The sequence below is a fragment of the Streptomyces daliensis genome (genome assembly GCF_054782395.1).
Genome location: NZ_BAAGSO010000012.1, coordinates 57,672 through 104,326, shown reverse-complemented (window position 1 = coordinate 104,326; position 46,655 = coordinate 57,672). Strand labels below are relative to the sequence as shown.

The window sequence follows — 46,655 nt, the reverse complement described above, 5'->3', positions numbered from 1 at the left end:
GTTGTGGGCAATCGTCCCGCTGGCGGGACGGGTGGGCACAACCCGTGCCACCGGCCCGCAACACGCGAACGAACCCCCAAAGGGGCACCCACACCAGGCGCACCCTCTGAGGAGAGGGGCACCCTGTGTGGCCTTCACCCCGCACCCCGTGAAGGGGCGCGGACCGGTGAAGGGGGAACCCTGTGTTTCCTTCCGCACCCCGCGGAGGGCTACCGGTTCCAGCCGGTGACCTTTACGTCCTGGGTTTCGATGTGCATCCCCAGCGGTACTCGCCACTGGTCCACGCACACGGTCCAGGTCTTCTCCTTCTTCTCCCCCGCACCGATCGGCACGGGCAGCTTCCGCTCGCTCTCGATCGTCGCCCAGTCCACGCCCAGCCCGCCGATGATGTGCGTACCGAAGGTGACGGTGCCGGTCCGCACGGGCTCACCGCCCGTGTTGCGGAAAGCGACGGTCACCTTCTCGCACCACCTGTCGTCCGTCTTCTTCCGCTCGGGCTCCCCCACCTTGAGCGCCGCGGGCCCGCCGGGCCGTGCCGTCCCGCTGTCCGAGCCGCCGCCCTCGGCACCGTCCTCGGCGTCGTCGCCGCTCGGGCTCGGGCTCGGGTCCGGATCCGGGGCCGGGTCCGCGCTGCCGCCGTCCCCGGGCCCGGGGCTCTGAGAGCCGCCCCCCGCGCCGGAAGACGGCGCAGCAGAGGACGGGCCGCCCTTGGCCGAGGGTGACCGGGACGAACCCGCGCCCTCACCCGCGCCCTCACCCGCATCCGCACTCTCACCCGCGTCGCCCTCGTCCAGCGGCACCAGCTCGACGCCGCCCTCCGGAGGAACCCGCTCGGCGGACGACCCCGGCGCGGAGGGTTCCGCCGCGCCCACGGCCACGTACCCCTCGTCGCCGCCCCCGCCACCGCATCCCGCGAGCAGCGGGGTCAGCGTGCCGAGACAGAGAAGAGCCGCCGAGGCGGTCAGTGCACCGCCGCCCCGGCGGCCCGTCGCGTATGGCCGTAACGTCGTCGCGGTCGCGGTCCGTCGCGATTGCCCTTGCCGTCGCATCGGGACAGTGTTGCTGACGCTACGTCAGATGTGAACCCTGTGAGCCTCTTCCGTATCCCCCGAGAAGGCAAAGCACCATCCTCTGCGGTGAGTGGTCAGTCCTCCGCGATCAGTCCCTCGCGCAACTGGGACAGCGTGCGCGTCAGCAGCCGGGAGACGTGCATCTGCGAGATGCCGACCTCCTCGCCGATCTGCGACTGGGTCATGTTCGCGAAGAAGCGCAGCATGATGATCTGGCGTTCCCTGGGCGGGAGTTTGGCCAGCAGCGGCTTCAGCGACTCCCTGTACTCGACGCCCTCCAGCGCGGAGTCCTCGTAGCCCAGCCGGTCCGCGAGGGAGCCCTCGCCGCCGTCGTCCTCCATGGAGGGGGAGTCGAGCGAGGAGGCGGTGTAGGCGTTGCCGACGGCCAGGCCGTCGACCACGTCCTCCTCCGACACCCCGAGGCAGGTGGCGAGTTCGGGCACCGTCGGGGAGCGGTCGAGCGTCTGGGACAGCTCGTCGCTCGCCTTCGTCAGGGCGAGCCGCAGCTCCTGGAGCCGCCGGGGCACGCGCACGGACCATGACGTGTCGCGGAAGAACCGCTTGATCTCCCCGACGACCGTCGGCATCGCGAACGTGGGGAATTCCACGCCCCGTTCGCAGTCGAAGCGGTCGATCGCCTTGATCAGGCCGATCGTGCCGACCTGGACGATGTCCTCCATCGGCTCGTTCCGGCTCCGGAAGCGAGCCGCCGCGTACCGCACGAGCGGGAGGTTCAGCTCGATGAGCGTGTCGCGGACGTACGTACGCTCCACGCTGTCCTTGTCGAGACCGGCGAGCCGCAGGAAGAGGGAGCGGGAGAGGGTGCGGGTGTCGAGGGCATCGCAGTCTGCGGGCGCGGGATCCACGGTGACCGCGGGAGCTTCCAGCGCATCTTGCGGAGCATCGGCTTTCGTGTTCTCGGTGAGCACCTTCGAGCTGCCCAGTTCTACGGACATGCCACCCCCTAGAGGTCGCGGACGGGTCGCGGCGGCACCCTCGCGTGAGGGGAGCACCTCCCCCTGAATACCGGGAGCGCCGCCACGGCAAACGCAGCTCTTGCAGAATGTCACAAGTCAGCAACGCGACGTAGCTTCATGTCGATAAAACTGCACAGTTGAGAGCGCTGACCCCCGTGCGGGTGACCCTCGTTCCGGTTACGCGTCGATCCGGTTTGCGGCGCGCAGCCGCGCGAAGCTGCGCGAGAGCAGCCGCGAGACGTGCATCTGTGAGACGCCCAACTCGGCGCTGATCTGCGATTGCGTCAGGTTTCTGTAGTAGCGCAGCAGCAGGATGCGCTGCTCGCGCTCCGGCAGCTGGACGAGCAGATGACGCACCAGATCCCGGTGCTCGACTCCGTCCAGTTCCGGATCCTCGTAGCCGAGCCGGTCCAGCAGGCCCGGCATCCCGTCCTCGCGCTCCTGCGCCGCCTCCAACGACGTGGCGCGATAGGCCCGTCCGGCCTCGATGCAGGCCAGGACGTCCTCCTCGGCCAGCTTCAGCCGGTCCGCGATCTCGGCGGTGGTCGGCGAGCGGCCCATGAGCGTCGTCAGGTCCTCGGTGGCGCTGCTGACCTGCACCCACATCTCGTGCAGCCGCCGGGGCACGTGGACGGTCCTGACGTTGTCGCGGAAGTACCTGCGGATCTCGCCGACGATCGTCGGCATCGCGAAGGTGGGGAACTGGACGCCCCTGTCCGCGTCGAAGCGGTCGATGGCGTTGATGAGCCCGATCGTGCCGACCTGGACGACGTCCTCCATCGGCTCGTTGCGGCTCCGGAAGCGCGCGGCGACGTAGCGCACGAGGGGCAGGTTGGCCTCGATGAGCGCGTCGCGCACCCGGTTGTGCTCGGGGGTCCCGGCCTCCAGCCCGGAGAGCTGCTCGAAGAGCACCGCGGTCAGTGCCCTGGCCTCCGCGCTCCGGTTCCGGGGAGTCCCCCCGGAAGGAGTCTGGGGGAGGGTCTGGGTCCCACCCACTCAGCCACCACCCCTTTACGGTGTTTACGGTGCAGATCGGTCTCGGTTCGTCGGGCCGCCGGTTCGTCGGCCGGTCGGCCTGTCGGGCCAGTAATCCACCCAAAGCGGTCATAGCATCACAAGACATGTGCACTAGGTGCAAGCACCGTATAACTCCGTGTTGGTGACGAGTTGGGGTATACGGCGCCTATAGCCCGTAACCGAACATCAATCCGGAGTCAGGGTGGAGTAAGGGAGGGGGGAGGGGCGGGGAGGGTTGGGCGCGTACGGCGCGAAGCCCTCCGTCCCGGGGCGGGACGGAGGGCTGGAGGTGTGTGAGCTGCCGGGAGGGGGGGAGGGAGGCGCTAGCTGATGAGCTGCGTCATGAACTCGCCGACGCCCTGGGCCGCGCCCGAGATGCCCTCGAAACCTATCTGGACGAGGTCGGCGGCTCTGGCCGGTGAGGTGATGATCGTGTAGAGCACGAAGACGATCACCAGATAGAGCGCGGCCTTCTTCGCCTGCACCATCGCCCCTGCCTCCCACGCCTGCCGTAGTCCCCTGTTGAGGTCGTGTGAGTGTATCGAGTGCTGTCCAGAGCATGATCCCGGCGTTCGGGACCAAAGCCCCCGCAATCAGGGTCCTTTGCCCGGTCCGCCGGGCGAGGTCCGCGCGACAGCATGGTCCGTGAAGCCCTCCGGTTCCGGCAGGAGCCCGGCGGGCTGACGACGGGGCCCGCTGCGGGGTCCGGACCGCGACCCGTCCCCGACCGCGGACCGGACCGTGGGCCCGTCCCCGACGGGGGAAGCGGCGCCCCCCCCCGTCCCCGACGCCGCTTCCCCCGGCCGCTCCGGGCCGCTCTCTGGGCCGTTCGGGGCCGTTCGGGGCCGCTCCGGGCCTCCCCGGCAGGGCGTCGCGGGGCGTAATCCGGTGGCATGGCCTCCGGCCTGGGACGGAGCATGGGGCCATGCGTACGCGGCGAACCTTCGACGATCTGGTGGCAGAGGCCGAGTCCGTCCCGGTGGACGGCTGGGACTTCTCCTGGCTGGCGGGCCGGGCCACCGAGGAGCGCCCCTCCTGGGGCTACCAGCGGGCGATGGGCGCCCGCATGGCCTGCGCCTCCGCCGCGCTGGACATCCAGACGGGCGGCGGGGAAGTCCTCGCGGGGGTGCCCGGGCTTCCAGCCCTGACCGTCGCGACGGAGTCCTGGCCGCCGAACGTCGCCAAGGCGACCCGGCTGCTGCACCCCCTCGGCGCGGTCGTCGTCGCGGACGCGGACGAGCCGCCGCTGCCGTTCGCCGACGACGCCTTCGACCTCGTCGTCAGCCGCCATCCCGTGACCACCTGGTGGGACGAGATCGCGCGGGTGCTGCGTCCGGGCGGCACGTACTTCTCCCAGCAGGTCGGGCCCGCGAGCGTCTTCGAGCTGGTCGAGTTCTTCCTCGGCCCCCAGCCCGAGGCGACCCGCCGCGCGCGGCACCCCGACGACGCGCGCCGTGCGGCGGAGGCGGCCGGGCTGGAGGTCGTCGAGCTGCGCTCCGAGAGCCTGCGCACGGAGTTCCACGACATCGGCGCGGTGGTCTACTTCCTGCGCAAGGTGATCTGGATGGTCCCCGGCTTCACCGTCGCCGCGTACCGCGACCGCCTCCGCGATCTCCACGACCTCATCGAGCGCGAAGGGCCCTTCCAGGCCCGCACGACCCGCTTCCTGATCGAGGCCCGCAAGCGGGGGTCGTCGGCGGCGTGAGGGGCGTCCGAGTGACGGGCTGACGGGGTGACGGGCTGACGGGCTGACGGGCTGACGGGGTGACGGGCCCACCGGCCGACGGGGCGACGGGCCGACGGGACGGTGGTCGCGGGGCGCTACGGCCAGAGCCCGCGTGCGTACAGGTCCTCGCGGAGCCAGTCCGGCGCGTAGAACCGCTTCGCGTACTGCTGGGCGCACGGCGAGGGACAGGCGTACTGGCCGCGACCGGGCCCAGAGCCCGTCTCGATGACCTGGACGAGCATCATGTCGGCGCCGCTGTGCTCACAGACGACGCACCGCACGGCGCCGGGCCACATGGTCACCCTCTTCCTCACCCTTCCCTTTCCCCTCGCGTTTCCGGGCGGCTCAGCGTGCCGCAGGGGTGCGGGGTGGCGCGGGGAGGCGCACGGGGGAGCGGGCGGGGGAGGCCCGTTCGGCGCAGGCGCGGAGGCGTACGCGTGCGGAGGGGCCATATCGGCCGATCGGCCGATGCCGATCGGCCAAGGAGCCGATGCGGGCTCCGGCCCGGCGCGGAGATCGTCGACCCATGACGTCCACGACCCCGACCACGACCCCGACCCTGGTCCTCACCGCGCCCGAGCACGCCGCCGCCGCGCCCGGCCGTCCCGCCGCCCCCACTCGTCGGGTCACCGCGCTCGACGCCCTGCGCGGCTTCGCCCTCTGCGGCATCCTCCTGGTGAACATCAACCAGGTCCTGCACATGAAAATGGCCTCGGACACAGCCTCCGATCCGCTCGACTGGTACCCGATCCCCGCGTTCCTGGACCTGTTCGTCCAGCACCGCTTCTTCCCGATCTTCTGCTTCCTCTTCGGCCTCAGCTTCGCCGTCTTCCTGGACGGGGCCGCGCGACGCTCCGTGCACCCCCGGCGGCTCCTCGTCCGTCGGCTGACCGCCCTCGGCCTGCTCGGCCTCGCGCACCAGATGTTCCACCCTGGTGAGGCGCTGGCGCCGTACGCGGTCGTCGGCCTCGTCATCCTGCTGCCCGCCACCTGGCTGCCGACGTGGCTCGTCCTGATCGGCGGCCTGCTGGGCACCGTCGCCTCGGTCACGCTCGCGGGCGGCGGCATCTCCAGCATTCCCGGGCTGTTCCTGCTGGGCCTGGCCGTCGCACGGCTCGGCATCCACCGCACGCTGGAGCGCCGCACCCGCCAGTTGGCCGTCCTGCTCGCCCTCGCCCTCCCCGTCGCGGCGCTCGGCGTCTGGGCGCAGCACACGTATCCGATGGACGGCCCGTACGCGACCCGCATCGCCGCTGCTGCCGGACTCGCCGGCGCCCTCGTCTACGCCACCGCTCTGCTGCTCCTGCTGCGCACCCGTCTCGGCTGCCCGCTGTCGGCGGTGCTGGAGCCCCTCGGCCGGATGGCCATGACCAACTACCTCACCGCGACGCTCGCCCTCGTCGCCGCCGACCACTTCCTCGGCCTCGCCGACTCGGCGCAGTGGGTCACGGCGATGGTGCTCGCCGCCGGAATCCTGGCGGTGCAGGCCGTCCTGAGCGCCTGGTGGCTGCGCCGCTTCCGCTACGGGCCGCTGGAGTGGTGCCTGCGCTGCGTCACCTGGTGGAACGTGGTCCCGAACCGCCGCGAGGCGGCAGCGGTCGCGGCGTGAGCATCGCGCCGCCTCCGGCGCGGGGCGCGGGCCGCTGACCTGGCGCTCTCCATGTCCTCGTGGCCGGCGGCACCTGGATGACCGCCGACTCCGGCCGCTGAACCGTCATGGACATGGACCCGTTGTGGGACTTATCCCGCGTTGTGAAGCGGGAGCACTTCCGAAAGACCGAGAGATGAGGTCGGAATGCCACCCAGTAGCCGAAGCAGCAGGCACTCAAGCTCCTGGAACATGGAGGACCTTCAGATGGAGGTGAGCCGGGTCGGCCCAGTCGCCTATGCGGGCCCTGCCCGCAGCTACGCGCCGTCGTCGCATGACAGCAGGTCGCACCGGAGCAGCAGGCACTCGGAGTCGAGTCGCCCGAATGTCGAGTACGTAAGGGCGGACCCTTCCCCTTCCCCGAACATCGTCACCGTCGCGCCCCGATCCGAAAGCCCGGTCCCCAGCTACTACAGCAGTCACACCATGGACCCCCACGCGAATCAGGACTCGCGGCTGCTCCTGCCCTACGCAATCTCTGAGCCGCGCTCTGAGCGGCGCTCTGAGCCGCGCTCTGAGTCGCGCACGCACCGGAGCAGCCACAGCGGCACATATGCTGATTCGCAATGGAGCGGTTCGACGATCACACCCAGCAGGTACATGCCGCCGCCCAGCACGCACGGCTCCCGTGACGACCGTTCGCGGCAGAACGGGCCCAGCAGCGAGTCGTATCGCGACCAGTCTGTCTACAGCGGGGACTCCCTCCCCTCGCATCAGTACGACGCGCAACAGAGCCGAACTGCGAACTGGGCCCAAAAGGTGTCGCCCAATAGTGGTGAGGGCCCGGCCCCCGTACGCAAAGACCACACACGCAACCCGATCAAGCTTGCTGCGGAGGCCGCAACGCTGGAGGCGATAAACAGGATTGAGGACGGCCGGGTAACACGCGACCACCGCGGCGGGCTGGTGGAGAGCAACAAGCCGTCCCAGTCGGGCAGGAAGAAGACCATGCCCCACGGCGACGCGGCGCTGGTGGTTGACCGCAACGGTGCGTACATCAGGAAGACGAAGTCCTCGTCCAGCGCCTCCAAGCCCGCCGGGCCCTCCACGCAATCCGAATCCGCCTCCAGGCGCTCTCGCCGCTAAGGAGGCGAGCCCCCCCCGGGCCTCGCTCGCCCCGGTTGCCGTCTCGACTGATCGAGCCCAGCGCAGGACCGGTTGGCGAGGCCACATGCCGGTAGGCGCGAGCCCGGGGCCCGGTCCCTGGAGCGGTCAGGCGTGAGCGGGCGGCGAGAGGCGCCCTCGCCGCCCCGTCGGCCCTGACCGCGTCCCGCTCCGGCAGCAGTGGCGGAATGCGACTGCTTGTGGTCGGCGGCATCCGGCTGATCAGTCAGAACGCCCCGCCGTTGAACCGCTGTTGACACGTGTGCGTGGTGTTCCTCAACCCGCGTCGTGAAGCGGGAGCACTTCCGAAAGAGAGGTCGGAATGCCACCAGAAGGAAGCCGGTACTACTCGCGCGAAGAAATCTTGAGGGTGCGCCACGGCAACACCAGGGTCACCATCACGAACTCCTTCGAGAGCCGGAGCCGGAGCCGTCGCAGCGACGCACCCAGCTACGGCCCCCCGCCGTTGGTCCGTGACGACCGCGAGCGCAGGAGCGACCGCGACCGCGACCGCTCCAGCAGGAGCGAGTCGACGGTCACGCCCCGCGTCATCAGGCCCACATCGATCTCCGAGGCGCCCTCGGAATCGCACCGGAGCAGCCGGGACAGCCGGGACAGCCGCAGGGACGGGCCCCGCCTGCTCGGGCCGCCCTCCTCGCATGGGAGCGATTCGACGATCACTCCGGGCCACCTGCTGCCCGCCCCGCCGTCCCGTTACGAGGGCTCGCGCCGAAGCAGCCGCATGGAGCCGATCCCCGAATACCGCCCCGCGCCGCCCAGCCGGATCGAAGTCCGCGAACCCCGCGACCGAGGCGCCCCCGGCGGTTCGTCGGAACTGGGGAACTCATCCATCGCGCGCTGGGCTGAGAGTGTGAGGCCCGGGTCCCCGGCAGCGCCGTCCGAAGCGTCTTTCGGGCCGGCTCCCAGCGTCTCCAGGCGCTCCAGCGCCTCCAGGCCTCCCGAGCACTCCAGGCACTCCAGGCACTCCGTGGAGCCCTCCAGGTCCTCCAGGCACGGCCGAAAGTAGGGGACAGACGCTGACGCGGGGGCCTGACCTCGGCGACGGCTGGACGTGATCAGCCAGCGTGAGGCGCCCTCGCTGACCGACCGACCGACCGTCGTCGCTCGCCCGAGCCGCGAGCCGAGCCCCCGCACGCATGACGCAGGGCCGGACCCTCACCAGGGGCCCGGCCCTGCGTTCGTCCTGCTCAGCGGCTTGTACGGGGGCGTTCAAGAACGCTCGCGCTCCCGCCGCACGGAACCTTGACGCTGGCGCCGTTTCACGGACTCGGGGCATGAGGCACGGTGCCTCCACAGGATGGCGCCACCCCCGGAGCTTGAGTCCTTGTCCACCTGTGTCAACGGAAACCTTGGCGTGCCCGGCTGCTGGCAGGCGACACAAAGCCGAGTCATCGACACGCTCCCGTCCCCTCTGCAGAAGCAGCGCGGAGATGGACCCACACGCAGGTTCCACCACCGACCAATCGCGTTCCCCAACGGTTGGCGAGCACATGAACGACGTGCAGACCACGCCCGGATTCCTCGTCAGGGCCCGCATCGCGCCTCCGGACACAGCGATGAGGTCCGGTGTCGGTGACGCTCACCATCACCTGGCCGTCGCCGCGTGCCGTCACGACGCTGATCCGGCCGCCCTCCGTGTGCACGATCGCGTTGGTGGCCAGCTCGGAGACGACGAGTTCTGCGTTGTCGACGAGTTCGGATTCCACGTTCCACTCCACGAGTTGTTCGCGCACGAACTCCCTGGCCAGGGACACACATCGCGCCGTCCCGGACAGTCGGAGACCCGCACGTGTGCCGTCGTCACTTCGACGCTGGGCGAGCCTGGCACGGAGCCCCTGTGGGGGAACGTATTCGAGCCTGAGGTGAAGGGACTGCAACATGGTTTTTCCTTCCAGTGGGGGCGTGTTCAGTCGGCCTTGATCGACCTCAGTACGGCGGTCAGCTCGGCCAAGGTGGGTAACGGTGTCTCTGCGATGGGGGCAGCGAGCCACTTCGCGTGCGCGCCCGTGTTGGCTGGGGGGAGTACGAGTGGCAGTCCTGGGGGGTGTACGCGCAGGCGGGCGTCGACCGGCTCCTCGGCATCGCCGCACGCCATCGTGTACAAGCGGGACGGACCGAGACCTTCCTGCGCGGCAAGCCGTACGAGGGGCGCGTGAATGTCGAACCACACGCATGCCGCCAGGAATCGGCTCCACCCCAAGCCCTCCACGTAGTACGCGGTCATTCCGCGTCCGGTAGCCCCGATGACGCCGTAGCTGGAACGTCGGTCCCACAGCGCGTCCAAGTGCTCCGGTTCGGTGGTGGCCTCGCTGGGCCACCGGGTGTTACGTGGGTGCCGGTCCGGGGTCGAGCACCATTCGTGTCCCCCGGCGCAAGCAGGTGCCACGGGCCATCCACGGGCCGCGTAGATACCGGCCCACATGCGTGCGCCTCTCACTTGAACGTCCAGTTCTCCAGGGCTGAGAGAAGCGCGAACGCGTGGCCTGCCGGGATCAGGCTGGACGGGGGCGGGCCGGTGAGTCCTGCGGTGTGAGGTTGCCATTACTGGGCTCCGGTACGTCTCGGCGTCGAGCCACCCGCGCAAGATCACACACGGTGATGCGTCTGGCCCTGTGAGTAACAGCATGGCAGGGTGTCATCGAATGCGGAACCCCGTTTTGATGATTCCTCATTTTGGCCGGAGGTTCGACCAGAGGACTCCATGACGACTCGCACCCCGTACGCTCAGCATGTCGGCGCTATCAGCGAGTTGAAGGGTTTGACCATGGCGGCAATAGGGCCTGCCGGACCGGCCGGGCGCATGCTGATCGCCCGTGGTCTCATTTCGCTACGCGCCCGCGCCAACCTGACACAGACGCAACTCGCGAAAGAGGCGGGTTGCGGCAAAGCGATGGTTGGCCGCTATGAAGACTGGAAGGACCGCTCGCGGGTCAAGTGGGCGACGGTCAAGGGCATGGCGGAAGCTTGCAAGGCTTCCCCGGAGGAACGGGACGCCCTTGTGGCCCTCGCCAAGATCCAGGGCGAAGGGTGGTGGGTGGACCGTGGGGTCCCGGAGCTGCTGGACCCGCTGCTGTCGTTCGAGTCGGCAGGCGACCACGAGCACGTCTTCGCGTCCGGCCTGGTGCCGGGGCTCTTGCAGACCCGCGCGTACGCGCAAGCCCTTCACGAGGCGCAGATGGTCAGGGCGTCGCGGGAAGAGGTCGACCGTCACGTCGAGATCCGGATGATGCGGCAGCAAGCGCTCAACCGGGACGACTTCGCCCTGTGGGTGGTGCTGGACGAGGCCGTGTTCAAACGCGTCATCGGAAATCGAGCCGTGATGGCCGAGCAACTGGCACACCTGGAAGAGGCCCAGCGGCAGAAACAGATCGACATCCAGGTACTCCCGTTCGCCAGCGGGGCGCACGCCGCCGGTGCCGGGGCTCCGTTCGTCACCATCGGCCGTGAGGACGCCGCGAACCCGCTGGCCTCCATGTCTGTGGTGTACCTGGAGACGCATGACCGCGGGATCTACTTGGACAATCCCCAGGACATCGCCAAGTACAAAATGATCTTTGACTATCTGCGGTCCCAGGCGGTGGACCGCGACGTATCGACTGAGATGTTGGCCGCAGCACGACAGGACTACGCATCATGACCGACCACATGCTCGCCGGCCCGGCCTCCGTAGGCTGGTTCAAGAGTTCATACAGCGCGGCACAGAACGAGTGCGTCGAAGCGGCCTTCCTGGGGCGCTTCGTGGGCCTCCGCGACTCCAAGACCGAGAACGGAGCAGTGCTGATGGTCCGAGCCGAGACCTTCGCTCACTTCGTCGCCACAGTGAAAGCCGACAACGTCTGACGTCGAGGCGCTGCGGGGCGGCCCTGATCCGAGCCGATCCGTCCTCGTCGCCTCAGGTGGGGCGGCCACATCACAGTGGGCCGGTCACGTGGTGACGGGGAGGTCTCGCGCCCTGTGGCGTGCCCGTGCGCGCAGCTCGGTGAGGTGGGGGTGGAAGGCGTTGTGCCGGTTCTGGTCGAGGTTCAGGGGGAGGTCCAGGCGGGCGATCAGATCCGCTTCCACGGTCCACGGCTCAGCGTGCTCCAGCCAGCACACCCGCGCGTGCTCGGCCATCCACCGGGTCAGCTCCGCCTCGCCGTCCCTCGCGAACGTCAGACGCTTCCCACTGCCGACGCGGCGCAGCTCCAGCCTCAGCAGGCAGCCCAGGGTGAGCCGCAGCGTGGAGCCGTAGGCGTTGCCCCGGAAGTGGAACCTGACGCGCTTGCGCAGGTTCTGCGTGCTGGTCCTGTTCGACATGCGTCGTGGCGCGATCCCCACGTACAGCAGTCGGCCCGCCGGGAGTCCCGGGTGCGGGGACTCGCCGAAGTGCCAGCCGTACACACCCGCCGTGTTCGGAACCGGTCCCGGACGCGACAGGACGTCGTCGGCCGACCAGAGCCGTTCCGGGCTGGACAGAGCCGCAACGTACACACGAGCCTCCTTGAGCCGACCGGCCGGACTGACGGACTGATGGACGACGAACAGTGCTCCGGAAACTACCCCGCGGCACTGACACCCGCGTCACGCTCCCCGGCCCCGCGCGGGCGCAGGTGGTCGTGGAGCGCCGCGAAGGCGGTGAAGGTGAGGGGGAGCGTCAGGGCCGCAGCGACCAGGATGCCGACGATGACGGGCGCGAGGATGCCCGCGTAGTACCCGGCGAAGAAGTTGCCCGTGGCCGCTTCGAGGAGCGAGCGCACGAGGGGGCGCAGCGGCAGGGCGAGCTGCGTCACGAGCCGGAGCACCCCGGCCGTGAGCGCGGCCAGCGGCAGCGCGAGGGCGAGCACGCGGATCCATCCGGTGCGTGTCCACATCAGCTTCCAGGAACGGCGCAGGGCCGCGACGGGGCCGAGGCCGTCGGACGCCGCGGCGGCCGGGGCGAGGGCGAGCGCGAGGCGCAGCAGCACGGCGATGAAGATGGCCACCCATGGGGAGTCCTGGATGAGGTTGTAGGGCAGCGAGCCGCGTTCCAGGATCTGGTCCTCGGTGTCGATGTGGTAGCCGGTGAGGCTTTCCGACACGTAGATGACGAGCACAGGCAGGGACCAGACGATCAGGCCGCGCAGCGTGTACACGGCGATCATCGGCCACGGCCGCCGCGCGGAGACGGAGACCTCGGCACGGGGCGGGTCCCCCTCTGGGGGCTCCGGAGGCGTCCGCGTCCCCGCCGCGACGGCCCGGGAGCACGCGCCCTGGAGGGCCGCGCTGCCGATGCCGAGGAGGAGCAGGAAGAGGGGCAGTGTGCAGAGGGCGACGAGTCCGAGGTCGGAGCTGTCGTGCAGGTAGGGGTCCTCGACGTAGCGGTACCAGTTGAGCTGGTTCCGCATATGGGTGAAGAGGGGCCAGGAGAGCGCGAATATCGCGGCCGTCAGCAGCAGCCCGACCAGTCCGCACAGCCCGACGACGCGCACCGTCGTCCCCGCCAGCGCCCCCCGGTGTCGCCGCAGGACGGCGAACGTGGTGACGGTGACGCCGCGTCGCGGGCGCGCGCCCGTCGATGGCGCCGAAGGGTCGGGCTGTGCGGTGCGCGTCATGGGGGGTGAGCCTTCTGTATGTTCCGGTTCCGTTCCAGGTGGAGACGCGGAGCGGCCCGGCACGGTTCTCCGCACGCGGCCCGGACCTGCGACATCACGGCCCGACGCGGCTCCCGGCAGTCACGGAGGCCGTCGCGCGACGTGGTGTAGACATGCTGCTGCGCTTGTCGGTGAGCCAATTGCCTTCGAGGAACGGGGAATTCGTCTTCATCATGTTTTTCATCATTGCCGTGGTCATATCGGCAGTCGTCGGCGCCGTGACGTACCCACTCGTCCGGCGTGACCTCAGCCCGAGAGCGACGCTGGTGGCCACCGGGTGCATTGCCGTGGCCGCGGGCATCGGCTGGGTGCTGACGCTTTTCCATGTGCTGGTCGGCTGCGCGGCCGGGCTGATCGTCTACCTGGTCGCGCGCCGATTCCTGACGGGCACCCAGGCGGTGGCGGCCGGCGGCGCCGCGTACGCCGTCGGCACGGCGCTGTCGGTGGGCGCCCTGATGATCGCCCTCAGCGGCATGTAGGCGGGCCCCCCACGATGAAGGGCCGGACCCTCGCCGGGTCCGGCCCTTCATACGTCCTGCTCAAGAGCGGTAGCGGTGGGATTTGAACCCACGGAGGAGTTGCCCCCTCACTCGCTTTCGAGGCGAGCTCCTTCGGCCGCTCGGACACGCTACCGAGAGGAACTCTAGCCCACAGGGCCCCGTGGGTCGAAATCGGTTCCGGGATCGTGTGGGGGATCGCGGCGGATCAGGGGGTGGGGCGGCGGAAGAAGTCGGTGAGGAGGGTGGCGGACTCCTTGGCGAGGACGCCGTGGATGACCTCCGGGCGGTGGTTGAGGCGACGGTCGCGGACCACGTCCCAGAGGGAGCCGACGGCGCCCGCCTTGGCGTCGACGGCGCCGTAGACCACGCGGTCCAGGCGCGCGAGCACGGTGGCGCCGGCGCACATCGTGCAGGGTTCCAGGGTCACCAGCAGGGTGCACCCCGTGAGGCGCCACTCGCCCCTCGCGCGGGCCGCCTCGCGGATCGCGACGACCTCGGCGTGTGCCGTCGGGTCGCCCGTCGCCTCGCGCTCGTTGCGGCCACGGCCCAGGACGCCGCCGTCCGGGCCGAGCACGACCGCGCCGACCGGGACGTCCCCCGTCCCGGTCGCCCGTTCGGCCTCCTCCAGCGCGAGGCGCATCGCCGCGCGCCACGGATCGCGTACGGGGTCGGGCCCGGCGGCGGGCCCCGGAACGGCGTCGGGGGTCATGGGGACAGTGTCCCTCTCAGCCCTCGCGCGCGGGCTCACGCCCCCGCCGCGCACAGTGCCGCGCGCCGAGCGCCGCCACCCGTCGCGCGGCGGACCGGACCCGCCCGCGGCCCGGTCCACCGCCGCACGCGCACGCACGTCACGCACGCGACGGCCCCACGCTCAGCGCACGGCCTCCAGCACATCCGTGCAGCCCAACGCGTCCGCGATCTCCGTGAGCGCGTCCTCCGAGGTCAGCGTGAGCAGGGCCTTCTCCTCCAGGCCGAGGTCGGAGAGCACTGCCGGGTCGCCCAGCGGGCCGGGTGGCGCGGTGCTCTCCGCGTCTGTGGTCGCGGGGTCCTCCTCCTTGGTCTCATCGGGTTCCCCGTCCTCCGTGCCGTCGAGGTCCACGAGCTGGTCGAGAGCTGCGGGATCCTCGGGCTCGCGGCCCAGCAGCTCGTCGGAGAGCAGTATCTCGCCGTACGAACTGCGCATGGCCGCCGCGGCGTCCGAGACGTAGACGCGCGGATCGTCTTCGCCGTCCACGCGGACGACTCCGAACCACTCACCCTCCTGCTCGATGCAGACCAGCACAGTCTCGTCGTCCGTCGCGGCCTCACGGGCCAGGTCGGCCAGATCGGCCAGGGTCTCCACGTCATCGAGCTCTGCGTCGCTCGCTTCCCACCCGTCTTCGGTGCGCGCGAGCAGTGCGGCGAAATACACCGTGACTCTCCCACTGGTTTCAGATGTGCCCGAGTGCTGCTGACGAGGACTGCGGCCCCGCCCCATCGGAATCGTGGCAGAAACCGAGGCTGTGCGAAGGGTCTTCGACAGTGCGTCGTCCGGGTGTTTGCGCAGATCTCACCGTCCAGACCGCTGATCGCGACACAGAGTGACCGATCGCTGGCGCTGCGCTGCCCCGCATGACTCACCAGCGGAAAGTCCGCATACGCATGTGCTGCCGCATGCGGGCCGCGCGGGCGCGGCGCGGCTGGACGCGGTCGCGCAGTTCCCGGGCCTCGTTCAGCTCTCGGAGAAAACGGGCCCGGCGGCGCAGCCGGTCCGCGTCGGTCGCGTTGGACCTGCCACGGCCGCCGGCGTCCGCCGCGCTCCCGGCCTTCCCCGGGTGCCCCGGCTTCCCCGGCGTCCCCGGCTGCTCGGGCTTCCCGGACTGCTGGGGTCTCTCAGGTCTCTCGGATCTTTCGGGCTTCTGCGGATAGGGCATCTGCACACCTCCGGCGTACTCGCCTACCTTCCCTCTCGTCGGCGGGGGTACGCCAGTGCTGTCACGGGGACCGCCTCGGATACTGTCGAAGCATGCGGACCCACGTCGTCGACCACCCGCTGGTGGCGCACAAACTGACCACCCTGCGCGACGAGCGCACCGACTCGCCGACCTTCCGGCGCCTGGCCGACGAGTTGGTGACCCTCCTCGCGTACGAAGCGACCCGCGACGTGCGCACCGAACAGGTCGCCATCCGGACGCCCGTGACGGAGACGACGGGCGTGCGCCTGTCCCACCCGCGTCCGCTCGTGGTGCCGATCATCCGCGCCGGGCTCGGCATGCTGGAGGGCATGGTCAGGCTGCTGCCGACGGCCGAGGTCGGCTTCCTCGGCATGGTGCGCGACGAGGAGACGTTGCAGGCGTCCACCTACGCCACCCGGATGCCGGACGACCTGTCCGGGCGGCAGGTGTATGTGCTGGACCCGATGCTCGCGACCGGCGGCACGCTCGTCGCGGCCATCAGGGAGCTGATCAGCCGAGGGGCCGACGATGTGACGGCGCTGTGCCTGCTGGCCGCGCCCGAGGGCGTCGAGGTCATGGAGCGCGAGCTGGCCGGTACGCCGGTGACCGTCGTGACGGCCTCCGTGGACGAGCGGCTCAACGAGCAGGGCTTCATCGTGCCGGGCCTCGGCGACGCGGGCGACCGCATGTACGGCACGGCAGGCTGACGGGTCGGGTCGGGTCGGGTCGGTTCGGCTGGGTTCGCTGTTCGCGGTTCGCCGACGGTTCGGTTCTGGGCTGAGCGGCCGGTTTCGGCCGTCGCCCTTGTACGGGGCCGTACGGGTCGGGCCCTCGGGCCCGCCCGCTCAGCGGCTCAGCACTGCGACGGCTTCGCCGACGGCTTGGGGTGGGCCAGGGCGGCGAGCGCCTTGTCGGCGTCCTTCTCCTTGGCGAGCTTCTTGAAGTCGTCGCCGAGGACGAGGTCGACGTCGTCGCCGTCGCGTTCGTCGTAGCGGGTGTCGGCGCCCTTGAGCTGAGTGCCGAGGACCTTGAAGTTCGACGCGGTCGTCTTGCCGGGTGCGCCCAGGAGGACGCCTGCCGACTTGACCTTCTTGTCCAGCTCGGCCGGGGCGTTGCCCACCTTGCCGATCTTGAAGCCGCGCTTCTTCAGCTCCTCCGAGGTGGACTTGGCGAGGCCGCTCTGCTTGGTGGCGTTGAGGACGTTGACGGTGATGGAGCCGGGCTTCGGCAGCTTGCCGTCCTTCCCGTTCCCCTTGCTGTCCTCGCCGTCCTTGCCGCTCTTGCCGTCCTTCTCGCTCTCGCTCTTTCCGTTCTTCCCCACGGCCTCGCCCTTCGCCGACTCGGTGTCCCCGCAGTCCTCGCCCGAGGCGCTGGAGGCGCGTGCCGTACCGCTGCCGCCGCCGGAGAAGACGTCGATGAGCTGGAACGTTCCCCATCCGGCCAGACTGAGCGCCGCGACCGTGGCGATGCTCGCGAGCACGATCCTGCGGCGGCCCCGCGGGCGGCGCATCTGCGGGTAGCGGTCGCCCGTCACACGGTACTTTCCGCCCATGCCGGGGGGAGTCAGCATGCTCATATGCGCAGCGTAATGCGCGATGACAGCACTGCCTACTAGATGATCAATGGCCAGTGCGGGGCACAACCCAAAAGGGCCAATATGCGAGCTGATGTCGCGTCAGACGCGAGGTGGGGAGGGGTGCGGGGGCGTCGCGGCCGTGCACCCGTACGGCTGTACGGGCGCTCCCCCGGCGTGGCGGCGGGGGAGCCCCCGGCCCGGACCAAGCCGGGCCGGATCGGGCCCGGCGCGTCAGTCCAGTTCGAGAACGCGGGCGTGCAGTACCTGCCGCTGCTGGAGCGCGGCGCGTACGGCCCGGTGGAGCCCGTCCTCCAGATAGAGGTCGCCCTGCCACTTCACGACGTGGGCGAAGAGGTCGCCGTAGAACGTGGAGTCCTCGGCGAGGAGGGTCTCCAGATCGAGCTGGCCCTTGGTGGTGACGAGCTGGTCAAGGCGCACCGGGCGTGGGGCGACATCCGCCCACTGGCGGGTGCTTTCCCGGCCGTGGTCGGGGTACGGCCGCCCGTTTCCGATTCGCTTGAAGATCACACGGAAAGCCTACCGGGCCGCGGGTGCCGGGCGCAGCCTCCTACCCCTCTTCTCAGTGGCCCGGGTCACGTCCGCTGGTGACGTGACCCGGGCCACGACCTGCCGCGCGGGCGGTCTGCTCGGGGTTCACGGGGCCTACGGGAGGTCGGCGAGAGGTCGGCGAGAGGTCTACGGGAGGGCGCCGGTGTCCCAGGAATAGTGACCGACGGCGTTGGCGATCACCTTGAGGTTGACGTCGAACGCCTTCTGGTCGATGTTGCCGATGCCGTCGCACGCCTGGTGGTAGCAGCCGTCGTACGCGGCGCCCGCCGTGCCGCCCCACAGTTCCCGCTGGGCCTCGGTCTTGATGCCCTCGGCCCCGGTGAAGGTGCCGCCCGCGGGGATGCCGGCCTCGATGAAGGGGCCGTAGTCGGAGCGGCCCGTGAAGTCGGTGCCGCGGGGCTGCTCGCCGCGCGAGGCGATGAAGGCGTTGATGTCCGCCTCCAGCGCCGCCGAGCCCTCGGGGCCCGGGCCCTCGCCGACGCCGTCGGAGTCGTCGCCGTCGTACACGAACAGGCCGTAGTTGGGCGACGCGATCATGTCGAAGTTCAGATAGAGGGCGATCTTGTCGCGCTCGGCCTGGGAGAGGTGCTCGACGTAGTGCTCGGAGCCCTGGAGGCCCAGCTCCTCGGCCGACCACAACGCGAACCGCACCTTGTTCCGCTTGTCGTTCCGCTTGTCCCCCGCGTGCGTGCCGTGCCGCTGCCCGCGTACGAAGGAGGGGTCGGCCTTGGCGAGCTGGAGCGCCGACTCCAGGATGCCCGCGCTGCCCGAGCCGTTGTCGTTGATGCCAGGGCCCTCGGCCACGGAGTCGAGGTGGGCGCCGAGCATGGCGACGTTGTCCGCGTCGCCGCCGCGCGTCTCGGCGATGACGTTCGGGGTGGTGCGCTGCTCCTGGAACTCCCGCACCTCCAGGTTCACCCGCACCGTCCCCCTGGCGACCTCGGCGGAGAGCGCCTCGCCGTCGGCCTTGCTGATCCCGCCGGTGGGGATGCGTCCGGCGGTGGCGTCGCCCAGGGTGCCGTTCAGCTGGCCGCCGATGTTGTTGTAGACCACGGCGCCGACCGCTCCGGCCCCGGCCGCCGCCGCCTGCTTCTCCGCGAAGGTGCAGCCGCCGCGCCGGATGAGGGCGATCTTTCCGTCGAAGGCGCCGGACGCGTAGTCGGCGGCCTGGCAGCCGGTGCTGTCGTCCGCGTCGACGGGGACCTCGGCGACGGCCGCCTCCGTGCCGCCGACCGGCGTGCTCGGGGTGTACGTCATCAGCTTCAGCGGCACGTCGCGACCGCCCTCGCCGAGGACTGTCAGGCGTTCGGCGAGGGTCTCGCGGTAGACGAAGTCGAAGTCCTCGTAGCTGACCTTGTAGCCCGCCGCCTTGAGCAGCGCGCCCGCGTACTTCGCCGACAGCTCGTGGCCACGGGTGCCCGCTGCCCGGTTGCCGTCGTGGGCTTCGGCGATGGCCTGGAACGCCTTCAGATGGCGGGTGGCGGCCTTGGCCCCGGTGCGCTGGACCAGTTTGCTGGCCAGCCTGTCGGCCTCTTTGGCGGGGTCTTTCCCGAGGGCTGCTGCGGCTGCCGCTGCCGCGGTTCCGGCGCGGTCGGCGGCGCGTGCCTCGGCGGCCGAGGGGGAGGTGGAGGCGGCCAGGAGCAGGGGGGCCGCCAGGGCGGTCGCGGCCAGCGCCGCGACGGTCGCGCGACTCCTGTACGGAGCCGGGGCGGGTCTTCGGGAGGGCGCCTGGGCTGTGCGCATGATCGGGTCCTTCCTTCCGGTGCGTGCGGCGCGCGTACGGGTGCGTACGGGCGCGCCGACGGGGAAAGCGCTGCTGTTCGGCGTGGGGGGACCCGTGTCCGGGTTACGGACGCGATGCAGGGAACGTAGCCGCCCCGAGGCGCCGGGGGAACAGGCTGGGGCTCGGTCGTGTGCGCGCTGAGCGCGGGGGCGTGAGGAGGTAGAAAGGTGTTTATGCGACGTAACGGTAAATTTCTTCCCCTGCTGGGCGCCACCGGACTGCTGCTGGGCGCCGCGCTGACGGGCTGTTCGGATTCCGGTGGCGGCTCGGGTCCGGGCTCGGACTCGGAGTCGGCGTCCCCGAAGAAGTCGGCATCGGAATCGGCGTCCGCCTCGCCCTCCGGTTCCGCCTCCGCCTCCGGTTCCGCTCCGGCCTCCGTACGGAACGGGCTCAAGGCACTGGACACCGGCGAGAAGGACGTCCAGGGCGGCACGGCCTTCGACCTGGAACGCGACGACGACGGCTCGCACCAGTGGGACCTGAAGGTCGCGACGGAGGACGGCAAGCAGTTCGACCTGCGGATCTCCGAGGACGGCGGCAAGGTCACCCAGAAGCGCGAGGACACCACGCCCGACGACGACGTGTCCAAGCTCAAGGGCGCCGAGGTCACGGCGCAGAAGGCCGTGCACATCGCGTCAGGCCGTCACAAGGGCGAGGACCTGGCGTCGCTGGAGATCGACCAGGACGCGCAGGGCACGCTCATCTGGCAGGTGAACACGGTCAAGGGCGATGGCGGCGGGGACGGGGCCAGTGCCGACGCCGACGACGCGGCGGAGAACGAGACCCTTATCGACGCCAGGACCGGAAAGGTGACCGGACAGAAGGCCGACGACTGACCGGTGGGGGGAGAGCGATGCGCGTGACAGGTCCGGATCAGGATCCGGAGTCGGGTCCGGAGCCGGAGTCCGGGGCGAGGAGGGCGCGGAAAGCCTCGTTGACCGTGCACGTGGGGCACGAGGAACTGGTGATCCGTCAGCGGTACGAGACGGTCAGCATCGTCAACGACATCCTCATCGCCGCCTGGTTCATCGTCGGCAGCGTCATGTTCTTCTCCCCCGACTGGACCAGGACGGGGACCTGGTGCTTCCTCTTCGGGAGCGTGGAGCTGCTCGTCCGGCCGGTGATCCGGCTGTCCCGGCAGCTCCACCTCCGGCGGTTCGGCTCCCTGCGCGAGGGAGCCACCCCCGAGTCCTCGCAGGACTACTGAACGGCTGCCGAACGGCTATCGCGGGCGGCCACCGTGCGACGGTTGCCGCGCGGCGGCTACCGCGCCGCGCTCTTGTCCTCGCGGCGGTGCCGGGCAGCCGCTGCCGGGTCCTCCTTGAAGGCCCACCGCATCTTCGGCTCCATCGCGAACCGGAAGGCCCGCTGCACGGGCGTCGTGCACAGCGCCGTGATGACCGCTCCCGCGATGACCGTCACACCGATGGCGCCCCACGGGGTGTGGATCCAGTCCGTCTCGTACCATTCCCAGAAGCGGGAGCCCTTGGCGAGGAAGCCGTGCAGCAGGTAGCCGTAGAGCGTTCCTGCGCCCAGCGCGGTGAACCACATGTGGCGGCGCGGCACCCAGGCCAGGAAGCAGGCCGTCAGGACCATCGAGCAGCCGAACAGCGCGAAGGTCATCACGACCCCGACCCACCACTGGACGCCCAGCTCCTGTGCGCTGTCGCGGTGGTAGAACCAGACCGAGTTCATGCGCTCGACGGCCCAGTACGAGAAGAGCAGGCCGAGCCCGATCACCGGGAGCGACAGCAGCCGGGCCCTGCGCGTGCGCACCAGGTCGAAGTGCTCGGGGCGCAGGTTGAGGCCGATGACGAAGAACGGCAGGAACTGGAGCACGCGCTGGAGGTCGAGGTCGTCGCCGATGTCGGGGGAGACGGAGGCGAGGACGGCGATGGCCAGCGCGAGCGCGACGGGCCAGCGGACCATCTTCCACAGCGGGGTCGTCAGCCGCCAGATGAACAGGGCGGCGAGGAACCAGGTGAGGTACCAGGGGTCGAGCAGGCTGATCGGGTAGCCGGGGTCGTCGTCGGCCCAGCGCTTGAAGAAGCTGTAGGCGACCTCGAAGAGCACGTACGGCACGCCGATGCCGGTGACCAGGCGCTTGAGCTGGTCCGGTCTGCCCGTGAAGCTACGCGAGAAGTAGCCGGAGATGACCATGAAGGCCGGCATGTGGAAGGTGTAGACGAAGATGTAGAGCGCTGCCGCCGTACGCGATTCGTCCCGCAGCGGTTCCCAGGCGTGGCCGAACGCGACGAGCACGATCGCCAGGTACTTGGCGTTGTCGAAGAACGGATCCCGCGACTTCGGTTTCGGTTTCGCGGTGGCGCCGGTGGTACCAGCGGTACCGGCCGAGTGGCCGGTTCCGGCCACGGTGGCGTCTTGTCTGCCTGCTGCGTCCTTCGACTCCGGGGGGACGGCCGGAGGGAGCGGGGACCGTTGGGGACTGCGTTGGCGCAGGCTGTGTGTCACAGAGCCTCCCGACGGGGGTAACGGCTGCGACGTACGGCATGCCCTGAGCGCGGAGCTGCGTAGAACATCGACAGCACTGTAGTAGGGGCGACCTGAAGCGTAAATTCACCCGGCCCGTCGCGGTACTCCGTGGTGGCTGAAACAGAGTACGCGGTCCGTTCTGCGGCAAGTCGGTGGGCTGGTCACGGAGTTCGCTGGCGGCGCGCGAAGCGACCGGAACCCGTCCCTCAGGCGGCCCGTCCCTCGGGCGACCGGAACCCGTCCCTCTGCGGAGGCACCAGTCCGGGCGGGGCGCGGTGGCCTGCCGTGCCCCGCCCCGGAGGCTCAGACGTTGACGCCGAAGTCGGCGGCGATCCCGGCCAGGCCCGACGCGTAGCCCTGGCCGATGGCGCGGAACTTCCACTCGCCGCCGTGCCGGTACAGCTCCCCGAAGACCATCGCGGTCTCCGTCGAGGCGTCCTCGGTGAGGTCGTAGCGGGCCAGTTCCCTGCCGTCGGCGCGGTTGACGACGCGGATGAACGCGTTGCGCACCTGGCCGAAGCTCTGGCCACGGCTCTCGGCGTCGTGGATGGAGACGGGGAAGACGACGCGCTCGATGGCGGCGGGCAGCCCGGCGAGGTTGACGTTCACCGACTCGTCGTCGCCCTCGCCCTCACCGGTGAGGTTGTCGCCGGTGTGCTCGACGGCGCCGTCCGGGCTGGTGAGGTTGTTGTAGAAGACGAAGTGCTGGTCCGAGGCCACCTTGCCCGAGGCGTCGCACAGCAGCGCCGACGCGTCGAGGTCGTAGTCCGTGCCGGTGGTGGTGCGGACGTCCCAGCCGAGACCGACGGTCACGGCGGTGAGGCCGGGTGCTTCCTTGGACAGCGAGACGTTGCCGCCCTTGGCCAGCGAGACTCCCATGTTGTCCTCCGTGCTCTGCGTGCTTGTGCGTGTGTGCGTATCGGACGTTCTGGAAATTCTACATACGTGTAGAAGTTGAGGGCCGGGCGCGGCTCAGTAGGATCGACCACGGTGAAGGAGGTGGTGGCGTCATGGCTTCGAGTGGCCAGGACGGCGGCGGCCGGAGCGACGGGCGGAGCGGCGGCCGAGGCGACGGCCGGAATGCCGGGCGCGCAGGTCACGCCGGGCATGCCGGGGAGCGCCGCGCGCACGGCCGCAGGCGCGGTCAGGGCGAGCTGGAGGCCCAGGTGCTGTCGGTGCTGCGTACGTCGAGGGAGCCGGAGACGGCCGCCTGGGTGCAGAACCGCCTCGGCGGGGACCTCGCGTACACGACCGTCGTGACCATCCTCACCCGCCTCCACGCCAAGCAGATCGTGCACCGCACGCGCGTCGGACGCTCCTACGTCTGGAGCCCGGCGGCCGACGAGGCGGGCCTCGCGGCCCAGCGGATGCGGCGCGTCCTGGACAGCGAGGCGGACCGGGACGCCGTGCTCACCAGCTTCGTCTCCTCGCTCTCCCCGGAGGACGAGCGGCTGATGCGCGCGCTGCTGCGCGACGCGGCCGACGGCGGCGGCGCGGCCGGTGGCTATGGCGGCGAGGGCGCTGACGGCCGCGAGGACGCTGACGGCCGCGAGGCGTGAGCGATGGGCGTCTTCGTCTTCCTGCCGCTCATACTCCCGCTGACCGCGCTGCCGATCGCGCGCCTCGCGGAACAGCACCTCCACCCGCGCGCCGCGACCCGGCTGCTGACCGTCTTCGGCTGCGTACTGGCGCTGTGCAGCACCCTCTGTCTCGCCCTGCTGATGGTCGTCGGCACGGCGCAGTTGCCCGGCAACCCGCTGCCCGACGCCTGGTCGGACCCGGAGGTGCGCGCCGTGGTGCCGTACGACGAGGTCACCGGGACCACGGCCATCGGCGGGCTCGCGCTGGTGCTCGGCGCGGGTGCCGTCACCGTGCGACGGCACCACCGCGTACGGGCCCGTGCCCTGCGCGCGCTGGAGGGGCTGCCGCCCGACGCCGAGCCGGACCTCGCCGTACTGCCCGACGACGAGCCCTACGCGTACGCGCTGCCCGGATCGCCGGGCCGGGTCGTCGTCTCCACCAGCATGCTCGCCTCCCTGGACGCGTCCGAGCGGCACGCGCTGCTCGCCCATGAGCGGGCCCACCTCGCGCGCGGGCACCACCGCTATCTGCTCGCCGTGCGGCTGGCGGGCTGCGCGAATCCGCTGCTGCGGCCCTTGTACGCGGCCGTCGCCTACGGCGCCGAGCGCTGGGCCGACGAGGAGGCGGCGCACGTGGTGGGAGACCGCAAGGTCACCGCGCGCGCCGTCGCCAAGGCGGCGCTCGTCTCGCGGGGAGCGCCCGCGCCGGGGCTCGCGGGGTTCGCCTCGGCCGGGCCCGTACCGCGCAGGGTCGCCGCGCTGCTCGGGCCCGTGCCGCCCGCGCGCAGTTGGCCGCCGGCGGCGAGCCGGGCGGGGCTCGCCGCGTTCGTCGCCGCCGCCGGAGCGACCGCCTCCGCGCTGTCCGCGCTGAACGCGGCCATCGCCCTGTTCCTGGTTCTGAAGGCCGCTACACCGCTGTAGGCCGTACCGCTGCCCTGTCTTGCCCTGCCCTGTCCTGTTCTGTCTTGTCCGGGGTGTGGGACCACTGCCCTCCCTCTTGTTTCTACAAGACTGTAGAGTTGCAGAAATGCGCAACTGACAGACAGCGGTTCCGCCGTGCGCCGTGCGCCGTGCGCCGTGCCGGGACCGGGGAGGGCGGTGACGTGATGGCGCGACGGGGAACCGGGGGCCGCGCGTGGCCGCCCGACGCGGGTGGGGCGCGGCGGCATCGCAGGCCGAAGCGGGAGCCGAAGCGCGCGCGAGCCCGTCGAGGAGTCGGCAGGGGCGGGGGAGGCGCGCGGCTGACGCGGCGCGGGCGGGCCGTGGTGTGGGGCGGCGGCGTCCTGGCCGTACTGCTCCTGCTGGGCGGCGCGGGCGGCGCCTGGCTCTACGGCAGCCTCGACGGCAACATCCACTCCGCCGACCTGGGCGACCGCCTCGGCGGCGACCGGCCCGACAACATCAGCCCCGGCTCGAAGAACATCCTGGTCGTGGGCTCCGACAGCAGGGACGGCGCCAACGCCAAGTACGGCAAGGGCCTGACGACGATGCAGTCGGACACCCTCATGGTCGTGCATATAGCCGCCGACCGGAAATGGGCGGGCATCGTCTCGCTGCCCCGCGACTCCTACGTCCACATACCGTCCTGCGAGCGCGGCGACGGCAGCCGCTCTGACCCCCACTTCTTCAAGATCAACGAGTCCTTCGCCATCGGCGGCACCCAGGGCGGCGACGTCGCCGGAGCGGCGGCCTGCACCATCAAGACCGTCGAGAAGAACACCGGGCTGCGCATCGACCACTTCGCCTCCGTCGACTTCCAGGGCTTCAAGGGCATGGTCAACGCGCTCGGCGGGATCGAGGTGTGCCCGGAGGAGGCGATACACGACAAGAAGGCGCACCTGGACCTGGAGGCGGGCTGCCAGACCGTGAAGGACGAGGAGGCGCTCGGCTACGTACGCGCCCGCTACAGCGTCGGCGACGGCACCGACACCGGGCGCATCGGGCGGCAGCAGGAGTTCATGGAGTCGCTGGCCGCCAAGGCGCAGCGGAAGCTGACGAGCCCGAAGGCGCTGTACGGGTTCCTGGACTCCGCCACCAAGTCCCTGACCACGGACGAGGAACTGGCGGGCATCAAGCCCCTCTACGACCTCGCCTCCGGACTCAAGGACATCCCCGAGGACCGCCTCCACTTCCTCACCGTGCCCAACTATCCGCGCGAGGCGGACGTGCCCAGCGACAAGGCGAACGTGGTCTGGCAGTACCCGCAGGCCGCGCGGCTGTTCACCGCCATGGCCAAGGACGAGGAGGTGACGAAGAAGCGGCTCACGGCGGAGAGCGCGGACCCCCTCTACGCCTCCCGGGTCAGGGTCCAGGTACTCAACGGCACCTCCGAGGCGGGCGCCGCCGCCGTCGCGGCACGCTCGCTCGCCAAGTTCGGCTTCCCCGTCACCACCGGCAACGCGCCGGAGGAGGCGGCGAAGACCTCGGTCACCTACCCGCCGGGCAAGGCGGCGGAAGCGGAGGTGCTGGCCTCGCGCTTCCCCGGCGTCACCGCGAAGAAGGACGCCGCCGCCACACCGGGGACCGTCACCCTGACGCTGGGCCCCGACTTCGAGGGGCTGGGCTGACGGAGCCGGGGTTCGCTCGTACGGCAGGGGCGGGGCGGGGCTCACATGGCGCGGTGGACCAGGAAGGGCAGCAGGGTGTGCAGGTCGTGGACGGCGGACGGGGTGAGGGGGACGGCGTTCAGGCAGGCGCGGGCCTCCGTCAGATGGGCGTGGGCCTCCCGCAGCGCGGCGGTGCGACCGCCTGCCTCCTCGACGAGCCATGCCGCCGTACGGGCGGCCTCCGTGTCCATGGGCCGTGACGAGGCGAGCAGTTCGCCGAGCCGTCGCGCCGCGGACCCGTCGGTGGACAGCGCGGCGAGGACGGGGTACGTCTTCTTGCCCTGCCGCAGATCGCCGTGCACGGGCTTCCCCGTGACCCGCGGATCACCCCAGATGCCGAGCAGGTCGTCCGCCGCCTGGAACGCCACGCCCAGATGCCGTCCGGCGCGGTCGAGCGTTTCGACGGTGGCCTCCGGCGCCCCCGCGAGCAGGGCGCCCAGGGACACGGCGCAGCCGAGGAGGGCGCCGGTCTTGGCCTCGGCCATGGTGCGGTACTCGCCGGGGCGCACGGCGTCGGGCCCTCCCCACGGGCGCCGTTCAAAGAGGAGGTCGTCGGCCTGACCTGCCATGAGGTGGCTCTGCGCGGTGGCGAGCCTGCGCACGGCCGTGCCGACGCGCGCGCCGGGCGTCTCCGCGAGGACCTCGACGGCGAGCGCGAAGATCCCGTCCCCGGCGAGGACGGCGGGGCCGGTCCCGTACGCCTTCCAGACGGTCGGCCGCTGCCGGCGTGTCTCGTCGCCGTCCATGATGTCGTCGTGCAGGAGCGAGAAGGTGTGGACGAGTTCCACGGCGACCGCGCCCGGCACGGCGTGCTCGCCGCTCGCGCCCGCGGCCTCGGCACCGAGCACGGCGAGCGCCTGACGCACACCCTTGCCGCCGCCGCTGTCGCTGTCGCCGCTCGCGCCCGTGGCCGTGGGTGCGCCTTCGCGGGGCGGCGGGCCGCCCGGCTCGTGCCAGCCCAGCGAGTAGGCGGCCATCTCGCCCAGCCACGGGTGCATGCGCTCGACGGCGGCGACGAGGCCGGGGCGTACGAGCGCGCGGCAGCGGTCGAGCACGCGGCGTGCGTCGGCCGCCACGTCAGGGGGCCCGGCGTTGCGCAGCGCCGTCGCGGTCGCGGCGGACAGGGAAGGAGACGGGGTCATCGCGGGGCTCCCACGGTCTGCACCTCGGCCCCGGCACGGCCACCCGCACCTGCCGGGCCCGCCGCACCGGTCCCGTTCGTCGCGCCTGGCCCGTTCGTCGCGCCTGGCCCGTATGCCGTGCCGGACCTGTCCGTCGCGCCCGGCCTGTCCGTCGCGCCCGGCCTGTACGCCGCGCCCGCTCCGTCCGTCGTGCCGGAGCCGTCCGTCGTGCCCGGCCCGTAGGCCGCGCCCGCGTGGGTGAAGGGCTGGATGCCCAGTTCGGCCTGCGCCTTGTCGACCATGGCGCGGGAGTGGCGCAGGCCGGCCGCGTCGAGGGCGTCGCGCAGTTCGTAGAGGTCGGCCGCGGTCTCGGCGCGGTCCCGGCCCAGGCGGGCGAGGGACTTGACGAGTCCGAGCCGCGACAGCGCCTCGCCCCGCAGCTCGCTCATCGCGCGGAAGCGCGCGAGCGCGCGCTCGTACATCGCGCGGGCCTCGTCGTAGCGCCCGGCGCGGTAGAGGATGTTGCCGCGCATCTTGTGGTTGTACGCCAGCGCGCTGGAGAGGTTCATCTCGCGGCAGATGGCCTCGCCCTCTGACAGCAGCTCCAGCGCGCGCCGCGGGTCGTCGCCCCGCGCGGAGAGGATGTCCGCGATGCCGCGCAGGGCCCACGCGTGGCCGCGCCGGTCGTCGGCCTTCGCTGATATCCCCGCCGCCTCCTCGAACATGGCGAGCGCGGTTTCGTAGGAGCCGGTGTTGCGGTGCATCTGCGCGATGCCCTCCAGCGCCCACACGGTGTGCCGCGCCTCACCGCGCTCGCGGGCCTCGGCCAGGAGCTGTTCGTGCAGTTCGCCGACGGCCTGGTAGTCGCCCTGGATCCGGCCGGTCTCCGCCATGCCCGCGAGCGAGTAGCCGCGGGCGAGCATGTCCTCGCCGCGCCTGCCCAGCTCGGCGGCGATGCCGAGCAGCCGGAAGGCGAGCGCCAGCGCGCCGCGCTGCCTCGCGAGGGTCCCGCCGCTCCACACGGCCCAGGCCATCGCGCCGACGTCACCGGCGGCGCGGGCCGCGCGGTAGCTGGCCTTCCAGGCCCGGTCCGCCTCTTCGACGTGCCCCAGCCGCCGACGCGCCTCTGCCACGGCCAGCCCGTAGCGGGCCATGTCGGCCTGCGACCCGGCCAGCTCGGCCGCGCGCAGCCGCTCGGACCCCTTGGCGAGCACGTCCTCCAGCGACGAGTTCACCGAGAGCGAGCCGAGGTCGCCTTGGTACTCGGGGGCGAATGCCTTGGTGTACATGAATGCCTTTCTGCGCTCCGGGTGCCGTTTCCGGCTCCGGCTCCGGCCCTGCCGTGAGGCGGGAGAGGAAGGGGGTGGCCTTCGCAGGGCGGCTGGTCGGTCGTTCCGGCCACTATACATACCGTGTATACGCGGAGTGTATAGCCACCTGGAGTCCACGGCGTGCTCATCCCTGACGGGCGGATACGCCGAGGTCGGACGGTTGCGGCGGCGTTTCCACCGCTGTGGATCAAGGACGCAGAACGCCCCCGCCGGGTTGCCCGGCGGGGGCGAGCGGATCGGCGACGGGGGCGCGTGACGCGGCCCCGTCAGGGCTTCGGGGCTACTTCTTCGGCGTCGCCTTCGTCGCCTTTGCCGTCTTCGCAGCCCGCTTCATCTCCTGCTTGTGCGCGCGCACCTTGTCCAGGGACTCGGGGCCCGTGATGTCGGCCGCCGAGCGGTACGCGTCCTTGTCGCCGTAGGAGCCCGCCGCCTCGCGCCAGCCCTCGGGGGTGACGCCGAGGCGCTTGCCCAGGAGGGCCAGGAAGATCTGGGACTTCTGCTTGCCGTAGCCGGGGAGGTCGTTCAGGCGGGACAGGAGTTCCCGGCCGGTGGAGACGTCGCGCCAGACCGCGCTCGCGTCGCCGTCGTAGTGCTCCACCAGGTACTGGCACAACTGCTGGACCCGCTTGGCCATGGAGCCGGGGTAGCGGTGGACGGCGGGCTTCTCGGAGAGGAGGGCCGCGAACTCCTCCGGGTCGCGGGCCGCGATCTCGTGCGCGTCGAGATCGTCGCCGCCCATGCGCCGGGCGATGGTGTACGGCCCGGCGAACGCCCACTCCATCGGCACCTGCTGGTCCAGCAGCATGCCGATCATCGCGGCGAGCGGGCTACGGCTGAGCAGTTCGTCGGCTTCCGGCTGCTGGGAGAGGCGAAGGGTGAGGTCCATGCTCCGATGATCGCTCCCGTCGCGCCCCGGCGCACGCGAGCCCCCGCCCCCGGAGAGGCGCGGCGCCCTCCGGCGAGGGGGCGCAGTCTAGGCGTCGACGGGCCGCCGCGCGAGCCCTGCGCTCCCGGTTCACTCGAAGGAACGGCTGGTCGGATGGTGTTGTCATGCGCGGGGTAGGGCTCGGGCCGGACAGGTGGGGCATCGAGCGAGAGGGGGAGGCGTGCGGAACGGCTCTTCCGGTCCCGTGGGAGCGGCCCGTACGCGGGCGCGCGAGGGCACCTCGGTGAGCCGCCGCCGGACGCTCAGAGGAAAGACCGGGTGACCCGTGACTCAGCCGTTTGAACTGCCCGACTTCTACACCCCGTACCCCGCACGCCTCAATCCCCATCTGGAAGAGGCGCGCGAGCACTCCAAACAGTGGGCGCGGGCCATGGGGATGGTGGAGGGCTCGGGAATCTGGGACGAGCACGACCTCGATTCCCACGACTACGCGCTGTTGTGCGCCTACACCCACTCCGACGCCGAAGGGCCCGACCTCTCCCTGGTCACCGACTGGTACGTGTGGGTCTTCTTCTTCGACGACCACTTCCTGGAGCAGTTCAAGCGCTCCCTGGACCGCCCTGGCGGCAAGGCGTACCTGGACCGGCTGCCCCTGTTCATGCCGATGGACCTGGCCGACGGGATGCCCGAGCCGACCAACCCCGTCGAAGCGGGGCTCGCCGATCTGTGGGCCAGGACCGTGCCCGCCATGTCGCCGGAGTGGCGGGCGCGGTTCGCGGAGAGCACGGAGAATCTGCTCAACGAGTCGCTCTGGGAACTCTCCAACATCAACGCGCACCGCATCCCCAATCCCGTCGAGTACATCGAGATGCGGCGGAAGGTGGGCGGCGCGCCCTGGTCGGCAGGGCTCATCGAGTACGCGGCGCGGGCCGAGGTGCCCGCGGCCATCGCGGGCACGCGCCCGATGCGCGTCCTGCGCGACGCCTTCTCCGACGCCGTCCATCTGCGCAACGACCTGTTCTCGTACGAGCGCGAGATCCTGGACGAGGGCGAACTGAGCAACGGGGTCCTCGTCCTGGAGACCTTCCTCGACTGCGGTACACAGGACGCGGCCGAGGCGGTAAATGACCTCCTCACCTCCCGCCTCCAGCAGTTCGAGAACACCACCCTCACCGAACTCGCCCCGCTCTTCGCGGAGTACGGGCTGGACGCGCAGGCGTGCGCGGACGTCATGGCCTACGTCAAGGGCCTCCAGGACTGGCAGTCGGGCGGCCACGAGTGGCACATGCGCTCCAGCCGCTACATGAACGGCGCCCAGGAAGCGGACCGTTCGGCCGCCGGGGTGCTCAACCCCGGGCTGCCAGGACCCACCGGACTGGGGTCCTCCGCCGCCGACATCCGCTCCCTGAAGGGGCCGACCACCACCCGGGCCGAGACCGCGCGGGCGCGCGCCCTCACCCACGCGCCGCACCAGCGCGTCGGCCCGTCCCAGGTGCCCGACCTCGGGATGCCGTTCACGAGGCGGCTCAGCCCGCATCTCGACGCGGCGCGCGAGAACGTCGTCGAGTGGTCGTACCGGATGGGCATCCTGGAGCCCCAGCCCGGCGTGCCCCTGTCGCACGTGTGGGACGAGGAACGGCTCCGCGACCACGACCTGCCGCTGTGCGCCGCGGGCATCCACCCGGACGCGAGCCCCGGCGAACTGGACATCTCCTCCGCCTGGCTGGCCTGGGGCACCTACGGCGACGACTACTACCCCGTCGTCTTCGGCCGCACCAGGGACCTGACCGGGGCCAAGGTGTGCACGGACAGGCTCCGCGACTTCATGCCGGTCGAGGACCCTTCCACGACGCCGGAACCGGTGAACGCGCTGGAGCGCGGCCTCGCCGACCTGTGGACGCGCACCGCCGGGCCGATGGCGAAGGACGCGCGGTGCGCGCTGCGCAAGGCCATCGAGGACATGACGGAGAGCTGGCTGTGGGAGCTGGCGAACCAGGCGCAGAACCGCGTGCCCGATCCCGTCGACTACATCGAGATGCGGCGTCACACCTTCGGGTCCGATCTCACCAAGAGCCTGTGCAGGCTGGCCCACGGCGAGCGGATCCCGCCGGAGGTCTACGGCAGCGGCCCGATGGGCTCGCTGGAGAACGCGGCGATGGACTACGGGATGCTGATCAACGACGTGTTCTCGTACCAGAAGGAGATCGAGTACGAGGGCGAGGTCCACAACGGCATCCTCGTCGTGCAGAAGTTCTTCGACTGCGGCTACGAGGCGGCGCTGCGCATCATCGTCGACCTGATGACCTCGCGCCTGAGCCAGTTCCAGCACGTGGCGGCGAACGAACTCCCGGTCCTCTTCGACGACATCGGCCTCTCGGCCGAGGGCCGCGCCGGGGTGGCCGCCTACGTGCGCGACCTGGAGTTCTGGATCTCCGGCATCCTCACCTGGCACGAGGACTGCCGCCGCTATACGGAGGCCGACCTGCGGCGGCACGCGGAGACGCCGGTACGCCTCCCGTCGGACCGCGCGCGGGGCGGTCGCGCGGACGGTGGGGACGGGGCGGGCGGCGCGGGCGGCGCGACGGACGCAGGGGGCCCGGCCGGGCTGCTGAGTCTGAGCCGTCCGACGGGCCTCGGTACCTCGGCCGCGCGCGTGGCCCAGGTCCTCGCGGGCAGCGGGAAGTGAGCGGGGTCTGACGGTGTGAGCGGGATGTGACGGCGGGGCCGGTACGGGATTCCGGGTCCGGATTCCGGATTCCGTACCGGCCCCGCCGCGTCCACGCCTCCGTACCGGCCGCGCTTCCCCAACTCCCCGTCAATTCCCCGTCGCGCGGCCAGAACCGGCGCTTCCGGCGAGGGCCACGGCGCGGGGTGCCGGGGTTACTGTGGAGGGACAGGGACCGAGGGCACGTCGCACACCGCTTCCACGCCGGTGTCGTTCCTTTGGCGGGCGGCGGCGATGCCGGTGAGGCGGCGGTGCCCAACCGTCGTGATCACCGTGCCGGGGGCCGGGCCGGGCCGAGAAGGGCCGGGCCGTCGCCGTCACGGACCCACGCGGCCGAGGAGGCCAGCAGTGACCGACTCCCGTCAGCGACCGCCGCACGAGCACCGCAGCCCGGAGGACACCCGGGCGGAGGGCACACGCGTCGCCGACACAGCCCCGTCAGCCCCAGCCCTCCCGCCGACCCCCTCCCCGTCACCCCATCCGGCACACGGCGACGGCCCGTACGGCGACGCGCACGGCGACGACTCCGGGCCCGTGACCGTGCCCCCGCCTGGGCTGGCCGAGGTCCGCGTCGTCGCGGGTTCCGCCGAGGCCGCGCGGCAGGTCGCCGAAGCGCTGCGGCGCGTCTTCGCCGCGACGGAGCAGCGCACTTGCCCGGCGGGCCCGGATGGCGGCACCCGGCTCCACCTCACCGTGGACACCGCGCGTACCCCCGATGTGTCGGCGACGTTCCGGCCCTGGCTGGTGCGGGGCGACGGCGAGGGGGACGGCGGGAGCGGGCCCGCGCGGGACGAAGAGCGGTGAACCGTTTCCCCTTCTGATCCCCCCTGACCCCTCTGGCCCCCGGTCCCGCACATGACGAGGGCCCGGCCGTCGTCCGGCCGGGCCCTCGCGTCAGGCGGTCGCGCACGCAGTCCGAGTGCTACTCCGCTTCGCGCCCGTCCAGCCCGTCGAGGACGCGCGACGCGCGCCCCGCGAACTCGTCGGCCGCCGACGAAGCGGGCAGCGCGGTGAGCCTCGGCAGCAGTTGCGCGGTCAGCAGCGTGGACAGCGCGGAGGTGTCGCCGCCGCCCGCGCCGTCCGTGCGGACGACCACGGGCTGTGGCGCACGGCCCGCCAGCCGTGCGCCGACTTCGAGCCTGCGGCGGGCCAGCTCGTACTGGAGCACCGCACGGTTGTCGCGGTACGCCTGCGCGAGACGGCGCTGCGCGCGGGCCTCGTTCTCGGCCGAGATCAGCCCGCTCCTGCCGCGCGTCTCGATCTCGAAGCGGACCTTCTGCGCCTCGGTCTCCTGCTCCTCCAGCAACTGGGCCACGTCCTCGCGGGCCTTGTTGAGCGCGGCCTTCACCTCGACGATGCGCGCGTCGCGCACCTTCTTCGCGCGCTCGATGTCCATCTGGAGGCTGTCGATGCGCCGCTTGCGCGTCAGGCCCCACTCCTGCTCGTACGCGGTGCGCTCCTTGGCGACGCGCTCGCGCGTGGCCAGGTGCTGCTGGTACTGCGCGGGCAACTGCACGTCCGGGATGTTGGAGCCGGTGATCCGGACGCCGTAGCGCGAGAGCTGGTGGTTGAGGAGTTCCTGCATGTCGGCGACGTCAGAGCCGCGCAGGTCGTAGGCGCGCTCGGTCTGCACCTGACGGCCCCGCTGCCGGATGGCGTCCTGGACCGCGCTGGACAGCACGAGGTCGAAGTTGCCCGCGCCGATGGTCCGTACGAAGAGCACGGCGTCGGTGATGCGGAACTTCAGGAAGAACTCGATCGAGCGCAGCGGCACGTTCTCCCGCGTCGGGCAGGCCACGACCGGCGCCGAGTACGGGATCTCGGTGGCCGTGTCCACCACGAAGTCCACCCGCGACCACGGGTGCCACAGGTAGTGGCGGCCGGGGTCCAGGGTGCGGGTGATCGCGCCGTAGCGGGTGAGGATGCCCGTGGTGCCCTGCTCGATCTCGACGATCGAGGAGCGCCACCACCACAGCACCCCGCCCAGCACCAGCACGGTGCCGAGGACGTACGCGGTCACCGCGAACCCGGCGTAGGCGAAGTCGGCCACGCCGTCGCCCGTCGACTGGGCACTGGCCATCACGCCGGTGAGCAGCGCGAGCAGGCCGAGCCACAGGGGGATCATCCACCACAGCCGCTGGCGGTTGCGGGGGATGATGACCGGGACGATGTTGCCCGCCTCGCCGCCGCGCAGCAGTTGCGGGATCTCGCTCCAGGGGGCCACCTCTTCCGAGATGACGGACCTGCGGTTGCGTGCGGTGCTCACTCTGCGCCCTCCTGCTCGGATGCCGATGCCTCGCCGGTACGGGCGCCGTTGACGTCGGCGTCGGCGTCGGCGTCGGCGTCGGCGCCGGTGCTGTCACCGTCGCTGCCACTGCCGCCTTCGCCGCCGCGCGCCGCCGGAACGGTCGGGACCGTCGGCTGCTCCGCCTCCCGCAGGGCGCTGATCTCCGCTTCGCGCTCGGCGATGCGGCGGGACACCTCCGTCAGCCGCTCGCGTGAGGCGGCCATGTCGGCCTCGGAGAACAGCTCACCGCCCCGCTCGCCCACCATCTCGCGGGCGAGCGCGAGGAAGTCGACCCCCGCCGCGCCCGACGTGCCGGATGCGCTGTCGCCGCCGTCCGCGCCACCGCCGCCGATGCGCACCAGCCTCGGCAGGTGGTCGGCGACGCCCTCCAGCGTGTCCAGCACCTGCTGCTGGTAGCGGTACTCCAGGATCTCCGGGGCCTCGGCCGCCGTCACCGCGCGGATGTCGAGGGCCTGCGCCTCCAGGAGCGCCGCGTTCGCGCGGGCCTCCGACTCGGCCTGCACGTACCGCTGCCTGGCCAGCGCCTCGGCCCGGTTCGTCTCGCGCTCGACGGCGGTGTCCATCTGCGCCTGGTGCTGCGCGATGTCCGCCTGGATCGCGGAGAGCGTCTCGTGCCGGGTCGCCAGCTCCTTGCTGAGGTCGCCCTCGTCCTGCTCCTTGCGCAGTTGGAGCGCGTACTCGTGCGTGTAGGCCTCCTTCGCCACCCGCACCATCTCGGGCGCGGCGAGGTCCATGCGGTAGGCGCGGTCGGAGGGTTCGGCGTGCGTGATGTTCGCGTTGGTCAGCTCGACGGCGGGACGGAACTGCTGGTTGAGCTGCTCCAGCAGACGGCCGGTGTCCTCCCCGACCATGTCGTAGATCCCGGCGGCCTCCTGCTCGTAGATGAGGCTGCGGATCGTCTCGCTGACGGCGTTGTTCAGCTTCTCCTCGAAGCCGCGCACCGCGCCGAGCGTGTAGACGAACTCGACGGGGTCGCTGATCCGGAACTGGATGAAGAGGTCGATCGACGCCTTGACCCCGCCCCGCGTCGGCGCCTCCGCGACCGGCGCGTTGAACGGGTACTCGCGGGTGGTGTTGATGATGTACGAGACCCGCTTCCACGGGTTCAGCAGGATGACCCGGCCAGGGCCCACGACCTGCTCCAGCTTCCCGAAGCGCGTGATCAGCGCCTGGCAGCCGTCGGGCACCATCACCATGCCCTGCCGCCACCACACGAAGCCCACGGCCAGCAGCGCCAGCACCCAGTAGTGCAGGCCGAAGAGGGGGTGGGCGAGGGTGCTGACGCCCGTCGCCGAGGCGGTCGTCGCGGCGACGGAGGTGCCGACCGCGCCCACGACCAGCAGCAGCGACACGGGGAGCATGCTGCGCAGCGACCTGCCGCGCGGGATCACCATCGGGCAGATGGCGTGGACCTTGCGGCCGTCCTCGCGCTTCTGCTCGCTGCGGTTGAGGACCTCTCCGGCCTCGTCGAGCGGAGCGGTCTGCTCCGCCATCACCGTGTCGATGCTGCCGCCCTGCTCGCGGGCGGCGGGGAAGTCGGCGGGGTCCATGCCCTCGTCCTCGGGCTCGGCCACGTCGCCGTCGCCGCCGTCGCGACGCCCGCCGGAGCGCTTCCCCGATCCGCGTCCGCCGCGTCCGCCGCCCTGTCCGGTCCGCCGCCTGACCTCCTCCTCGGCCACCCCCTGCACATCCACTTCGTCGACGGCCGCCCGCGCGGCTCTCCGTACGTTCTGACCACGTGCCACATGTCCCCCTTGTGCGTCTGTGCTCTTGTGCTCGCCAGCCGTGCGCGGTCCGCGGCCCCGGACTGCGGCGCGTCGCGTGCGGTCGCGGATGCGGTGCGCGGTGCGCCGGGTGCGACGCGGGTGGGCGTGCCCCGTATGCGGTGACGCGCGTGAGTCGTCGCGATCGCGTCGACACGGCTGCGTGTCCCATCCCACACCATGGCGCGGTCAGCATGTAAGGCGGGCGAACGGCGCGTGACCGCACCGTTGCACTCGCGTATGACCCGTGCGTCGCGAACGCCTCGTCCCCGCCCCGCGTTGTCGCCCCTGTCCTGTCAATTCGACCCGTATCCCATGTAGTAGCTGTTTGAAGCGTTAAGGTTCAGCTCCCGCATATGCGTGGGGGACATCACATGAGAAGACGCGGGACCGTGCCGGATCCGGTCCGACGCGACCGCGTGGCTGGGGGGCCACATGTACGAGATGGTCAAGGGCGCCAACGTCGGCCTGGCCGGGCTGAGCGAGGACGCGGGCTCGGTGACCGTGGGACTGAACTGGCGCAGCGAGACGGGCGAGGGGGACGCGGACGTCTCCGTACTGCTGCTGGGCCCGGACGGGAAGGTGCGCGACGACGCGGACTTCCTCTTCTACAACAACCCGGCGGCGGCGGACGGGAGCGTGCAGCTCCTGGGCAAGACGCCGGCGGAGGACGGCAACGAGGACCGCATCAGCCTCGACCTGACGGCGCTGCCGCCGGAAGTGGAGTACGTGGTGGTGGCCGCCAGCCGGTACGGCGGCGCCCGCTTCGGGGATCTGGACGACCTACGGCTGACGCTGTCCGACCGTACGGGCGAGGGCCTGGCCCGCTTCCGCATCGACGACGCCGGTGTGGAGAGCGCCTTCGTGTTCGGGGAGTTCTACCGGCGCGGCGGCGAGTGGAAGTTCCGTGCGGTGGGCCAGGGCTATGAGTCCGGTCTGGCGGGCCTCGCGACGGACTACGGCATCGACGTCGACGACTCGGAGGAAGCGGAGGAAGCGGAGGAAGGGGCGGATGCCGGGGACGTCAGCGCCGATGGCGGCGATGGCGCGGCGGGACCGGCCGGGACGCTGAGCGGCGAGACCTCCCCGCCGCCGGGAAGCGCGGGGACTCCGGCGCCGTCCCCCGGCAGGAGCGGCCCCGTCGGCGGGCTCTCCGTGACCATCCCCGCCCCGGTGGCGGGCGGACAGCCCACGCCCGCCGAGGCCCCCGCCGCGGCCCCCGACCCAGCCCCTGTCCCCACCCGGCGCCCCCGCACGGCGCGGAAGAAGATCACGCTGCCCAAGGCCGTCAAGAAGTCCCTCGCGGAGAACGACGCCTGGCCGCGGGCGCGGCTCTTCCCCGCCCCGTCCCTCAAGAGCGACAGGGAGCGCGAGTCACGGGCGACCTCCGTCCTCCTGTCGGTGATGGCGCAGATCCCCGAGTTCGGCCGCAGGCTCACGGCCCCCTACGGCGCCCCCGCAGGGCGGATGGAGACCTTCACCGAGGTGACCCTGCCGAACGGCGACCTCCCCAGACGTCCCGACGGCGTCATCCGGGTCGAGCGCGCGGGAAAGCTGTGGACCGCGCTCGTCGAAGTGAAGACCAACGGCAACCCGTTGAAGAGCGAGCAGGTGCAGGAGTACATGGACATCGCGTCGCGTCGTGGATACGAGGCGGTCATCACCGTCTCCAACGAAGTGGCGCTCGAGGGCCGTCCCGTGGTGGACGTCAAGACCGACGGGCGGCGCAAGCACCAGGTCTCCCTCTGGCACCTCTCCTGGGCCGAGGTGACGCACCAGGCACAGATGCTGATCCGGCACGAGGGCGTGGGCAACGCAGCGCACGCCTGGCTCCTCCACGAGCTGCTGCACTACCTCCAGCACGAGAACTCCGGCTGCCACGGCTTCCAGAACATGGGCCCGGCCTGGATACCCGTCCGCAAGAGCATCGACGACGAGACCCTCTGCCAGGGTGACCAGCGCGCGGTGGAGGTCGTCGGCAGTTGGGAACGCCTCGTCCGCCAGATCTGTCTGCGCCTGGGCGGTGAGCTGGGCCAGAAGGTGCTGCCCGTGTGGCGCGGCAAGCGCGGGGAGGACGCCCACGCGCGCCGGTCCCTGCTCGCCGACCAGCTCTGCCTGGACGGCCGCCTGCACGCGGAGCTGCGGGTGGAGGGCATGTCGGGCGTCCTCGCGCTCACCGCCGATCTGCGTACGGGCAAGCTGCGGACGTCGATGGAGATCCCGGCACCCGAGCAGGGATATCCGCTCTCGTGGGCCAAGCGCCTGGTCAGGCAGCTTGGCGAGGCACCGGCCGACGTGCATATCGAGACGCTCGTCGAGGCCGGGGCCGGGGCCAGGGGCGGGGGCGGAGGACCGAGGGGCACGCTGGAGCGGCTCCGTCCCGAACCCGGCGACATCCTCCCGAAGGACGGCGCGCGGATCACCGGTTTCCGGCTGTCCCTCTTCAAGGGGATGGGCGCGGGGCGGGGCAACGCCGCTTCGGGGTTCATCCACAGCGTCGACGAGGCTGTGGACCGTTTCCTCTCGGGCGTCGTCGTGCCCCTCGACCGGCGACCGGCACGGCGACCTCAACGGGCCGAACCGACGCCTGCGGGCTGAGGGCGTCCACGTCCGTCCACATCCACGGGCCCGCGCGCTGACGGGGGCCTGCGCACCCATCCATCCACCCACCCACCCACCCGCCCCCGTTACCCCGCCCGGTGCGCGGGCCCTTCGCCTTCCGCCGCGATCTCCGCCGCGTGGTCCGCGCCCGTGCGTGCCCCGAGCAGCCTCCGCATCGACTCCGCCGCGTGGACCGCCGCGTCGGCGCAGCAGTTGTTGAACAGGACGTGGAGCTGGTCCGCGCGGCGTGCCATGGCGTGCAGGCGGGGCACCCACTCCGTCAGTTCCGGTTCCGTGTAGGTGTGCCGGAACTTGGCCTCCTTCGTGCCGGTGCCCCAGTCGGGGCTGCGGCCGTGGAAGCGGGCCACCGCGAGGCGCGGGGAGGTGACCGGGGTGACCGGGGGCAGCGAGGTGGGCAGGGTCTGGGTCATGTCGACGGCGACGGCGGACATGTCCAGGCCTGTGAGCAGGTCCGTGGTGGCGGCGCGGCGGTCCTCGCGCCACCAGTCGGGGTGCCGGAACTCGACGGCGACGGGCCAGCCCCGGGTGCGCTCCGCACACCGCGCGAGCCGCGCCTCGGCGCGCGGCCCCGGCGCGAACCAGGGCGGGAACTGGAACAGCAGCGTGCCGAGCCTGTCCGCGCGGCGCAGTGGGGCGAGCGCCCCGGCGAACCGTTCCCACACCTCGTCGAGCAGCCCCTCGTCGGGCTCCACCCGGCCCCGTCCTGCGGCGCGCAGACCGGCGGGCAGCGCCTCGGCCCTGGTCGGGTGCCCCGTCAGCAGGGAGAACGCCTTCACGTCGAACCGGAAGCCGTCCGGGGTGCGTTCGGCCCAGAGCGCGCTGTTACGTGCGCTGGGGAGCGCGTAGTACGTGGCGTCGACCTCCACGACGGGGAACCGTTCCGCGTAGTACCGCAGCCGTCCCTCGGCGTCGCGCCTGCCCGACGGGTACCAGCCGCTGGCCACCAGCGCGCGGTCCGTCCACGAACACGTCCCGACGAGAATCCCGCCCGTCCCGCTCGTCCCACCCATCCGGACGGGGTACCCGCGCGCCCCGCGAGCAGCCCCGCCGGGCCGGCGAGGATTTTCCCTGGGTTCCCGTGAACTTTTCCGCGTGGCCCGCCATCTCACCTTCCGTACGACCCAGCACCGACAAACCGCCGCCCCCCACGTGGCGGGGCCCCTCCCCTGTGGCCCCCGCCACCTCCCCCGTCGGCCCCGGTACGCGCGTGACGACACCGCGCGCACCGGGGCCGACGTGTGGCGCGGGGCCGTGCACGACGTTGGCCCCCACCGTGCGGCGGGGGCATTGTCGTGCCTGGAGCTACCCAAAGGGGCGATTACACAAAGTTATTCCGCCTTGGCCCTGTGTGCTGTCAGAGTGAGGCTTCGCAAGATGTCGCAACCCATCTGACGAAGGAGTCTCCAATGCCACTACGGTTCATCGCTAAAGATCCAGAGACGGGCAGCAACGCGAGCCCTACCGTGTGGGTGGACGAGGAGAACGCGGACCTGGTCCTACAGGGCTGGAGGGCGGACGAGCGCACCGCCGTCGAGTGCCTGGAGGTCGGCACCATCCCCGATCATGAGACCGTCATCCGGATTCCCGCCCGCATGGTGTCGATCGTCAGGGAGGCGTGCGATGTCGCAGAACGACGTGCCGGACTTCGCGGAGCTGATGGCTGACTGCCGTCAGACCGCCGTCCACCTGGAGATGCGTGACAGCTACGCGGTCTCCTACGAAGACAAAGACTTCGCCACCTGGCGAGAGACCGGCCGCTGGGACAATCCCGAATATTGGGAGCCGTGGACAACCCTGGTCCGAGCCGCTGTCGGCCGTGGCGTACAGATGCGACGGGTACGGATCGTCTCGGAGCCGGTCAGCGAGTACATCCGCTTCGAGCACGCCGGCACTGTCCACAACGTCACCGCTGGGGAGGACGTGAGGTGGCTGCCCCGTCGGCGCGCCTCTGACATCGCTCTGCCCGGCAACGACTTCTGGCTCTTCGACGGCCGCTTGGTGGAGTGGAACCACTTCACAGGGGATGGAGACCTGGTCGGACACGAACTGACCGATGATCCTGGTGTGACCGCACTGTGTGCTTCGGCGTTCGAGACAGCATGGTCCCGGGCAATCCCGCACGAGGACTACACAGTCTGACCGGGCCATGTCTCTCTCCCCCTCATCCAGCGTCCAGGAAGCCCGCAAGGCCATCGCACGCAGGCTGCGCGAGATCCGCCTGGACGCTGGACTGTCCGGCCGTCAGATTGCACGGCTCTGCGGCTGGCACCCTTCGAAGACCTCCCGTTTGGAGAACGCACACGCAGTCCCAACTGACGCGGACATCCGGGCATGGTGCGCCGCCTGCCGTGCCGAGGATCGCTCGGCCGATCTGATCGCAGCCTCCCGGTCGGCGGACTCCATGTACGTCGAGTGGAAACGGATGCACCGCTCGGGCCTGCGCGGCATCCAAGAGTCGTACCTCCCGCTCTACCAGCGCACACGCGGCTTCCGGATCTACTGCTCCAACGTCATGCCCGGCGTGCTCCAGACCCCCGAATACGCCGCCGCGCTGTTCGAGGTCATCGCCGACTTCCACGGCGTGGGCGACCGCACAGCACCGGAGGCCGCGAACGCACGTATCGAGCGCTCTCAGGTCATCCGCGAAGGGCGGCACCACTTCGCGCTCCTGATAGAGGAAACGGTGCTGCGCTACCAGGTGGGGGACGTGGCGACGATGGCTGGCCAGCTCGGGCACCTGTTGTCCGTGATGGCCCTGCCAGCGGTGTCACTGGGGGTGATCCCCTTCTCAGTACCCCGGCACCGCATCTGGCCGCAGGAGACATTCAGCATCTTCGACGAGAACACCGTCGAGATCGAGTTGTTGACGGCCCGGGTGATGGTCACAGCGCCTGGAGAGATCGAGCAGTACGAGAACGCGTTTCTACGGCTTGCCGATCTGGCGGTCTACGGGGACGCGGCACGCAAGTTGATCAGAACCGCCCTTGCCTCCATAGAGTGACGTTGCGCAACTTCTCGCAACACTGTGGAAGGTGAACGGTTGCGGCTCCTACCGTCCGTGGGCATCAGCACCTCACGTCAGGGGGCCGCATGGACGCCGCGACGCACACACCGCCAACCACCCAGTGGTCCCCACCTGTCGGGGTCGCTGCTGAACTGACCCCAGCGGGGGTGCATTGGGACGCGGTCATCGTCCCTGTGTATCTGGGGGACCGGGTGCTGGCCCGGCTCGGGAGGGAGTCGGGCGCTGTCATCCGCGACCCGTATGGGCACCGGCTCACCTGGCTGGTGCCGCCCGGCGCGACGCGGGGGTGGGTGGTGCCGGAGACCTCGTGGGTGCAACTGCTGAGCACCGCGCAGCATGTGACGGTTCCGCCTGGCTGGTGCACGCGGTCGGCCTTCGCGCACTGGGTGCGGGGGTGGGCTGAGTACGGGCTCACCGATGCGCGGCTGCTGTACGTGGTGCTGGACGCGGTGATCCGTGTCGAGCACGGGCCCCGCGACGATGCGAGCGGGGCCGGGCGGTGAGCGTGCGCCTTTCGTCCGTCGCCGAGTGCTGCGTCCGTTGTCGTCGGTGGCCGGGCACGGTGGTGATCTACGTCGTGTCCGGGGACGGGGCGGGTCCGCGTGCTGTTCCGGTGCGGATCTGCGACGAGTGTGCGCGGCGGGCCGCCGAGTGCTGTTTCCGCTGCCGCCAGGCGCCCGGCACACAGGTTGTCCTCGACCTGTACTCCGGGGACGAGCGGGGTGCGAGCCCGCAGACGCGCACGCGCACCGTCCCCGTGAAGGTCTGCGACCGCTGCGCGGCCGACATCGCCGCCGAGGACGAGGCCCGCACCACGAGGCCGGAGGCGGACCGGTGACCCGCCCCCAGTGCGAGGTGGAGGGCGACGGTCACGTGGGCCCCGTCATGCGCTACCTGGCCACAGCGCGCTACCCCTGGCACGAGCCGGTGTGGCTGTGTCCCGGTCACGGCGCCTACCTCCCCCTCGCCGCCATCCGCGCGGAGGTCACCGGCGAGAGCGTGGCCCGCGCCATCACCGTCTTCACCGGCGCCGGAAAACGCCCCACCGGCACCACGACGGCCGAGCCTGAGCAGGACGCCGACCCGGCGCCCGCCCTGCGGGTGGTGGACCCGCTGTGAAGGGCCGGGTTGCACCAGCCTGGCTGGCCGCGCCGGTCGAGGTGACCGCGCGCACCGTTCGCGTGGGCGACATCCTCGTCGTCGGCTGTGCCTACCGCACCGTCGGGGACCTGCGCGCAGTAGACCGGGACCGCCGCCATCTCCTCTTCGTCGACGGCAGCACCCTGGTCATCGGCCCCGAGCCCCTTCCCGTGCTCCGGCCGCAGACGCCCCGTCAGCTCGTCACCCGGACCTCCGGGTGGCGGCGATGACCGGAGTGTGTGCCCGGTGCGGCTGCTGGACCGCCGAGGGACGCGTCGTCCAGTGGCACAGCCCGGACCGGCCCGTCCTCGCCTGCCCCCTCTGCCCACCAGGACGGCGTGAGCAGATCGCCTCCATCACCGTCCTCGCCGCACTCATCGTCACCCTCGTCTACGCCCTCATCCGTCACTGACCACCCGGAGTAGCCCCGTGCCTCGCGACCACACCGTTCTCATCCCCGCTGACCCCGAGGATGTCTTCTACGACCCCCACGGCTGGGCCACCACCGCCGGTTTTCCCGTCGCCGTACTGGAAGGCCAGCAGGCGCGCTTCGTGATGCGCCGCATCCAGGACCGGGCCGTGCGCCTCATGTACGAACTGCCACACGGGACCGCGTTCCTCACCAGCTACCCGCGTCCCATGCCGTCCGGGCAGGTCATCGAGATCATGGAAGGCAACCTGGCGACGCTCCTCACCGGCTATGCCTGCCACGCCCTGCGCCTGCGTGAGACGGGCGAGCGCATCACCGTCGACGGCGAACCCCGCGACTGCCTCAGCACCCTGCTCGCGCCCCGTCACTGGTGGCAGGCCCGTTACACCCGTATCGGCAAGGCCCTGCACCACGAGGGCCGCACCGTCATCCTCACCGCACCCCTCGTCGGCGGACGCGGGCTCCAACTCACCACCGTCGCCCCATAGAACCCCCGTCCCCCGGGGAACCGTCGGCAGCGGTCCAGGGGACGGGCTCCGGCTCCGGTCTCGTGACGGCGGTACGAGGCCGGAGCCCCCGGGCCGCCCTGCCGTGAGGCGTCGTCAGCCGTTCTCGCCCTCCGCCGGGAGTTCGGGGATCTCCACGTCGCCGTCGTCGTCCCCGAAGCCGTGGTTCAGGATCTTCGCCGCGTCGGTGAACCTGTCGCCGCTGTCCATCAGGGCGCCGACGAAGGTCTTGTCGCCGCGCGTGGCCGCGAAGACCAGGCACTTGCCCGCACGGGCCGTCGTGCCGGTCTTGATGCCGATGGCGCCGTCGTAGGCGCCGAGAAGCTGGTTCGTGTTGGTCCAGGTGTACGTGCGCGTACGGCCGTTGGCCGCCGGTGCGTCGCCCTTGTACTTCTTCGTCCTGACGACCTTGCGGAAGGTGGCGTTCTCCATCGCGTGCCGGGCCAGCTTCGCCAGCTCGGCCGGGGTGCTGGTGTCCTTGCCGTGGCCGTCGAAGGTCTTGTACGTCGTCTCGCGCAGCCGCAGCTCCCGCGCCTTCGCGTTCATCTTCGCGACGAACGAGCGGGTCCGCTCCGCTCCGGTGGCCCCGGTGCCGAAGGTGTCGGCGAGCGCGTAGGCCGCGTCGGCGCCGGAGGGGAGCAGGGACGCGTAGAGCAGTTGGCGGACGGTGACCTTGTCGCCGGTCTGGAGGTCGGCGGTGCTGGCGTGGTGCTCGGTGACGTAGTCGCGGTACCGCTGGCGGACCTGCACCTTCCGTTCCAGGTCGACGCCCTCGGTGCTGAGGACCACGGAGGCCACCATGATCTTCGCCGTGCTGGCCATGGGACGCGGGGTGCCGGCGTCCTTCGCGTAGACCGAACGGCCCTTCTCGTCCAGCAGCATGACGCCCTTGGCCTCGACATCCGGAGCCGGGTGCCCGAACGGCATGGCGTGCGCGACCAGCGCGGACAGGGCGAGCACGGTGCCGCTGACGGCGGCGGTGACGGCGGTCCTGCGTCTGGTCAGGGAGCTGGCGTTCATGGCGTGGGTACTCCGCATCTGCGGGATCTGCGGGATCTGCGGTCGGGCCCAGGGAGGGGCGGTTGCGGTGTCCGCGGCTCCGCTACCGCACGACGGCACGACCGCGCGACGGTGCGGAAGAGGCGGACACCGGAGTTCGATGGCGGGCCCCTCGGAAAAGTTCACGGCGCCGCCCGTGCGCGCCCCGCCCCCGTGCGCGCCCACGCCCCGCCGTCGTGCGCGCACACGCAAAAGGCCCCCACCGGCGAACCGGCGGAGGCCTCGGCGTCGTACCCCGGGTGCGGGACACGGATCGCCTCACAGGGACGGGGACTCCCACTCCCGGTCGCCGAAGGCGATGAGCTGACGCCCCCGCACCCCGCCCCCCGCGAGCCGCCAGTGCGCCTCGCAGACCCGCTCGGGCGGGAGCACGGAGGCCGTACGGACGGTCAGCGTCCCCTCCGCTGCCAGCGCCGCCAGCTCGGCGAGCGCGTCGGTCTTGCCGGGGTAGGCGAGGACGTTCGCCTCGTGCTGGGTGATGCCGCGCTCCAGGGCGAGGCGGCCGGGGCGGCAGGTGACGATCTGGCCGCCGTCGCGGACGGCGCCCAGGATGGGGTCGCCGACCACGGCCGCGTCGACCACCGCGTCCACGCCCTCGGGCACGGCCCGGCGGTAGCGGTCGGCGAGGTCGGCCGACTCGCCGTTGCCCGGCTGCACTTCGCGGGGCACGAGGATCTCCGCGCCGAGCTGCTTGAGCAGCCGCTCGTCCTGCGCGGTGGCCTCGGCGGCGACCCGCAGCCCCCGGTGCACGGCGAGCTGGATCACGAAGCCGCCCAGCGCGCCAGCGCCGCCCGTCACGGCGAGCGTGGATCCGGCGGGCAGCCGCAGCAGGCCGAGCGCCTGGTGTGCGGTGAGGGAGTTCATGGGCAGCCCGGCCGCCGCGACGAGGTCCAGGCCGCGCGGCACGAGCGTGGTGTCCTCGGCGGCGACGACGACGTACTCGGCCTGTGCGCCCCCCTGCGGCCTGAACGGGTTGACGAACGCCATGACCTGGTCGCCGAGCGCGAACAGGGTGTCGGCGCCCGTCGCGTCGACGGTTCCGGAGACGTCCATCCCCGGCACGTACGGGGGGTCGAACTCGGCGACGTACGGGGCCAGTTGCCCGGACCTGAGCATCAGGTCGGTCGGGTTGACGGCGGCGGCGGTGACGCGCACGCGCAGCTCGCCGGGCCCCGGGTCGGGGATGGCGCGATCGACGACTTCGAGCACTTCGGGGTCGCCGAATTCCAGAATTCCGACTGCGCGCATGCCGAGGGGTCCTTCCTGTGCGGAGAAAGCTGACTGGCGGGGGAGCCAGTCGCGGGGGTGGCGGGCCGCCGGGGTGGTGGTCGGCCAGGGTGATGGGCAAGTGGGTGCGGGGCGGGGCGGAACCGGGCTGCCATGGCCCGGCCCCGCCCCGCACCGGCCCGTGATCAGGCCGGGAGCCGCGGCACGGGCGCGGACTGGGGGGCGGCCAAGGGTGCGGACAGGGGCGCTGACAGGGGCGCGGGCGCCGGCAACTGGCGCCAGCCCCGCCACCGCGCCC

Annotated in this window: 50 protein-coding genes and 1 tRNA gene (1 of these 51 only partly in view); 23 read left to right on the top strand and 28 right to left on the bottom strand. The window is 71.4% G+C overall.

From position 1 onward, the window contains the following. Nucleotides 1-209: 209 nt before the first annotated feature. The 4 genes from ACYVOO_RS03895 to ACYVOO_RS03880 all read right to left on the bottom strand — a co-directional run bounded on the left by ACYVOO_RS03895 (nucleotide 210) and on the right by ACYVOO_RS03880 (nucleotide 3,552). Nucleotides 210-1,049 carry a hypothetical protein gene (locus ACYVOO_RS03895; protein ID WP_461014230.1) on the bottom strand — a complete coding sequence of 280 codons (840 nt, stop codon included), beginning with the start codon at nucleotides 1,047-1,049 and terminating at the stop codon, nucleotides 210-212. Nucleotides 1,050-1,144: 95 nt separating this feature from the next. Further along, nucleotides 1,145-2,026: an RNA polymerase sigma factor SigF gene (locus ACYVOO_RS03890; protein WP_461014229.1), complete on the bottom strand. Its 882-nt coding sequence runs from the start codon at nucleotides 2,024-2,026 to the stop codon at nucleotides 1,145-1,147. Nucleotides 2,027-2,224: 198 nt separating this feature from the next. Further along, complete coding sequence (locus ACYVOO_RS03885) at nucleotides 2,225-3,043, bottom strand: RNA polymerase sigma factor SigF (RefSeq protein WP_453346503.1); 819 nt, start codon at nucleotides 3,041-3,043, stop codon at nucleotides 2,225-2,227. A 344-nt stretch (nucleotides 3,044-3,387) separates the two neighbouring features. Continuing rightward, nucleotides 3,388-3,552 (bottom strand): hypothetical protein, encoded by a 165-nt coding sequence (locus ACYVOO_RS03880; RefSeq protein WP_453346504.1) that lies wholly within the window; start codon nucleotides 3,550-3,552, stop codon nucleotides 3,388-3,390. Between the two features lie 437 nt (nucleotides 3,553-3,989). Here ACYVOO_RS03880 and ACYVOO_RS03875 point away from each other — a divergent pair, with 437 nt between their 5' ends. Next, nucleotides 3,990-4,769 carry a class I SAM-dependent methyltransferase gene (locus ACYVOO_RS03875; RefSeq protein WP_461014228.1) on the top strand — a complete coding sequence of 260 codons (780 nt, stop codon included), beginning with the start codon at nucleotides 3,990-3,992 and terminating at the stop codon, nucleotides 4,767-4,769. A gap of 116 nt (nucleotides 4,770-4,885) precedes the next feature. Here the strand turns inward: ACYVOO_RS03875 and ACYVOO_RS03870 are convergent, their stop codons facing one another. Further along, entirely contained in the window at nucleotides 4,886-5,092 is a 207-nt protein-coding gene (locus ACYVOO_RS03870) for a hypothetical protein (protein WP_461014227.1), read from the bottom strand. Nucleotides 5,093-5,316: 224 nt separating this feature from the next. Here ACYVOO_RS03870 and ACYVOO_RS03865 point away from each other — a divergent pair, with 224 nt between their 5' ends. Beyond that, nucleotides 5,317-6,399, top strand: coding sequence for a DUF418 domain-containing protein (locus tag ACYVOO_RS03865; protein WP_461014226.1), 1,083 nt, complete (start codon nucleotides 5,317-5,319; stop codon nucleotides 6,397-6,399). A gap of 1,593 nt (nucleotides 6,400-7,992) precedes the next feature. Here the strand turns inward: ACYVOO_RS03865 and ACYVOO_RS03860 are convergent. The 3 genes from ACYVOO_RS03860 to ACYVOO_RS03850 all read right to left on the bottom strand — a co-directional run bounded on the left by ACYVOO_RS03860 (nucleotide 7,993) and on the right by ACYVOO_RS03850 (nucleotide 9,985). Then, complete coding sequence (locus ACYVOO_RS03860; protein WP_461014225.1) at nucleotides 7,993-8,223, bottom strand: hypothetical protein; 231 nt, start codon at nucleotides 8,221-8,223, stop codon at nucleotides 7,993-7,995. Nucleotides 8,224-8,951: 728 nt separating this feature from the next. Then, the gene (locus tag ACYVOO_RS03855; protein ID WP_461014224.1) at nucleotides 8,952-9,443 is read right to left on the bottom strand and encodes an ATP-binding protein; all 492 of its coding nucleotides are present in this window, start codon (nucleotides 9,441-9,443) and stop codon (nucleotides 8,952-8,954) included. A gap of 26 nt (nucleotides 9,444-9,469) precedes the next feature. Further along, nucleotides 9,470-9,985, bottom strand: coding sequence for a bifunctional DNA primase/polymerase (locus tag ACYVOO_RS03850; protein ID WP_461014234.1), 516 nt, complete (start codon nucleotides 9,983-9,985; stop codon nucleotides 9,470-9,472). A 279-nt stretch (nucleotides 9,986-10,264) separates the two neighbouring features. Here ACYVOO_RS03850 and ACYVOO_RS03845 point away from each other — a divergent pair, with 279 nt between their 5' ends. After that, nucleotides 10,265-11,200, top strand: coding sequence for a helix-turn-helix domain-containing protein (locus tag ACYVOO_RS03845; protein WP_461014223.1), 936 nt, complete (start codon nucleotides 10,265-10,267; stop codon nucleotides 11,198-11,200). After that, complete coding sequence (locus ACYVOO_RS03840) at nucleotides 11,197-11,403, top strand: DUF397 domain-containing protein (protein ID WP_461014222.1); 207 nt, start codon at nucleotides 11,197-11,199, stop codon at nucleotides 11,401-11,403. Before ACYVOO_RS03845 ends, ACYVOO_RS03840 begins: the two co-directional genes overlap by 4 nt. An 84-nt stretch (nucleotides 11,404-11,487) precedes the next feature. Here ACYVOO_RS03840 and ACYVOO_RS03835 read toward each other — a convergent pair whose 3' ends face one another. Beyond that, nucleotides 11,488-12,033 carry a GIY-YIG nuclease family protein gene (locus ACYVOO_RS03835; RefSeq protein WP_461014221.1) on the bottom strand — a complete coding sequence of 182 codons (546 nt, stop codon included), beginning with the start codon at nucleotides 12,031-12,033 and terminating at the stop codon, nucleotides 11,488-11,490. 65 nt (nucleotides 12,034-12,098) lie between these two features. After that, nucleotides 12,099-13,133 (bottom strand): hypothetical protein, encoded by a 1,035-nt coding sequence (locus tag ACYVOO_RS03830; protein WP_461014220.1) that lies wholly within the window; start codon nucleotides 13,131-13,133, stop codon nucleotides 12,099-12,101. 152 nt (nucleotides 13,134-13,285) lie between these two features. On the opposite strand from ACYVOO_RS03830, the gene ACYVOO_RS03825 reads away from it, so the two are divergent. Beyond that, nucleotides 13,286-13,651: a hypothetical protein gene (locus ACYVOO_RS03825; protein WP_461014219.1), complete on the top strand. Its 366-nt coding sequence runs from the start codon at nucleotides 13,286-13,288 to the stop codon at nucleotides 13,649-13,651. A gap of 67 nt (nucleotides 13,652-13,718) precedes the next feature. Here the strand turns inward: ACYVOO_RS03825 and ACYVOO_RS03820 are convergent. The 4 genes from ACYVOO_RS03820 to ACYVOO_RS03805 form a co-directional block, all read right to left on the bottom strand. Next, nucleotides 13,719-13,805 (bottom strand) — tRNA-Ser (locus ACYVOO_RS03820). A gap of 72 nt (nucleotides 13,806-13,877) precedes the next feature. Beyond that, on the bottom strand, nucleotides 13,878-14,381 hold the full coding sequence (gene tadA / locus ACYVOO_RS03815; protein WP_461014218.1) for a tRNA adenosine(34) deaminase TadA: 504 nt from the start codon (nucleotides 14,379-14,381) through the stop codon (nucleotides 13,878-13,880). Nucleotides 14,382-14,543: 162 nt separating this feature from the next. Continuing rightward, nucleotides 14,544-15,083 (bottom strand): tRNA adenosine deaminase-associated protein, encoded by a 540-nt coding sequence (locus ACYVOO_RS03810; RefSeq protein ID WP_461014217.1) that lies wholly within the window; start codon nucleotides 15,081-15,083, stop codon nucleotides 14,544-14,546. 205 nt (nucleotides 15,084-15,288) lie between these two features. Continuing rightward, nucleotides 15,289-15,585, bottom strand: coding sequence for a hypothetical protein (locus ACYVOO_RS03805; protein WP_461014216.1), 297 nt, complete (start codon nucleotides 15,583-15,585; stop codon nucleotides 15,289-15,291). A 92-nt stretch (nucleotides 15,586-15,677) separates the two neighbouring features. Here ACYVOO_RS03805 and upp point away from each other — a divergent pair, with 92 nt between their 5' ends. Further along, nucleotides 15,678-16,313 carry a uracil phosphoribosyltransferase gene (gene upp, locus ACYVOO_RS03800; RefSeq protein ID WP_453346524.1) on the top strand — a complete coding sequence of 212 codons (636 nt, stop codon included), beginning with the start codon at nucleotides 15,678-15,680 and terminating at the stop codon, nucleotides 16,311-16,313. Nucleotides 16,314-16,459: 146 nt separating this feature from the next. On the opposite strand, the gene ACYVOO_RS03795 is transcribed toward upp, so the two are convergent. The 3 genes from ACYVOO_RS03795 to ACYVOO_RS03785 all read right to left on the bottom strand — a co-directional run bounded on the left by ACYVOO_RS03795 (nucleotide 16,460) and on the right by ACYVOO_RS03785 (nucleotide 19,495). Then, entirely contained in the window at nucleotides 16,460-17,182 is a 723-nt protein-coding gene (locus tag ACYVOO_RS03795; RefSeq protein WP_461014215.1) for a LytR C-terminal domain-containing protein, read from the bottom strand. A gap of 231 nt (nucleotides 17,183-17,413) precedes the next feature. Beyond that, a complete protein-coding gene (locus ACYVOO_RS03790; RefSeq protein WP_003999914.1) occupies nucleotides 17,414-17,710 on the bottom strand; it encodes a type II toxin-antitoxin system VapB family antitoxin in 297 nt (98 codons plus the stop codon). Between the two features lie 168 nt (nucleotides 17,711-17,878). After that, nucleotides 17,879-19,495, bottom strand: a complete 1,617-nt coding sequence (locus ACYVOO_RS03785; RefSeq protein WP_461014214.1) for a M28 family metallopeptidase — start codon at nucleotides 19,493-19,495, stop codon at nucleotides 17,879-17,881. 213 nt (nucleotides 19,496-19,708) lie between these two features. Between ACYVOO_RS03785 and ACYVOO_RS03780 the strand changes: the two genes are divergently transcribed. Together ACYVOO_RS03780 and ACYVOO_RS03775 are read left to right on the top strand one after the other, a co-directional pair. Further along, nucleotides 19,709-20,371, top strand: coding sequence for a PepSY domain-containing protein (locus ACYVOO_RS03780; RefSeq protein ID WP_461014213.1), 663 nt, complete (start codon nucleotides 19,709-19,711; stop codon nucleotides 20,369-20,371). A 104-nt stretch (nucleotides 20,372-20,475) separates the two neighbouring features. Further along, nucleotides 20,476-20,742: a YrhK family protein gene (locus ACYVOO_RS03775; protein ID WP_461014233.1), complete on the top strand. Its 267-nt coding sequence runs from the start codon at nucleotides 20,476-20,478 to the stop codon at nucleotides 20,740-20,742. Between the two features lie 56 nt (nucleotides 20,743-20,798). Here the strand turns inward: ACYVOO_RS03775 and ACYVOO_RS03770 are convergent, their stop codons facing one another. Continuing rightward, entirely contained in the window at nucleotides 20,799-22,007 is a 1,209-nt protein-coding gene (locus ACYVOO_RS03770; RefSeq protein ID WP_461014212.1) for an acyltransferase family protein, read from the bottom strand. 324 nt (nucleotides 22,008-22,331) lie between these two features. After that, entirely contained in the window at nucleotides 22,332-22,907 is a 576-nt protein-coding gene (locus ACYVOO_RS03765) for a TerD family protein (protein WP_453346530.1), read from the bottom strand. Between the two features lie 131 nt (nucleotides 22,908-23,038). Here ACYVOO_RS03765 and ACYVOO_RS03760 point away from each other — a divergent pair, with 131 nt between their 5' ends. The 3 genes from ACYVOO_RS03760 (at nucleotide 23,039) to ACYVOO_RS03750 (ending at nucleotide 26,175) form a co-directional block, all read left to right on the top strand. Then, nucleotides 23,039-23,587, top strand: coding sequence for a BlaI/MecI/CopY family transcriptional regulator (locus ACYVOO_RS03760; RefSeq protein ID WP_461014211.1), 549 nt, complete (start codon nucleotides 23,039-23,041; stop codon nucleotides 23,585-23,587). A 3-nt stretch (nucleotides 23,588-23,590) separates the two neighbouring features. Further along, a complete protein-coding gene (locus ACYVOO_RS03755) occupies nucleotides 23,591-24,529 on the top strand; it encodes a M56 family metallopeptidase (protein WP_461014210.1) in 939 nt (312 codons plus the stop codon). A gap of 185 nt (nucleotides 24,530-24,714) precedes the next feature. After that, on the top strand, nucleotides 24,715-26,175 hold the full coding sequence (locus tag ACYVOO_RS03750; protein ID WP_461014209.1) for an LCP family protein: 1,461 nt from the start codon (nucleotides 24,715-24,717) through the stop codon (nucleotides 26,173-26,175). 41 nt (nucleotides 26,176-26,216) lie between these two features. On the opposite strand, the gene ACYVOO_RS03745 is transcribed toward ACYVOO_RS03750, so the two are convergent. The 3 genes from ACYVOO_RS03745 to ACYVOO_RS03735 all read right to left on the bottom strand — a co-directional run bounded on the left by ACYVOO_RS03745 (nucleotide 26,217) and on the right by ACYVOO_RS03735 (nucleotide 29,552). Next, nucleotides 26,217-27,356 (bottom strand): polyprenyl synthetase family protein, encoded by a 1,140-nt coding sequence (locus tag ACYVOO_RS03745; RefSeq protein WP_461014208.1) that lies wholly within the window; start codon nucleotides 27,354-27,356, stop codon nucleotides 26,217-26,219. Then, nucleotides 27,353-28,624: a tetratricopeptide repeat protein gene (locus ACYVOO_RS03740; protein WP_461014207.1), complete on the bottom strand. Its 1,272-nt coding sequence runs from the start codon at nucleotides 28,622-28,624 to the stop codon at nucleotides 27,353-27,355. Before ACYVOO_RS03740 ends, ACYVOO_RS03745 begins: the two co-directional genes overlap by 4 nt. 322 nt (nucleotides 28,625-28,946) lie before the next feature. Beyond that, complete coding sequence (locus ACYVOO_RS03735) at nucleotides 28,947-29,552, bottom strand: HhH-GPD-type base excision DNA repair protein (protein ID WP_461014206.1); 606 nt, start codon at nucleotides 29,550-29,552, stop codon at nucleotides 28,947-28,949. 325 nt (nucleotides 29,553-29,877) lie between these two features. Between ACYVOO_RS03735 and ACYVOO_RS03730 the strand changes: the two genes are divergently transcribed. After that, entirely contained in the window at nucleotides 29,878-32,238 is a 2,361-nt protein-coding gene (locus ACYVOO_RS03730) for a terpene synthase family protein (protein ID WP_461014205.1), read from the top strand. A gap of 387 nt (nucleotides 32,239-32,625) precedes the next feature. Continuing rightward, the gene (locus ACYVOO_RS03725) at nucleotides 32,626-33,081 is read left to right on the top strand and encodes a hypothetical protein (RefSeq protein WP_461014204.1); all 456 of its coding nucleotides are present in this window, start codon (nucleotides 32,626-32,628) and stop codon (nucleotides 33,079-33,081) included. 118 nt (nucleotides 33,082-33,199) lie between these two features. Here ACYVOO_RS03725 and ACYVOO_RS03720 read toward each other — a convergent pair whose 3' ends face one another. Both ACYVOO_RS03720 and ACYVOO_RS03715 read right to left on the bottom strand, forming a co-directional pair. Further along, complete coding sequence (locus ACYVOO_RS03720) at nucleotides 33,200-34,543, bottom strand: SPFH domain-containing protein (RefSeq protein ID WP_461014203.1); 1,344 nt, start codon at nucleotides 34,541-34,543, stop codon at nucleotides 33,200-33,202. Beyond that, on the bottom strand, nucleotides 34,540-36,135 hold the full coding sequence (locus ACYVOO_RS03715) for an SPFH domain-containing protein (protein WP_461014232.1): 1,596 nt from the start codon (nucleotides 36,133-36,135) through the stop codon (nucleotides 34,540-34,542). Before ACYVOO_RS03715 ends, ACYVOO_RS03720 begins: the two co-directional genes overlap by 4 nt. A gap of 648 nt (nucleotides 36,136-36,783) precedes the next feature. Between ACYVOO_RS03715 and ACYVOO_RS03710 the strand changes: the two genes are divergently transcribed. Then, the gene (locus ACYVOO_RS03710; RefSeq protein WP_461014202.1) at nucleotides 36,784-38,946 is read left to right on the top strand and encodes a TerD family protein; all 2,163 of its coding nucleotides are present in this window, start codon (nucleotides 36,784-36,786) and stop codon (nucleotides 38,944-38,946) included. 89 nt (nucleotides 38,947-39,035) lie between these two features. Here ACYVOO_RS03710 and ACYVOO_RS03705 read toward each other — a convergent pair whose 3' ends face one another. Then, the gene (locus ACYVOO_RS03705) at nucleotides 39,036-39,980 is read right to left on the bottom strand and encodes a DUF72 domain-containing protein (RefSeq protein WP_461014201.1); all 945 of its coding nucleotides are present in this window, start codon (nucleotides 39,978-39,980) and stop codon (nucleotides 39,036-39,038) included. A 396-nt stretch (nucleotides 39,981-40,376) separates the two neighbouring features. Between ACYVOO_RS03705 and ACYVOO_RS03700 the strand changes: the two genes are divergently transcribed. The 9 genes from ACYVOO_RS03700 (at nucleotide 40,377) to ACYVOO_RS03660 (ending at nucleotide 44,053) form a co-directional block, all read left to right on the top strand. Then, entirely contained in the window at nucleotides 40,377-40,634 is a 258-nt protein-coding gene (locus ACYVOO_RS03700) for a hypothetical protein (protein WP_461014200.1), read from the top strand. After that, nucleotides 40,591-41,109, top strand: a complete 519-nt coding sequence (locus ACYVOO_RS03695; protein WP_461014199.1) for a DUF6879 family protein — start codon at nucleotides 40,591-40,593, stop codon at nucleotides 41,107-41,109. The genes ACYVOO_RS03700 and ACYVOO_RS03695 overlap by 44 nt, the downstream gene beginning before the upstream one ends. A gap of 7 nt (nucleotides 41,110-41,116) precedes the next feature. Beyond that, nucleotides 41,117-41,971 carry a helix-turn-helix domain-containing protein gene (locus tag ACYVOO_RS03690; RefSeq protein WP_461014198.1) on the top strand — a complete coding sequence of 285 codons (855 nt, stop codon included), beginning with the start codon at nucleotides 41,117-41,119 and terminating at the stop codon, nucleotides 41,969-41,971. A 170-nt stretch (nucleotides 41,972-42,141) separates the two neighbouring features. Further along, a complete protein-coding gene (locus tag ACYVOO_RS03685) occupies nucleotides 42,142-42,498 on the top strand; it encodes a hypothetical protein (protein WP_461014197.1) in 357 nt (118 codons plus the stop codon). Nucleotides 42,499-42,572: 74 nt separating this feature from the next. Then, a complete protein-coding gene (locus tag ACYVOO_RS03680) occupies nucleotides 42,573-42,833 on the top strand; it encodes a hypothetical protein (protein ID WP_461014196.1) in 261 nt (86 codons plus the stop codon). Beyond that, nucleotides 42,830-43,114, top strand: a complete 285-nt coding sequence (locus ACYVOO_RS03675; protein ID WP_461014195.1) for a hypothetical protein — start codon at nucleotides 42,830-42,832, stop codon at nucleotides 43,112-43,114. Before ACYVOO_RS03680 ends, ACYVOO_RS03675 begins: the two co-directional genes overlap by 4 nt. After that, the gene (locus tag ACYVOO_RS03670) at nucleotides 43,111-43,365 is read left to right on the top strand and encodes a hypothetical protein (protein WP_461014194.1); all 255 of its coding nucleotides are present in this window, start codon (nucleotides 43,111-43,113) and stop codon (nucleotides 43,363-43,365) included. Before ACYVOO_RS03675 ends, ACYVOO_RS03670 begins: the two co-directional genes overlap by 4 nt. After that, nucleotides 43,362-43,547 (top strand): hypothetical protein, encoded by a 186-nt coding sequence (locus ACYVOO_RS03665; RefSeq protein ID WP_461014193.1) that lies wholly within the window; start codon nucleotides 43,362-43,364, stop codon nucleotides 43,545-43,547. Before ACYVOO_RS03670 ends, ACYVOO_RS03665 begins: the two co-directional genes overlap by 4 nt. A 17-nt stretch (nucleotides 43,548-43,564) precedes the next feature. Beyond that, a complete protein-coding gene (locus tag ACYVOO_RS03660) occupies nucleotides 43,565-44,053 on the top strand; it encodes a hypothetical protein (protein ID WP_461014192.1) in 489 nt (162 codons plus the stop codon). Between the two features lie 114 nt (nucleotides 44,054-44,167). On the opposite strand, the gene ACYVOO_RS03655 is transcribed toward ACYVOO_RS03660, so the two are convergent. The 3 genes from ACYVOO_RS03655 to ACYVOO_RS03645 all read right to left on the bottom strand — a co-directional run. Further along, nucleotides 44,168-45,091, bottom strand: coding sequence for a D-alanyl-D-alanine carboxypeptidase family protein (locus ACYVOO_RS03655; RefSeq protein ID WP_461014191.1), 924 nt, complete (start codon nucleotides 45,089-45,091; stop codon nucleotides 44,168-44,170). 297 nt (nucleotides 45,092-45,388) lie between these two features. After that, nucleotides 45,389-46,378, bottom strand: coding sequence for an NADP-dependent oxidoreductase (locus tag ACYVOO_RS03650; protein ID WP_461014190.1), 990 nt, complete (start codon nucleotides 46,376-46,378; stop codon nucleotides 45,389-45,391). Nucleotides 46,379-46,542: 164 nt separating this feature from the next. Further along, nucleotides 46,543-46,655: the end of an HAD family hydrolase gene (locus ACYVOO_RS03645; RefSeq protein WP_461014189.1), read on the bottom strand. It continues 679 nt past the right edge of the window; 113 of the gene's 792 nt are visible here — the last part of the coding sequence; its start codon lies off the right edge, out of view; the stop codon is at nucleotides 46,543-46,545.

Bases quoted from the DNA above. Each gene is read 5' to 3' on its own strand.
- ACYVOO_RS03895 (WP_461014230.1), bottom strand. From the start codon at position 1,049: ATGCGACGGCAAGGGCAATCGCGACGGACCGCGACCGCGACGACGTTA.
- ACYVOO_RS03890 (WP_461014229.1), bottom strand. From the start codon at position 2,026: ATGTCCGTAGAACTGGGCAGCTCGAAGGTGCTCACCGAGAACACGAAA.
- ACYVOO_RS03880 (WP_453346504.1), bottom strand. From the start codon at position 3,552: ATGGTGCAGGCGAAGAAGGCCGCGCTCTATCTGGTGATCGTCTTCGTG.
- ACYVOO_RS03875 (WP_461014228.1), top strand. From the start codon at position 3,990: ATGCGTACGCGGCGAACCTTCGACGATCTGGTGGCAGAGGCCGAGTCC.
- ACYVOO_RS03865 (WP_461014226.1), top strand. From the start codon at position 5,317: ATGACGTCCACGACCCCGACCACGACCCCGACCCTGGTCCTCACCGCG.
- ACYVOO_RS03855 (WP_461014224.1), bottom strand. From the start codon at position 9,443: ATGTTGCAGTCCCTTCACCTCAGGCTCGAATACGTTCCCCCACAGGGG.
- ACYVOO_RS03850 (WP_461014234.1), bottom strand. From the start codon at position 9,985: ATGTGGGCCGGTATCTACGCGGCCCGTGGATGGCCCGTGGCACCTGCT.
- ACYVOO_RS03845 (WP_461014223.1), top strand. From the start codon at position 10,265: ATGACGACTCGCACCCCGTACGCTCAGCATGTCGGCGCTATCAGCGAG.
- ACYVOO_RS03840 (WP_461014222.1), top strand. From the start codon at position 11,197: ATGACCGACCACATGCTCGCCGGCCCGGCCTCCGTAGGCTGGTTCAAG.
- ACYVOO_RS03830 (WP_461014220.1), bottom strand. From the start codon at position 13,133: ATGACGCGCACCGCACAGCCCGACCCTTCGGCGCCATCGACGGGCGCG.
- ACYVOO_RS03825 (WP_461014219.1), top strand. From the start codon at position 13,286: ATGCTGCTGCGCTTGTCGGTGAGCCAATTGCCTTCGAGGAACGGGGAA.
- tadA (WP_461014218.1), bottom strand. From the start codon at position 14,381: ATGACCCCCGACGCCGTTCCGGGGCCCGCCGCCGGGCCCGACCCCGTA.
- ACYVOO_RS03805 (WP_461014216.1), bottom strand. From the start codon at position 15,585: ATGCCCTATCCGCAGAAGCCCGAAAGATCCGAGAGACCTGAGAGACCC.
- upp (WP_453346524.1), top strand. From the start codon at position 15,678: ATGCGGACCCACGTCGTCGACCACCCGCTGGTGGCGCACAAACTGACC.
- ACYVOO_RS03795 (WP_461014215.1), bottom strand. From the start codon at position 17,182: ATGAGCATGCTGACTCCCCCCGGCATGGGCGGAAAGTACCGTGTGACG.
- ACYVOO_RS03785 (WP_461014214.1), bottom strand. From the start codon at position 19,495: ATGCGCACAGCCCAGGCGCCCTCCCGAAGACCCGCCCCGGCTCCGTAC.
- ACYVOO_RS03780 (WP_461014213.1), top strand. From the start codon at position 19,709: ATGCGACGTAACGGTAAATTTCTTCCCCTGCTGGGCGCCACCGGACTG.
- ACYVOO_RS03765 (WP_453346530.1), bottom strand. From the start codon at position 22,907: ATGGGAGTCTCGCTGGCCAAGGGCGGCAACGTCTCGCTGTCCAAGGAA.
- ACYVOO_RS03760 (WP_461014211.1), top strand. From the start codon at position 23,039: ATGGCTTCGAGTGGCCAGGACGGCGGCGGCCGGAGCGACGGGCGGAGC.
- ACYVOO_RS03755 (WP_461014210.1), top strand. From the start codon at position 23,591: ATGGGCGTCTTCGTCTTCCTGCCGCTCATACTCCCGCTGACCGCGCTG.
- ACYVOO_RS03750 (WP_461014209.1), top strand. From the start codon at position 24,715: ATGGCGCGACGGGGAACCGGGGGCCGCGCGTGGCCGCCCGACGCGGGT.
- ACYVOO_RS03745 (WP_461014208.1), bottom strand. From the start codon at position 27,356: ATGACCCCGTCTCCTTCCCTGTCCGCCGCGACCGCGACGGCGCTGCGC.
- ACYVOO_RS03740 (WP_461014207.1), bottom strand. From the start codon at position 28,624: ATGTACACCAAGGCATTCGCCCCCGAGTACCAAGGCGACCTCGGCTCG.
- ACYVOO_RS03735 (WP_461014206.1), bottom strand. From the start codon at position 29,552: ATGGACCTCACCCTTCGCCTCTCCCAGCAGCCGGAAGCCGACGAACTG.
- ACYVOO_RS03715 (WP_461014232.1), bottom strand. From the start codon at position 36,135: ATGGACCCCGCCGACTTCCCCGCCGCCCGCGAGCAGGGCGGCAGCATC.
- ACYVOO_RS03710 (WP_461014202.1), top strand. From the start codon at position 36,784: ATGTACGAGATGGTCAAGGGCGCCAACGTCGGCCTGGCCGGGCTGAGC.
- ACYVOO_RS03705 (WP_461014201.1), bottom strand. From the start codon at position 39,980: ATGGGTGGGACGAGCGGGACGGGCGGGATTCTCGTCGGGACGTGTTCG.
- ACYVOO_RS03700 (WP_461014200.1), top strand. From the start codon at position 40,377: ATGCCACTACGGTTCATCGCTAAAGATCCAGAGACGGGCAGCAACGCG.
- ACYVOO_RS03695 (WP_461014199.1), top strand. From the start codon at position 40,591: ATGTCGCAGAACGACGTGCCGGACTTCGCGGAGCTGATGGCTGACTGC.
- ACYVOO_RS03690 (WP_461014198.1), top strand. From the start codon at position 41,117: ATGTCTCTCTCCCCCTCATCCAGCGTCCAGGAAGCCCGCAAGGCCATC.
- ACYVOO_RS03665 (WP_461014193.1), top strand. From the start codon at position 43,362: ATGACCGGAGTGTGTGCCCGGTGCGGCTGCTGGACCGCCGAGGGACGC.
- ACYVOO_RS03655 (WP_461014191.1), bottom strand. From the start codon at position 45,091: ATGAACGCCAGCTCCCTGACCAGACGCAGGACCGCCGTCACCGCCGCC.
- ACYVOO_RS03650 (WP_461014190.1), bottom strand. From the start codon at position 46,378: ATGCGCGCAGTCGGAATTCTGGAATTCGGCGACCCCGAAGTGCTCGAA.